General features: G+C 69.7%; 37 protein-coding genes and 1 tRNA gene. 7 read left to right on the forward strand and 31 right to left on the reverse strand.

Annotated features, from left to right (window positions below; all coding sequences use genetic code 11):
• Positions 1-146: 146 nt before the first annotated feature.
• The 6 genes from ACH65_RS13425 to xerD form a co-directional block, all read right to left on the reverse strand.
• Entirely contained in the window at positions 147-1,052 is a 906-nt protein-coding gene (locus ACH65_RS13425; RefSeq protein WP_049623118.1) for a DMT family transporter, read from the reverse strand.
• The gene (locus tag ACH65_RS13430) at positions 1,049-1,918 is read right to left on the reverse strand and encodes a glycosyltransferase family 2 protein (protein WP_049623119.1); all 870 of its coding nucleotides are present in this window, start codon (positions 1,916-1,918) and stop codon (positions 1,049-1,051) included. The genes ACH65_RS13425 and ACH65_RS13430 overlap by 4 nt, the downstream gene beginning before the upstream one ends.
• 61 nt (positions 1,919-1,979) lie before the next feature.
• Positions 1,980-2,720: a hypothetical protein gene (locus ACH65_RS13435; protein ID WP_049623120.1), complete on the reverse strand. Its 741-nt coding sequence runs from the start codon at positions 2,718-2,720 to the stop codon at positions 1,980-1,982.
• Positions 2,721-2,757: 37 nt separating this feature from the next.
• Positions 2,758-6,615 carry a phosphoribosylformylglycinamidine synthase gene (gene purL, locus ACH65_RS13440; protein ID WP_049623121.1) on the reverse strand — a complete coding sequence of 1,286 codons (3,858 nt, stop codon included), beginning with the start codon at positions 6,613-6,615 and terminating at the stop codon, positions 2,758-2,760.
• Positions 6,616-6,705: 90 nt separating this feature from the next.
• A complete protein-coding gene (locus ACH65_RS13445) occupies positions 6,706-7,491 on the reverse strand; it encodes a thioredoxin fold domain-containing protein (protein ID WP_202594210.1) in 786 nt (261 codons plus the stop codon).
• A 76-nt stretch (positions 7,492-7,567) separates the two neighbouring features.
• A complete protein-coding gene (gene xerD / locus ACH65_RS13450) occupies positions 7,568-8,500 on the reverse strand; it encodes a site-specific tyrosine recombinase XerD (RefSeq protein ID WP_237561517.1) in 933 nt (310 codons plus the stop codon).
• Between the two features lie 43 nt (positions 8,501-8,543).
• On the opposite strand from xerD, the gene ACH65_RS13455 reads away from it, so the two are divergent.
• Both ACH65_RS13455 and ACH65_RS13460 read left to right on the forward strand, forming a co-directional pair.
• A complete protein-coding gene (locus ACH65_RS13455) occupies positions 8,544-9,068 on the forward strand; it encodes an RDD family protein (protein WP_049623122.1) in 525 nt (174 codons plus the stop codon).
• A gap of 92 nt (positions 9,069-9,160) precedes the next feature.
• Entirely contained in the window at positions 9,161-10,414 is a 1,254-nt protein-coding gene (locus ACH65_RS13460) for a polyhydroxyalkanoate depolymerase (protein WP_049623123.1), read from the forward strand.
• 15 nt (positions 10,415-10,429) lie between these two features.
• Here ACH65_RS13460 and ltaE read toward each other — a convergent pair whose 3' ends face one another.
• The 21 genes from ltaE to ACH65_RS13565 all read right to left on the reverse strand — a co-directional run bounded on the left by ltaE (position 10,430) and on the right by ACH65_RS13565 (position 28,058).
• Positions 10,430-11,449, reverse strand: coding sequence for a low-specificity L-threonine aldolase (gene ltaE / locus ACH65_RS13465; protein ID WP_049623124.1), 1,020 nt, complete (start codon positions 11,447-11,449; stop codon positions 10,430-10,432).
• A 117-nt stretch (positions 11,450-11,566) separates the two neighbouring features.
• Positions 11,567-11,642: transfer RNA gene (locus ACH65_RS13470), tRNA-Lys, on the reverse strand.
• Between the two features lie 178 nt (positions 11,643-11,820).
• Entirely contained in the window at positions 11,821-12,051 is a 231-nt protein-coding gene (locus ACH65_RS13475) for a hypothetical protein (protein ID WP_049623125.1), read from the reverse strand.
• 282 nt (positions 12,052-12,333) lie between these two features.
• Entirely contained in the window at positions 12,334-13,014 is a 681-nt protein-coding gene (gene queC, locus ACH65_RS13480; protein WP_049623126.1) for a 7-cyano-7-deazaguanine synthase QueC, read from the reverse strand.
• Positions 13,015-13,163: 149 nt separating this feature from the next.
• A complete protein-coding gene (gene queE, locus ACH65_RS13485; RefSeq protein WP_425478304.1) occupies positions 13,164-13,856 on the reverse strand; it encodes a 7-carboxy-7-deazaguanine synthase QueE in 693 nt (230 codons plus the stop codon).
• Between the two features lie 10 nt (positions 13,857-13,866).
• Complete coding sequence (ybgF, locus tag ACH65_RS13490) at positions 13,867-14,766, reverse strand: tol-pal system protein YbgF (protein WP_202594211.1); 900 nt, start codon at positions 14,764-14,766, stop codon at positions 13,867-13,869.
• Positions 14,766-15,275 (reverse strand): peptidoglycan-associated lipoprotein Pal, encoded by a 510-nt coding sequence (pal, locus tag ACH65_RS13495; RefSeq protein WP_049623128.1) that lies wholly within the window; start codon positions 15,273-15,275, stop codon positions 14,766-14,768. Before pal ends, ybgF begins: the two co-directional genes overlap by 1 nt.
• Positions 15,276-15,541: 266 nt before the next feature.
• Positions 15,542-16,858: a Tol-Pal system beta propeller repeat protein TolB gene (gene tolB / locus ACH65_RS13500; protein ID WP_049623129.1), complete on the reverse strand. Its 1,317-nt coding sequence runs from the start codon at positions 16,856-16,858 to the stop codon at positions 15,542-15,544.
• A gap of 7 nt (positions 16,859-16,865) precedes the next feature.
• On the reverse strand, positions 16,866-17,807 hold the full coding sequence (locus tag ACH65_RS13505) for a cell envelope integrity TolA family protein (protein ID WP_049623130.1): 942 nt from the start codon (positions 17,805-17,807) through the stop codon (positions 16,866-16,868).
• Positions 17,794-18,240: a protein TolR gene (gene tolR / locus ACH65_RS13510; RefSeq protein ID WP_049623131.1), complete on the reverse strand. Its 447-nt coding sequence runs from the start codon at positions 18,238-18,240 to the stop codon at positions 17,794-17,796. The genes ACH65_RS13505 and tolR overlap by 14 nt, the downstream gene beginning before the upstream one ends.
• A 14-nt stretch (positions 18,241-18,254) precedes the next feature.
• Entirely contained in the window at positions 18,255-18,944 is a 690-nt protein-coding gene (gene tolQ, locus ACH65_RS13515) for a protein TolQ (RefSeq protein WP_049623132.1), read from the reverse strand.
• A gap of 30 nt (positions 18,945-18,974) precedes the next feature.
• Complete coding sequence (ybgC, locus tag ACH65_RS13520; protein WP_049623133.1) at positions 18,975-19,394, reverse strand: tol-pal system-associated acyl-CoA thioesterase; 420 nt, start codon at positions 19,392-19,394, stop codon at positions 18,975-18,977.
• Between the two features lie 110 nt (positions 19,395-19,504).
• Entirely contained in the window at positions 19,505-20,548 is a 1,044-nt protein-coding gene (ruvB, locus tag ACH65_RS13525) for a Holliday junction branch migration DNA helicase RuvB (RefSeq protein ID WP_049623134.1), read from the reverse strand.
• A 97-nt stretch (positions 20,549-20,645) separates the two neighbouring features.
• Positions 20,646-22,538 (reverse strand): potassium transporter Kup, encoded by a 1,893-nt coding sequence (locus ACH65_RS13530; protein ID WP_237561518.1) that lies wholly within the window; start codon positions 22,536-22,538, stop codon positions 20,646-20,648.
• A gap of 7 nt (positions 22,539-22,545) precedes the next feature.
• Positions 22,546-23,145 carry a Holliday junction branch migration protein RuvA gene (gene ruvA, locus ACH65_RS13535; RefSeq protein ID WP_049623136.1) on the reverse strand — a complete coding sequence of 200 codons (600 nt, stop codon included), beginning with the start codon at positions 23,143-23,145 and terminating at the stop codon, positions 22,546-22,548.
• Positions 23,142-23,663 (reverse strand): crossover junction endodeoxyribonuclease RuvC, encoded by a 522-nt coding sequence (ruvC, locus tag ACH65_RS13540; RefSeq protein WP_049623137.1) that lies wholly within the window; start codon positions 23,661-23,663, stop codon positions 23,142-23,144. Before ruvC ends, ruvA begins: the two co-directional genes overlap by 4 nt.
• Positions 23,664-23,697: 34 nt before the next feature.
• A complete protein-coding gene (locus tag ACH65_RS13545) occupies positions 23,698-24,426 on the reverse strand; it encodes a YebC/PmpR family DNA-binding transcriptional regulator (RefSeq protein WP_049623138.1) in 729 nt (242 codons plus the stop codon).
• A gap of 66 nt (positions 24,427-24,492) precedes the next feature.
• Positions 24,493-25,140, reverse strand: a complete 648-nt coding sequence (locus ACH65_RS13550; protein ID WP_049623139.1) for an esterase/lipase family protein — start codon at positions 25,138-25,140, stop codon at positions 24,493-24,495.
• A gap of 89 nt (positions 25,141-25,229) precedes the next feature.
• Complete coding sequence (gene aspS, locus ACH65_RS13555; RefSeq protein ID WP_049623140.1) at positions 25,230-26,999, reverse strand: aspartate--tRNA ligase; 1,770 nt, start codon at positions 26,997-26,999, stop codon at positions 25,230-25,232.
• 116 nt (positions 27,000-27,115) lie between these two features.
• Positions 27,116-27,661, reverse strand: coding sequence for a DUF3011 domain-containing protein (locus ACH65_RS13560; protein WP_049623141.1), 546 nt, complete (start codon positions 27,659-27,661; stop codon positions 27,116-27,118).
• Between the two features lie 103 nt (positions 27,662-27,764).
• The gene (locus ACH65_RS13565; protein WP_049623142.1) at positions 27,765-28,058 is read right to left on the reverse strand and encodes an FmdB family zinc ribbon protein; all 294 of its coding nucleotides are present in this window, start codon (positions 28,056-28,058) and stop codon (positions 27,765-27,767) included.
• Positions 28,059-28,309: 251 nt separating this feature from the next.
• Between ACH65_RS13565 and ACH65_RS13570 the strand changes: the two genes are divergently transcribed.
• Together ACH65_RS13570 and ACH65_RS13575 are read left to right on the forward strand one after the other, a co-directional pair.
• Entirely contained in the window at positions 28,310-30,244 is a 1,935-nt protein-coding gene (locus ACH65_RS13570) for a TonB-dependent receptor plug domain-containing protein (RefSeq protein WP_425478305.1), read from the forward strand.
• A gap of 174 nt (positions 30,245-30,418) precedes the next feature.
• The gene (locus ACH65_RS13575) at positions 30,419-32,902 is read left to right on the forward strand and encodes a TonB-dependent receptor plug domain-containing protein (protein WP_049623143.1); all 2,484 of its coding nucleotides are present in this window, start codon (positions 30,419-30,421) and stop codon (positions 32,900-32,902) included.
• Positions 32,903-33,153: 251 nt separating this feature from the next.
• On the opposite strand, the gene ACH65_RS13580 is transcribed toward ACH65_RS13575, so the two are convergent.
• The 4 genes from ACH65_RS13580 to ACH65_RS13595 form a co-directional block, all read right to left on the reverse strand.
• Entirely contained in the window at positions 33,154-34,362 is a 1,209-nt protein-coding gene (locus ACH65_RS13580; protein WP_049623144.1) for a pyridoxal phosphate-dependent aminotransferase, read from the reverse strand.
• A gap of 181 nt (positions 34,363-34,543) precedes the next feature.
• Entirely contained in the window at positions 34,544-37,129 is a 2,586-nt protein-coding gene (clpB, locus tag ACH65_RS13585) for an ATP-dependent chaperone ClpB (protein ID WP_049623145.1), read from the reverse strand.
• A gap of 341 nt (positions 37,130-37,470) precedes the next feature.
• Entirely contained in the window at positions 37,471-37,896 is a 426-nt protein-coding gene (locus tag ACH65_RS13590) for an organic hydroperoxide resistance protein (RefSeq protein WP_049623146.1), read from the reverse strand.
• A gap of 129 nt (positions 37,897-38,025) precedes the next feature.
• Entirely contained in the window at positions 38,026-38,493 is a 468-nt protein-coding gene (locus tag ACH65_RS13595; RefSeq protein WP_049623153.1) for a MarR family winged helix-turn-helix transcriptional regulator, read from the reverse strand.
• 113 nt (positions 38,494-38,606) lie between these two features.
• Between ACH65_RS13595 and otsB the strand changes: the two genes are divergently transcribed.
• From otsB to otsA, 3 genes are read left to right on the forward strand one after another with little or no spacing between them, the layout of a single operon-like run.
• Positions 38,607-39,407 carry a trehalose-phosphatase gene (otsB, locus tag ACH65_RS13600; protein WP_049623147.1) on the forward strand — a complete coding sequence of 267 codons (801 nt, stop codon included), beginning with the start codon at positions 38,607-38,609 and terminating at the stop codon, positions 39,405-39,407.
• Positions 39,379-41,184: a glycoside hydrolase family 15 protein gene (locus ACH65_RS13605; protein ID WP_049623148.1), complete on the forward strand. Its 1,806-nt coding sequence runs from the start codon at positions 39,379-39,381 to the stop codon at positions 41,182-41,184. The genes otsB and ACH65_RS13605 overlap by 29 nt, the downstream gene beginning before the upstream one ends.
• A 34-nt stretch (positions 41,185-41,218) precedes the next feature.
• Positions 41,219-42,586 carry an alpha,alpha-trehalose-phosphate synthase (UDP-forming) gene (gene otsA, locus ACH65_RS13610; protein ID WP_049623149.1) on the forward strand — a complete coding sequence of 456 codons (1,368 nt, stop codon included), beginning with the start codon at positions 41,219-41,221 and terminating at the stop codon, positions 42,584-42,586.
• The last annotated feature ends 172 nt before the right edge of the window (positions 42,587-42,758 follow it).

The following is a 42,758-nucleotide window of genomic DNA, read 5'->3' on the forward strand; positions in this document are numbered from 1 at the left end:
GGAAGGCGCGCCCTCGGGGTGTCCTTCTCTTTGGTTACTTTCTCTTGGACAAGCAAGAGAAAGTAACTCGCTCATCGGCAGATGAGCGAAACCCCGGCCCAAAGGGCCGGCCAGAATGCCCCAGCACATCGACGAGCGAGCGCCACTCACACCTCATGGTGGATCGCCTCCGCCGACAACCCGGCACTCCCCCGCCGCCGCGGCGCCAGTTCCACCAGATACATCGCCCCCAGCACCAGCGCCCCACCCACCACCATCCGCCAGGTAAGCGCATCGCTGCCGAAGGCCACGGCGAAAGCCGCGGCGAACACCGGCTCGGTGGTCATCACGATGGCCGCGCGGGTGGCCGGCAAGTGGGCCTGGGCCCAGGTCTGCATCAGCATCGCGCCGGCGCCGGCGATCAGCGCCATGTAGAGCACGGCGATCCAGGCACTGCGGTCGGGCGGCAGCATCGGGCCGTGCGGCGCGGTGGCGAGCAGGCAGACCGCGGCGATCGCCACCATCTGCACCGCCGACATGCCGAACGCTTCCTCCGGCCGCGACCAGTGCCCCAGCCCCACGATGTGCAGCGCATACAGGAGCGCCGAAGCCAGCGTGAGCCACACGCCCGCATCCACCGACAGGCCGTTGAGCGACAGCAGCGCGAGGCCCGCGGTGGCGAGCAGCACCGCGACCCATACCGCGCCGGCGAGGCGCTGGCGCAGCAGCACGGTGGTCAGCAGCGGGGTGAACACCACGTACATGCCGGTGACGAAGCCGCTGACGCTGGGCGCGATCAGCTTGAGGCCCCAGGTCTGCAACAGCTGCGCCACGCCATAGAGCAGGCCGAGCAGCAGCGCGCGGCCGAACTGGCGCCGCCCCAGCCGCCGCACCGGCCCGACGAACAGCGCCAGCATCGCCAGCGCGGCGAGCAGGAAGCGCACGGCGAGGAAATCCGCCACCGGCATGCGCTCGACCACGCCCTTGATCAGCACGAAGGTCGAACCCCACACCGCGGTCATGAGCACGAGGCCGAGCGTCGCCAGCGCGGCGACCGAACGCGCCCCGCTCATCGGCGGCGCCGCAGCAGCTGTCCCGGCAGCAGCCACAGGAAATGCCCCCAGATGCCCAGCCACACCAGCGCCGCCAGCAGCGGGTTGCGCGATGCGGGATCGAACTTGCGGAACCAGCGCCACATGCCGCGATGCTTGTGCCGGCTGACGAACACCGGCCGGTGCCGGCTGGAACCGCCCTTGCCGTGCAGCACGCGCACCTCGCCGGCGAGCAGCACGCGCCAGCCGATGTCGCGCACGCGGCGGCACAGGTCGAGGTCTTCGCAGTGCAGGAAGTAGCCTTCGTCGAAACCGCCGAGCGCCTCGAACACACGCCGCGGCAGCAGCATCAGCGCGCCCGAGACGGCCTCGGTCTCGACCGTCTGCGCCGGCATCGCGCCCTCGGCGTTGACGCCGCCGGCACGCCCGAACAGGCCATTGAGCGCACGCCCCAGCAGAGGATCGCGGCGCAGCGAGGCGGGGTCGGGGCGCCCCTGCTCGTCGCACACCACCGCGCCGACCAGGCCCGCGCGCGGCGACTTCGCCGCCACGTCGAGCAGGCGCACGAGGTCGGCCTCCTCGATCAGGCAGTCCGGGTTGAGCACCAGCAGCATGGCGCCCGCGGTCTGCGCCGCGGCGCGGTTCACCGCCGGGCCGAAGCCCAGGTTGGCGCGGTTGAAGACCACCCGCAGGCGCGGGTCGCTCTCGTAGGCGCGCGCGATCGCCTGCGGCACGCCGTCGGCGGAGCCGTTGTCGATCAGCACCAGTTCGAGCGCCAGGTGGCAGGCCATGACGCGGCGCACGCACTCGCGCAGGCCGGGCCCGCTGTCGGCGGCAACCACGATCACGCTGAGTGCCGGAGCGGTGGGGAAGAATCCGGTATTCACCCCGCAAGTATGCGCGAGCGCCACCGGCACGGGAACGGCAGGCTCGACGGTGAAGGCGGCATCAACGCGCCGCGCCCTCGCCCAGCACGTCCTTGAGCGCCACCGGCACCTCGCCGGCCGCGCGCCACAGCCACGGCCCGCCCTCGTGCCAGCCGCACAGCTGCCAGCCGCGCAGGCGATGCAGGCGGTCGTGTTCGCCGCGCCGCCACAGCAGGCAGGCACCGCGCGATTCGGCGCAGAACCAGCGCCCGGCTGGCCCGAAGCAGCAGCGCGTGCCGGCCGCCTCCAGGCGGCGGCCGTCGGGAAAGAGGTAGGCCTCGCCAAGCCGGCGGACGCGGCCGCCGCGCGGATCGTCGAAGCCGGCCGCACCGTCCTGCCACTGCGGCGGCTCCAGCTCGATGATCGCCGCCGGCGGCCCGGCCGGCGCCAGCGCCAGTTCGGGCCAGTCCGGCGAGGACGACGCGCGCACCGGGCCGGGCGCGCGGCGGCCGCGGTCCAGCCACTGCTCCAGCAGCACCAGCAAGGTGTAGCCGGCCAGGGCGCCGAGTAGCGCCACGCTCCAGGCCACCGCGTCGCCGCCGAGCGCGCGCGCCGCCGCCAACAGCATGCCGGGCAGGCCCCAGCGCAGGCCGCGGCGCAGGCGCGGGGCATGCAGGTCGAGGTGCGTGTGGGGCACCAGCAGGGCGGCCACCATCGCCAGCAGCAGCGGCAGGCCGACCCACCACGGCAGCAGCGCCAGCACGGCCAACCAGGCCGGCCCGGCCAGCCATGGCGAGACCCGCAGGGCGCGCCGGCCGGCCACGGCGCTCAGCCCTGGCCGGCACCGGCGCGGGGCGGGCTCAGCCGCACCACGCCCTGGCGTTGCGGAACATGCGCATCCACGGCGAATCCTCGCCCCAGCTCTCCGGATGCCAGCTCATCTGCACGCTGCGGAACACGCGCTCCGGGTGCGGCATGAGGATGGTCACCCGCCCGTCCGCCGCGGTGAAGCCGGCCAGGCCGCCGGGCGAGCCGTTGGGGTTGAGCGGGTAGTTCTCGGTGGGCTTGCCGCGGTTGTCGAGGAAGCGCACCGCCGGCTGCGTCTTCGACGGGCTGCAGCTGGCCGGGAAGCTCACCCGGCCCTCGCCGTGCGCCACCACCACCGGGATGCGCGAGCCGGCCATGCCCTTGAAGAAGAGGCTGGGCGAATCGAGCACTTCCAGCGTGGCCAGGCGCGCCTCGTACTGCTCGGAGGCGTTGCGCAGGAACTTCGGCCAGTGCTGCGCGCCGGGGATGATGTCCTTGAGCTGGGACATCATCTGGCAGCCGTTGCACACGCCGAGCGCGAACTTCGACGGGTCGGCGAAAAAGGCGGTGAACTGCGCGCGCAGCATGTCGTTGTAGAGGATGGAGGTAGCCCAGCCGCGGCCCGCGCCCAGCACGTCGCCGTAGGAGAAGCCGCCGCAGGCGGCGAAGCCGCGGAAGTCGGCCAGCTTCACCCGGCCGCTGGCGAGGTCGCTCATGTGCACGTCCACCGCCTCGAAGCCGGCGCGGGTGAACGCCGCGGCCATCTCCACCTGGCCGTTGACGCCCTGCTCGCGCAGGATCGCCACGCGCGGCCGCGCGCCCTCGGCGATGAACGGCGCGGCGACGTCCTCGGCCGGGTCGAAGCTCAGCTTGGGGCTGATGCCGGGGTCGGCGTCGTCGCCGCGCCATGCCAGTTCCGCGTCCGCGCTCTGCGGGTTGTCGCGCAGGCGCTGCATGGCGTGGCTGGTCTCGTTCCAGGCGACGAACAGCTGCGACCAGTTCCACTTGGCGATGGCGTCGGTGCCCTGGTAGAGCTTGATGCCGAGCTTCTCCTTCGGCCGGCCGATGCGATGGCTGACGCCCGCGAGGCCGTACCTGGCGAGCAGCGTCTCGAACGCCTCGCGGTTGGCGGCGGCCACCTGCAGCACCGCGCCCAGTTCCTCGTTGAACAGCGCGCGCAGGGTGGCGTCGGCCCAGCCTTCGAGCTGGACCTCCAGGCCGCAGTGGCCGGCAAAGGCCATCTCCAGCAGGGTGACGATGGCGCCGCCGTCGGAGCGGTCGTGGTAGGCCAGCACCAGGCCGGCGCGGTTGGCCTCCTGCACCAGCTCGAACAGCGCCTTCAAGCGCTTGGCGTCCTCCAGGTCCGGCGGCACGCCGCCGCCGCGGTTGAACACCTGGGTCAGCGCGGAGCCGCCGAGGCGGTCGCGGCCGGCGCCGAGGTCGATCAGCCACAGCTCCGAGTCGCCGCGGTCGAGCTTGATCTGCGGGGTGAGCGTGCGGCGCGCGTCCTCCACGCGGGCAAAGCCGGTGATCACCAGCGACACCGGCGACACCGTGCGCTGGGTGCGGCCCTCGTCCTCCCACACGGTCTGCATGGAGAGCGAGTCCTTGCCCACCGGGATGGCGATGTCGAGCTCGGGGCACAGCTCCATGCCCACCGCCTTCACCGCGTCGAACAGGGCGGCGTCCTCGCGGCCGTAGTTCACCGCGGCCATCCAGTTGGCGGACAGGCGCACCTCGCCGAGCGCGGCGATCGGCGCGGCGGCGAGGTTGGTGATCGCCTCGCCCACCGCCAGCCGCGCAGCGTCGGCGCTGGAGAGCAACGCCACCGGCGCGCGCTCGGCCATCGCCATCGCCTCGCCGGCGTAGCCGTCGAAGTCGGCCAGGGTCACCGCGCAGTCGGCCACCGGCACCTGCCACGGGCCGACCATCGGATCGCGCTGGCACAGGCCGCCGACGGTGCGGTCGCCGATGGTGACGAGGAAGTTCTTGCTGCCCACGGTGGGGAGCCTGAGCACGCGCAGCACCGCCTCGTCGAGGCCGATGCCGGCGAGGTCGGGCACCAGGTCCACCCGCGGTTTGCTGCGCTTGGCCGCGCGCTGCATGCGCGGCGGCTTGCCGAACAGCACGTCCATCGGCAGGTCGATCACGGCGAGGTCGCGGCGCGGGTCCGTCACGCGCAGCCGGCGCTCGGCGGTGGCGTGGCCCACCACGGCGTAGGGGCAGCGCTCGCGCTCGCAGGCGGCCTCGAACTCGGGCAGGTCGGCCACGTCCAGGCCCAGCACGTAGCGCTCCTGCGACTCGTTGCTCCACACCTGCATGGGCGACAGCGAGGGGTCGTCGCAGGGCACCCTGGAGAGGTCGATCTCGCCGCCCACGCCGGCGTCGTTGAGCAGTTCCGGGATGGCGTTGGAGAGGCCGCCCGCGCCCACGTCGTGGATGCTGACGATGGGGTTGCGCTCCTTGGCCCAGCAGGCGTCGATCACCTGCTGGCAGCGGCGCTCCATCTCGGCGTTGTCGCGCTGCACGGAGGCGAAATCCAGTTCCTCGCTGGAGGCGCCGGAGGCCACCGAGGAGGCCGCGCCGCCGCCCAGGCCGATCAGCATGGCCGGGCCGCCCAGCACCACCACCGCGTGGCCGGGCTCGAGCTCGCGCTTCTGCACGTCGCCGTGGCGGATGTTGGCGAGGCCGCCGGCGATCATGATCGGCTTGTCGTAGCCGCGGCGCACGCCGGGCTCGCCGGTCTCGTGCTCGTAGGTGCGGAAGTAGCCGCCCAGGCACGGCCGGCCGAATTCGTTGTTGAAGGCGGCGGCGCCCAGCGGGCCGTCGCGCATGATCTCGAACGCGCTGGCCATGCGCGGCGGCAGCGGGCGCTCGATCTCCCACGGCTGCGGGTGGCCGGGGATGCGCAGGTCCGACACCGAGAAGCCGGTGAGCCCCGCCTTCGGCTTGGCGCCGCGGCCGGTGGCGCCCTCGTCGCGGATCTCGCCGCCGGCGCCGGTGGCCGCACCCGGCCAGGGCACGATGGCGGTGGGGTGGTTGTGCGTCTCCACCTTGATCGCGTAGTCGATCTGCTCCGCGTGCGCGCGCCACACGTGGTCGGCGCCGGCGAAGAAGCGCTGCCCCTCGCCGCCCTCGATCACTGCGGCGTTGTCCTTGTAGGCGGACAGCGTGTAGGCGGGCGAACTCTGGTGGGTGTTCTTGATCATGCCGAACAGGCTCTTGTCCTGCGGCTCGCCATCCAGCGTCCAGCTGGCGTTGAACACCTTGTGCCGGCAGTGCTCGGAGTTGGCCTGCGCGAACATGAAGAGTTCGGCGTCGGTGGGGTCGCGGCCCAGTTCGGCGTAGCGCTCGGCGAGGTAGTCGATCTCGTCCTCGGCCAGCGCCAGGCCCAGCCTCGCGTTGGCCGAGGCCAGCGCGGCGCGGGCGTCGCCGCCCAGGGCGATGTGCTCGAGCGGCCCCGGCCGGCCGGCCAGGAACAGGGCGTCGGCCTGGTCCTGCGAGGTCAGCACCGACTGCGTCATCGCATCGTGCAGCACCGCCAGCACGGCGCGGTAGTCCGGCGCGTCGGCGGTGGGCAGACCCGCCAGGCGGTAGGCCACGCCGCGCTCCACGCGGTGCACGTCGAAGCCGGCGCCGTGCAGGATGTCGCTGGCCTTGCTCGACCACGGCGAGATCGTGCCCAGCCGCGGCACCACCCACAGCGTGGCGGCGTCGGGCGCGGCGTCCTTGGCTTCCAGCACCTCGAGCAGGCGCCGGCGCGGCTCGCCCTCCGGCGCCGCGTCAAGTTCGAGGAAGTAGACGAACCACGCCGCCTGCACCTTCGCGCCGCGATGCACGGCATCGAGGCGGGCGTTGAGGCGGTCGAGACGAAACGGCGAAAGGGCGCTTTGCCCGTCGAATGCGATCATGCGGGGGAATGGGGCACTGGCGGCAAAGGCACTTATTCTACCGCATGATGCGCAGGGTACGGTCGGCCCGCGGCCGGCCGCCTGCGGCACTCAGCCGCCGGCGGCGGCGCCCTTCTGCAAGAGCTTGAGCAGCACGTCCGGCGCCACGTAGCCGCCCAGCACGCGGCCGTCCGGCGCCACGATGGTGGGGGTGCCGTTCACGCCCAGCTTCACGCCCAGGTCGAACTGCTCCTTCACCGGGGTGGGGCAGCTGGCCGGGGACGGTGCCTTGCCCTGGATGATGGCGTCGGAGAAGGCGCGGTTGCGGTCCGCCGCGCACCACACCGAGACCATCTCCTTGTAGGTCGGCGTGTCGTTGCCGGCGGTGGTGCTTACGCCCTCGCGCGGCCACGCCAGGTACTGCACCGCGATGCCGGCCTTGTTGATCTCGGCGATGTGCTCGTGGAAGGCGCGGCAGTAGCCGCAGGTGACGTCGGTGAACACCGTCACCGTGTACTTGGGGTTGGGCGGCCCGAACACGATGCGCTGCGCGGCCGGCACCTTGGCCAACTCGCTCTTGCGGAAGCCGGCCCAGGCGTCCTCGCTGAGGTTGTCCTTGCGCGCCAGGTCCACCAGGTCGCCGTTGAGCATGTACTTGCCGTCGGTGCTCACGTAGACCAGGTGGCCGGAGGCGATCACCTGGTAGAAGCCCGGCAGCGGCGAGCGCGCCACCGAATCCACCTTCACCTGCGAGGACAGGCCCTGAATGGCCTGGCGCACCGTCTTCTCCGCGTTCGCGTCGACGCCGTCGCCCTCGGCCGCCAAGGCGCCGACCGCCAGTGCGCCCAGTGCGAACCCGCCGGCGAGCAGCGCCGGCCACCATTTCTTCAACAACATGCTCGACCTCGATTGCGATGATGCGCGAGAGCGCGATTCTCGCACACCCGCCTGAATCGATACGGCCACCGGCGTCTCAACCGCGCGGATGGTGCTGCGCGTGTAGGCGCTTTAAGCCCTCCTTCGCCACCAGCGTGTAGATCTGCGTGGTGCTGAGCGCGCTGTGCCCGAGCAGCATCTGCAACGCGCGCAGGTCGGCGCCGTGGTTGAGGAGGTGAGTGGCGAAGGAATGCCTGAGTACGTGCGGCGAGATGCGCTTGGCCGCGATGCCCGCCTGGAGCGCGTAGCGCTTGACCAGGGTCCAGAACATCTGCCGGCTCATGCCCTCGCCGCGGTTGCTGAGGAACAGCGCCGCCGGCTGCCGCCCGCGCGCCAGCGCGGGGCGCGCCCCGGCCAGATAACCTTCCAGATGCTCCAGCGCCACCTCGCCCACCGGCACCAGGCGATCCTTGCCGCCCTTGCCGGTGACCCGCAGCACGCCCTGGCGCGCGTTGAGCGCGGCCAGCGGCAGCTCCACCAGTTCGGACACGCGCAGGCCGGAGGCGTACATCAGCTCCAGCATGGCGCGGTCGCGCAGGCCGAGCGTGGTGGCGGTGTCGGGCGCGCCGAGCAGGGCCTCGATCTCGCGCTCGGCCAGCGCCTTGGGCAGGCTGCGCGGCATCCGGGGACGCTCGATCAGCAGCGTCGGGTCCTCGAAGCCGCCCTGCATCCGCGCGCGCCAGCCGAAGTAGCGGCGGAACGCGGACTGCCGCCGCGCCAGCGAACGCACCGCTGCCCTGGCCTCGCCGTGGAAGGCCGAGAGATCCTCGCGCCGCGCGCCGTCGAGCGTGCGCCCGCGCGCGGCCAGCCAGCGCGCCAGCGCTTCCAGGTCGAGCCGGTAGGCCTCCAGCGTGCGGGCGGCGAGGCCGTCCTCCGACCACACCGCGTCGAGGAAGGCGGCGATGCTGCGGCGGTCGGCTTCGGCGATACTCGGCGGGCCCTGCTCCGCCATGTCGTGCTGCACTGTCATGCCGCGATGCTGGGCACCGCGCACGCACGATGCAAGGCCTGCCATGACCGACTCCCCCAGCGACCTCGTCCCGTGCCCGCCGTGGCGGCGCCTGCTCGCCCTGCTATACGACCTGCTCGCGGTGCTGGCGATCGTGCTGGCGGTGGGCCTCGCCTGCCAGCTCGCCACCGGCGGCCGGCTGATCGGCGGCGACGGCCATGCCCGCATCCCCTGGTGGTACCAGCCCTTGCAGGGCCTGGTGGTGGCCGCCTATTTCCTCGTGTCCTGGCGCCGCGGCGGGCAGACGCTGGGCATGCGGCCCTGGCGCATCCGCCTGGTCACCCGCGAGGGCCATCAGCCCGGCTGGCCGCAGGCCATGCTGCGGCTGCTGGCGTCGGCGCCGCCGCTGCTCGCGCTCGGCCTCGCCCCCTGGCTGGGCGTGCGCGGCGCACTGTGGGCGCTGCTGGCCGGCTGGGCGCTGTGGCTCGCGCCGATGCTCCTCGACCGCCGCCGGCGCACCCTGCCGGACCTGGCCGCCGGCACCCTGATCCGCCTGGAAACGAGCAGACCACTTCACCCAACTCCTTGATCGACGGTAAACCACAATGGTGCGGCAAGATGACGCATAGCACCATAAACGGGTAGTATGGCTCCCTCTCCCCCGCCTGCTGCACCCATCCGATGCTCTATCAGATCCACGAGTGGCAGCGTTCCTTGCTCGGCTCACTCAGCTTTTTCGCCCAGGCCAACGCCAAAGTGCTCAGCGACCCCGGCAGCCTGCTCGCGCAGATGCCCGGCGCCCAGCGCATGGCAGCCGGCTGGGAACTCCTCTACCGCCTCGGCAAGGACTACGAGAAACCCGCGTTCGACATCCACAGCGTGGAGACGCATGGGCAGGAGGTCTCCATCGTCGAGGAAGAAACGCTGGCGCTGCCGTTCTGCAAGCTCAAGCGTTTCCGTCGCTTCGCCGACGACTCGGCGGCGATCGAGGCGATGAAGCGCGAACCCACGGTGCTGGTGGTGGCGCCGCTGTCCGGCCACCACGCCACCCTGCTGCGCGACACCGTGCGCACCCTGCTGCGCGACCACAAGGTCTACGTGACCGACTGGGTCGACGCGCGCATGGTGCCGACCTCGGAGGGCGCCTTCGGCCTGGACGACTACGTCGCCTACATCGAGCGCTTCATCCGCCATCTCGGCGCCCGCAAGCTGCACGTGGTCTCGGTCTGCCAGCCCACCGTGCCGGTGCTGGCCGCGGTGTCGCTGATGGCCGCGCGCGGTGAGGACACCCCGCTCAGCCTGACCATGATGGGCGGCCCGATCGACCCGCGCCGCAGCCCCACCAGCGTCAACAACCTCGCCACCACGCAGCCGCTGTCGTGGTTCCGCAACAACCTCATCCACACCGTGCCGCCTAGCTATCCGGGCAGCGGCCGCGAGGTGTACCCGGGCTTCCTGCAGCACGCCGGCTTCGTCACCATGAACCCGGGCCGGCACCTGATGTCGCACTGGGACTTCTACCAGAACCTGCTGCGCGGCGACCTCGAGGACGCCGAGGCGCACCGCAAGTTCTACGACGAGTACAACGCCGTGCTCGACATGCCGGCCGAGTACTACCTCGACACCATCAGCACCGTGTTCCAGGAGTTCCTGCTGCCGCGCGGGCTGTGGAGCGTGGCCGGCGAGCGCGTGAAACCGAGCGCGATCAAGCGCAGCGCCCTGCTCACCATCGAGGGCGAGCTGGACGACATCTCCGGCCTCGGCCAGACCGAGGCCGCGCACGCGCTGTGCAGCGGCATCCCCAAGTCCAAGCGCCAGCACCGGGTGATCGAGGGCGCCGGCCACTACGGCATCTTCAGCGGCCGCCGCTGGCGAGAGACGGTCTACCCGCAGGTGCGCGACTTCATCCGCCGCTTCGAACCCACCTCGGCGTAAGCGCGGCGCCGGGCGCTAGCGCCCGGCGAAGAAGCCGGCGAAGGCATCCAGCGTGCGCGCGATGCCTTCGTCGTCCACGTCCAGGTGCGTCACCAGCCGCAGCGTCGGCAGGTAGCCGATGCCGATGCGGATGCCCGCCGCGCGCAGATGGACGTCCAGCGCCTGCAGGCTCCTGGCCGGCACGTCGACGAAGACCATGTTGGTGTGTTGGCCCAGCACCTTGAGTTGCGGGATCGTCGCCAGCCCCGCCGCGAGCGCCGCGGCGCGGGCGTGGTCCTCGGCCAGCCGAGCCACGTGGTGATCCAACGCGTACAGCCCCGCGGCCGCGAGCAGGCCCGCCTGGCGCCAGCCGCCGCCGAGCACCTTGCGCCAGCGGCGCGCCTTGCCGATCAGCACCGACGAACCCGCCAGCACCGAGCCCACCGGCGCGCCCAGCCCCTTGGACAGGCACACCGACACGCTGTCGAAGCCGCGCGCGATCGCCCGCGCCGACACCCCGCTCGTCACCGCCGCGTTGTACAGCCGCGCGCCGTCCAGGTGCAGCGCGAGCCCGTGCGCGCGGGCGAGGTCGTGCGCGGCGGCGAGGTAGTCCATCGGCAACACCCGGCCGTGCCAGGTGTTCTCCAGCGCCAGCAGGCGCGTGCGCGCGAAGTGCGGATCGACCGGCTTGATCGCCGTGCGGATCTGCTCCAGCGGCAGCGTGCCGTCGGGCGCGTGCGGGATCGGCTGCGGCTGGATCGAGCCCAGCACCGCCGCGCCGCCGCCCTCGTACTTGTAGGTGTGCGCGTCCATGCCGACCAGGTATTCGTCGCCGCGCTCGCAGTGGGCCATCAGCGCGAGCAGGTTGGACTGCGTGCCGCTGGGCACGAACAGCGCCGTCTCGAAACCCAGCTCGTCGGCCATGCGCTGCTGCAGGGCGTTGACGGTAGGGTCCTCGCCGTAGACGTCGTCGCCGACCTCGGCCCCGGCCATCGCCGCGCGCATTGCCGGCGTCGGCTTCGTCACCGTGTCGCTGCGCAGATCCACCCAATCCATGTTCACGCCCCTCGCCTTGCAAAGCGTGCAGCTTGGCGCCGCGCGAGGGGGCGGGCAAGTCACCCTCGGGATGCGGGCAAAAGAAAACCCGCCCGGCAAGGCCGGGCGGGTGCGATATGGTGGGCCGTCCGAGACTCGAACTCGGGACCAATAGATTAAAAGTCTACTGCTCTACCAACTGAGCTAACGGCCCGCAGATCAAGCCGCTCATTCTAGGATCTGCGTACCGGTGGCACAAGCAAAGCGCGACGGATCGCCGCTTGCGCCGGCCCGTGCATGCCCCATGCAGCGTCGCCGCGCGCACGCAGCAGGCATGAAGCGCGAACGCGGGCACCGGCGGAGCGATGCGCGGGCGGCCGCTGGCGAAGCGGTCAGGAAAGCGCAGGCTCGAGCCGCGGCGTCCGGCCGGCGGCAACCTGCTCGCCGCGCACTTCGGCGCAATCGGGGCAGACGATGGACCCGCTGCCCAGGCAGCTGCCGCACAGGTCCCACTCGGTGCGCGCGGCGTCGGGGTCGCGGAGCAGGCCGCGGCCACGGCAGACGGGGCAGTCGATCTCGTGCAGTTCACGGCACAGGCCGCAGGTTTCGATCCAGGTAACCATCGCGGCACGGCCTCCTTGTCCTTGAGTTCCCAAGAGCCGCCCGGCGCATGGCGCCCGGCAGCCGTTGGGTTCATTAGAGGGGATGGGAACGGGCGGCGATGCAGCGATCCGGCAACGCCCTGCACGAAATCGGCAAGACGCTGCGCAAATACGGCACCAGGGGCTTCAGCCACCCGCGCCGACCAGCCAGCGGCCGACGCATGCGGACCCGGCGCGGGGCGCCCCGGCCGCGGGCTTGCCAGCGCGATGACGGCCCCGCGCCGGCAAGCGCCGTGCCTGCGCTCAGGCGTAGCGGGTGGAATCGGGCAGGCCGGCGTCGCGGAAGCCCTGCGCGCGCAGGCGGCAGGCGTCGCAATGGCCGCAGGCGCGGCCCTGGGCGTCGGCCTGGTAGCAGCTCACGGTGGCGCCGAAGTCCACGCCCAGGCGCGCGCCCTCGCGGGCGATGTCGGCCTTGCTCATGTGCATCAGCGGCGCGTGCACGCGCAGGCCGGCGCCTTCCACGCCGGCCTTGGTGGCGACGTTGGCGAGCCGCTCGAAGGCCTCGACGAAGGCCGGCCGGCAGTCCGGGTAGCCGGAGTAGTCGACCGCGTTGACGCCGCACCACAGGTCGGTGGAGCCGAGCACCTCGGCCCAGCCCAGCGCGATCGACAGCATGATGGTGTTGCGCGCCGGCACGTAGGTGACGGGGATGCCCTCGCCGCCCTCCTCGGGCACGTCGATGTCGGCGGTGAGCGCCGAGCCGCCGATGCTGCGCAGGTCCACCTGCACGGTCTTGTGCTCGACCGCGCCAAGCATTTGCGCCACGCGCGCGGCGGCATCCAGCTCCGAACTGTGGCGCTGGCCGTAGGCGACGCTGAGCGCATGCACCCGGAAACCCTGTTCGCGGGCGATGGCGATGGTGACGGCCGAGTCCATGCCGCCGGAAACGAGCACGACGGCCTTGCGGGGTGACGATGAAGTCATGGGATGTATCCACTCCTCGAATTCAGGCCGGTGATCCGGCCGAAGAAGCGCAGCCGGCAAGACAGGCCGGCGCGCGGAAAAAGCAGGAATGCGAGGAAGACTTGAAGAACGCGGCGCTCTTGTTCCTCACGCTTCCCGGGCGTCCGGCCTCAGCGCCCCGGCGTTTCGCCCCACAGCAGCTTGTGCAGCTGCAGCTGGAAGCGCACCGGCAGGCGGTCCTCCACGATCCATTCGGCCAGCTGGCGCGGCTCGACCGCGCCGTGCACGGGCGAGAACAGCACCATGCAGCGCCGGTCCAGCGCACGGTTCGCCACCTGCGTGCGCGCCCATTCGTAGTCGCCGCGGCTGGCGATCACGATCTTCAGCTGGTCGTGCGGGCGCAGGTGGTCGAGGTTGGACCACAGGTTGCGCGCGCTCTCGCCCGAGTCGGGCGCCTTGAGATCCATCACCTTGCGCACGCGCGGATCGACCGCGGAGACGTCCAGCGCGCCGGAGGTTTCCAGCGAGACTTCGTAACCGGCGTCGCACAGCCGCGCGAGCAGGATGGCGCAGCGCTTCTGCGCCAGCGGCTCGCCGCCGGTCACGCAGACGTGACGCGCGCCGTAGGCGGCCACCTCGGCCAGGATCGCGTCGATCTCGCGCCACTCGCCGCCGTGGAAGGAATACTCCGTATCGCACCACACGCAGCGCAGCGGGCAGCCGGTGAGGCGCACGAACACCGTGCGCCAGCCGATCGCGTCCGCCTCGCCCTGCAGCGAATGGAAGATCTCGGTGATGCGCAGCCGCCCGTCCGCGCCCGGACCCGGCGCGGACGGCGCCACGCTGGCACTGCCGACACTCACTGCAACGACCTCAGTTGGCCGACTGCTGCTGCAGCCGGCGCAGGCGTTCCTGGGCCAGTCCCGCGGCCTTGGAATGGGGATACTTGGCGGCCACCGACTGCAGCGTCGCCTTGGCGGCGTCGTTCTGCTTGAGCTCGAGCTGGCTGTAGCCGAGCTTGAGCAGCGCGTCGGGCGCCTTCTCGCTCTGCGGGAACTGCGACAGCAGTCGCTGGAACGCTTCCTGCGCCACCTGGTAGTTCATCGTCACGTAGTACGACTCGCCCAGCCAGTACCAGGCGTTGGGCGCGAGCGAACTGTTGGGGTACTGCTGGATGAAGCCGCGGAAGCCGCGCGAAGCCTGCACGTAGTCCCCGCCGCGCAACGACTGGAACGCCGTGTTGTAGGCCGCCTGCTCACCCGCCGCAGCCGGTGCCGGTGCCGGTGCGGCCTTGCCGCCCGTCGCCGGAGCCGGGGCCTGCGTTGCGGCAGCGGCCGGCGCCGCGGGAGTCGCCGCCGAGGCGCCGCCCGCAGGCGTCGCGCTCTGGCCCGCCGCGGGGGGCGCACCGCCATTCGGCGCGTTGCCATTCGGCGCGTTGCCGCCACCGGCCGCGCCTTCCAGCCGTCCAAGCCTGGAATCCAGGTCGACGTACTGGGCCTTGTTCTTGTCCTGGAGCTCCTGCAGCTGATGCTGCAGCTCCTCGATCTGACCTTGCTGCTGCTGGATCTGCGACTGCAGCTGCTGGATCTGGTTGACCAGCCCGGTGCCGCCCTGGCTCTGGCTCTGCGCCTGCTGCTCGAGCCGCGCGACGCGCTCGGCGAGACTGAGCCGCGAATCCTGCGCCAGGGCCGGAAAAGCGAAAAGCATGGCGGACGCGAACGCGCCCGCCATGCTCAGCCTGGTCATGTTGCGATGAGCCAGTTGCCGCTTCATTACTTCGCCGTGTAGACGATCTCGACGCGACGGTTCTTGCTCCAGCAATCCTCGTTGTGCTCGCGGCACACCGGCTTTTCCTTGCCGTAGGAGATCACGTTGAGCTGGCTGGCCGAGCCGCCGCTGGCCTGCAGCGCGCTGGACACGGCGTTGCCGCGGCGCTCGCCGAGGCCGAGGTTGTACTCACGGGTGCCGCGCTCGTCGGTGTTGCCTTCCAGGCGGATCTGGGCCGACGGACGATCCTGCAGGTACTTGGCGTGGCACGCCATGATCTGCTGGAACTCCGGCTTGATCTCATCCTTGTCGAAGTCGAAGTACACGACGCGCTGGCGCAGGCAGGCATCGGTATCGAGATCGGCCGGGGTGTACTTGCCGGAGGTGGTCTCGGGGGCGGTGGTGGTGGGCTCAGCCGGCGGCTGGGTTTCCTGGGGCTTGACGGCCTTCTTGGAGCAGGCAGCGGCGCCCAGGCAGAACAGGGCGACCAGTGCGACACGAGCGGTCTTATTCATGGTGACGTTCCTTCAAAACGGGTTTGAGTTCCGACAGTCAATGACGATTACGGTTACGGGACAGCAATCGCCGGTGGTCCGGCTGTTATTTTACGTTTTCACAACACCGGCAGCCGCGAAGCCGCGGCCGACCGTTACCACCAGCCAGGCGGCGAACCGCCATGGCCGAGACAACCGGATGGGTGCGAAGGGTCGCCACCCGGGCCCATCCTTAATGCACCCGTGGCGCACCGCCTGAGCGATGCGCCACAGAAAATCCACTCAAATCAACGCGGCCGGAACGGGCCCCAGGCCGGTTCACGCACGTCACCATCGGCGAGCACCAGGCGCTGGCGGACCATGCCGTCGGCCGAAACGGCATAGAGCACTCCCCGCCGCCCTTCCACCGCGGCATACAGCAGCATGCTGGCGTTCGGAGCAAAACTCGGGGATTCGTCGATCGGGCCTGGCGAAACGTACCGCACCTGTCCACCCAGGCTGCGATCCATGACGGCGATACGATACACGTTCCCGTTGCCCTGCACCATGGCGATCTGCTTGCCGTCGTAGCCCACGTCGGCCTCGGCGTTGTTCTGCCCCTGGAAGCTGATGCGGGTGGGGCTGCCGCCGCCCGCCGGCACCTGGTAGATCTGCGGCCGGCCCGAGCGGTCGGAGGTGAAATAGATGCTCTGGCCGTCCGGCGCCCAGTTCGGCTCGGTGTCGATGGCGAGGTTGGTGGTCAGCCGGGTCTCATGGCGCGAGGCCAGGTCGAGCACGAAGATTTCCGGGTTGCCCACGTAGGACAGCGACACCGCCAGCCGGCTGCCGTCCGGCGACCACGCCGGCGCGCCGTTGATGCCGCGCGCATGCGACTCCACCAGCTGGCGCGAGCCGGTGGTGATGTCCTGCACGTAGATGTTGGAGTTGCCGCTCTCGAAGGAGACGTAGGCGATCTTGTGGCCGTCCGGCGACCACGCCGGCGACAGCAGCGACTCGCGCGAGCGGGCCACCACCTGCGGGTTGTAGCCGTCCGAGTCGGCCACCACCAGCGAATAGGTGGTGTTGTTGCCCAGCCCCACCGCGGTGATGTAGGCGATGCGGGTCCAGAAGGCGCCGCGCACGCCGGTGATCTTCTCGTAGATGGCATCGGCGATCTGGTGGGCCACGCCACGCAGGTCGCCGGCCGGGGCGGTGTACGACTGGGCCAGCAGGCTCTGCTGCTTGTTGACGTCCCACAGTTCGTACTCAACCTTGACCATGCCGCCGCCGGCGTCGCTCAGGCGGCCGACGGTGATGAAGTCCTGCTTGAGCAGCCGCCAGGTGGCGAACTTGATGTCGGCGCCGCGCGAGGGCGTCTCCACGATCTCGCTCTTGGCCAGCGAGCGGAACTTGCCGGAGCGGTTGAAATCGTTGCGGATCACGTCGGCCACGTCGGTGGGCAGCGGCGCGCCGCCGGCCTGGGCGAAGGGCACCACGGTGATCGGCGTGGCGGTCTTCAGGCCGCCGGTGATCTCGATGTTGAGCGACTGGGCCCCGAGCGGCGCGGCGACCAGCGCGGCGGCGGCGAGGAGGAGGATGGAAAGGGCGGATCTCAGTATGCGCATGAGGGACTCATTGCGGCCGGAAGGTAAAGGTGAGGTTGCGCTGGAACACGCTTTCGAAACCCTTGTACGGCAGCGGCTGGGCGCGCAGCACGGCGTTTTCCACCGAGCGCCTGCCCGCCTCGTCGTAGGGGCAGCTGGGATCGACCTTGGCGCTCATCACGTCGCCGCCGGGCAGCTGGGTGATGTGCACCACGCATGGAACCGACGGCATGTTATCCGGCCTTAACCAATTCTGCGTGACCGCGTTCTGAACCGCGGCCAGGTACTGGCCGAGCAGGCCGGTGTCCGGGCCGTTGGTGCCGGTCTGCCGCTGCGCCGCCGGCGGCAGGTCGGGCAGGCCGTCGTTCTTGGCGTTCTCCAGGTCCTTCATCTGCTGCTGGGCCTGTTTGGCCTTGTTGTCCAGCTTCTTGGTCTGCGAGGCGGCCGCGTCCATCTTGGCGAACAGCTCGTCGATCTTCTTCTGTTCTTCCTTCTGCTTGGCCGCCTGGGCGTCCAGCTCGGCCTGGCGCTGGCGCTGTTTCTCTTCCTGCTCGTGCTTGGCGTCCTCTGCCTTCTGCAGGGCGTCGGCCACCACCTTTTCCTGGTCCTTGATGTCCGGGTGCTCGGGCGGCGGCGGCAGCGTCTTGACCACCGGCTTCTCCGGCTGGGGCGGCGGCGTGGGCGGCACGGCCGGCGGCGGCGGGGTGCTGTCGGGCACCGGCTTGGCCTTGATCGACTTGGGCGGCGGCGCCCCGGTGGGTCCGACCAGGGTGGCCTCGATCACCTGCCCCGGCAGCTCCAGCGGCTTGGCGCAGGCGATCGGGTTCCAGCTGGCGGGCAGGTGCAGCGCCTCGAACAGTTCCTCGTAGAACGAGCACGGCACGATCGCGAGCGCGAGGAAGCCCACGATGCCCAGATGCAGGATGGCGGAGACGACGACCGCCTTCGACGTGCCTTTACGGTCGTCCATGCGTCCCGCTCGACTCGGGCTGGCTCAGCAGGCCGATCTTGGACACGCCCGCCTGCTGCAGGATCGGCAGGATCAGGTACACCTTGCCGTAGTTGGCCCGCTCGTCGCCGGCCACCAGTACCTGCAGCCCGGGGTTGGCCTTCTGGTAGGCGGTGACGCGCGCCCGGAACTCCTCCGCGCTCACCGGCTCGCGCTTGGAGCCGGCGGTGCTCAGGTAGATCTGGCCGTTCTCGTCGACCGAGGCCACCAGCGGGTCCTTCTTGTCCTGCAGGGACTTGGCCTGGGTCTGCGGCAGCTGGATGTCCACGCCGAGGTTCATCATGGGCGCGGTGACCATGAAGATGATGAGCAGCACGAGCATCACGTCGATGTACGGCACGACGTTGATCTCGGACTTGAGCTTGAAGCGCTTGTGTCGCGTTGTACGCAGCATCGCCCTGCCCTCGCTCAGGCCGCCGCTTCGTCGGCCTGGATCTGCCGCTGCAGCACGGAGGAGAACTCCTCCTGGAACACGTCGTAGCGCGAGGCCACGCGCTCGACCTTGTTGGCGTAGCGGTTGTAGGCCCACACCGCCGGGATCGCGGCGAACAGGCCCATGGCGGTGGCGATCAGCGCCTCGGAAATATGCGGGGCGACCACCGCGATGGTCACGTCCTTCATCTCGCCCAGGCCCTGGAAGGCGCCCATGATGCCCCACACGGTGCCGAACAGGCCCACGTAGGGGCTGATGGAGCCGACGTTGGCGAGGAACTCGAGGTTGCGCTCGAGCTTGCCCAGCTCGCGGGTGCTGGCCACGCGCATGGCGCGCTCGGCGCTCTCCATCACCGTGCGCAGGTCGCGCACGCGGCGCTGGCGCTGGCGGGCGAACTCGCGGAAGCCGGATTCGAAGATCGACTCCATGCCCCCGTTGCCCTCGCCGCGGCCGCTCACCTCACGGAACAACTGGGCCAGGTCGCCGCCGGACCAGAAGCGCTCCTCGAAGCCCTCCACGTCCTCGGAGGCGGCCTTCATCTGCGAGTACTTGCGCACGATGATGACCCAGGACAGGAAGGAGAACAGCAGCAGCACGAGCATTACCAGCTGCACGGGCAGGCTCGCTTCCGCGACCAGCTTGAAAATGTTCAGTCCACCGTTCATGGCTTAGAGGTTCTCCAGCGGGAGTAGTTGTCAGGAGGCGAGGCCGGGCATGGCGCCGTCCGGTATCCGCACCGGCACCATGCGCTGCACGTCCACACAGGCCACGCGCACCTGCGCGCGGAGCAGTTCGGTGCCGTCGTGCCGGCGGATCGACTGGGCGAAAAGGATACTGGCAGCGCGCCGTCCTTGGACTTCCACCGTCACCGTCAGTTCATCGTCCAGCCGGGCGGCCTTGAGGAAATCGAGCTGCATGGTGCGCACCAGGAAGGCCAGGCCCGTGCTCTCCTGCAGGTCCGCCTGGCCCACGCCCCGCGCGCGCAGCCATTCGGTGCGCGCGCGCTCGAGGAAGCGCACGTAGCTGGCGTGGTAGACCACCCCGCCCGCGTCGGTGTCTTCCCAGTAGACGCGGACGGGCCAGGCGAAGGCGGTGTTGGCGGGAATCGAAGTCATGGAGAAGGCCGAAGGGGAGATACGAGCCGGGTGCAGCGGGATACGGGATCAGGCACCGGCAGCCCGAAGCATGGCATGGAGCGCGGGGAGGATGCCTGCCTTGCCGGCCCTCAACCGTCGTCGCGGTCGAACAGGTCGGCCGCCGCCGCTTGCCGCGGCGGCGGCGCCAGCCCGAGGTGGCGCCAGCCCTTGGCGCTGGCCATGCGGCCGCGCGCGGTGCGCACCAGGAAGCCCTGCTGGATCAGGTAGGGCTCGACCACGTCCTCCAGCGTGCCGCGGTCCTCGCTGAGCGCGGCGGCGAGGGATTCCACGCCCACCGGGCCGCCGTCGAAGTTCTCGATGATGATGGCGAGCAGGCGCCGGTCCAGTTCGTCGAAGCCCTCGGCGTCCACCTTCAGCATATCCATCGCCGCCTGCGCGGCGGCGCGGGTGATGTGGCCGCCGGCGCGCACCTCGGCGTAGTCGCGCACCCGGCGCAGCAGGCGGTTGGCGATGCGCGGGGTGCCGCGCGCGCGGCGCGCGATCTCCTGCGCGCCCTCCGTCTCGCAGGCGATGCCGAGGATGCGCGCGGCACGGCGCACGATGGCGGTCAGCTCGTCCGGCGTATAGAACTCCAGCCGCTGCACGATGCCGAAGCGGTCGCGCAGCGGCGCGGTGAGCAGGCCGGCGCGGGTGGTGGCGCCGATCAGGGTGAACGGCGGCAGGTCCAGCTTGATCGAGCGCGCGGCCGGGCCCTCGCCGATCATGATGTCGATCTGGAAATCCTCCATCGCCGGATAGAGCACCTCCTCCACCACCGGCGAGAGGCGGTGGATCTCGTCCACGAACAGCACATCGTTCGGCTCGAGGTTGGTGAGCAGCGCGGCGAGGTCGCCGGCGCGCTCGAGCACCGGCCCGGAGGTGGAGCGCAGGCTCACGCCCAGTTCGTTGGCGATCACGTGCGAGAGCGTGGTCTTGCCCAGGCCCGGCGGGCCGAAGATCAGCACGTGGTCGAGCGCGCCGGCGCGCCGCTTGGCCGCCTCGATGTAGATCGACAACTGCTCGCGCACCGCCTCCTGGCCGAGGTATTCGCCCAGCCGCTTGGGGCGGATCGAGGCTTCCAGCGCGTCGTCGTCGAGCTGCGCGGCAGCGGTGATGATGCGGTGATCGGGCATTGAGGAGCCGGGAATGGGGAATCGGGAATGGGGAATCGGCAGAAGCTCCCCGGGCCATTCTACTATTCCCGACTCCCTATTCCCGACTCCCGTCCACTCAGATCTCGACCTGCGCCCCCAGCTCGATCAGCCGGTTGCCGGGGATCTGGAAGAACGCCGTGGCCGGCAGCGCGTTGCGGGCCAGGAAGGCGAACAGCTTGTCGCGCCACAGCGCCATGCCGGGGCGGCGCTTGTCCGCCACGATGTTCTCGCGCGAGAGGAAGAAGGTGGTGTCCATCAGGTCGAAGGCGAGGCCCGCGCGCGAGCACTGCGAGAGCGCCAGCGGGATGTTCGGATCCTCGGCGAAGCCGAAGCGCAGCTCCAGCCCGTAGAACTCCCCGCCCAGCTCGCCGATGTGGATGCGCTCCTCCGCCTCGGCCACCGGCGTCTCCAGCACCTCCACCGTGAGCAGCACGTTGCGCTCGTGCAGCACCTTGTTGTGCTTGAGGTTGTGCAGCAGCGCATGCGGCACCGCGCGCTGGTTGGCGGTGAGGAATACCGCGGTGCCCGGCACCCGCAGCGGCGGATGGTCGGCGATGTTCTCGATGAAGGGCTGCAGCGCCAGCCCGCCCTGCTTGATCTCGCGCATCACCAGGTCGCGGCCGCGGCGCCAGGTGGTCATGGTGGCGAACACCACGATGCCGAGCACCAGCGGGAACCAGCCGCCGTGCGCGATCTTGAGCATGTTGGCGGAGAAGAACGACAGGTCCAGGCAGAGGAAGAACGCGCCGGCCAGGATCACCGCCGGCCAGCCCCAGTTCCAGCGCTTGCGCGCCACCACCAGGGCGAGGAGGGTGGTGATGGTCATGGTGCCGGTCACCGCGATGCCGTAGGCCGCGCCGAGGTTGGCCGAGCTCCTGAACAGCAGGATCGCCACGATCACCATCACCAGCAGCAGCCGGTTGATGCCCGGCACGAACACCTGGCCCGAAAGCTCGCGCGAGGTGTGCACCACTGCCATGCGCGGCGAATAGCCCAGCGACATCGCCTCGCGCGTCATCGAGAAGGCGCCGGAGATCACCGCCTGCGAGGCGATCACCGCCGCCGCGGTGGACAGCACCACCATCGGATACAGCAGCGGCCCGGGCACCAGGCGGTAGAACGGGTTCTCGATCGCCTGCGGCTCCACGATCAGCAGCGCGCCCTGGCCGAAGTAGTTGAGCAGCAGCGCGGGCAGCACGAAGCCGAACCAGGCCAGGCGGATCGGCTTCTTGCCGAAGTGGCCCATGTCCGCATAGAGCGCCTCGGTACCCGTCACCGCCAGCACTACGCCGCCCAGGGCGATGAAGGAGCTGCGGCCGTGGCTCTGCAGGAACTCCACCGCGTACCACGGGTTGAGCGCGTAGAGCACCTTCGGATACTGCGCGATCTGGTGGATGCCGAGCGCGGCCAGCGCCAGGAACCACACCACCATCACCGGCGCGAACAGCTTGCCCACGCGCGTCGTGCCATGCCGCTGCACGGAGAACAGCGCCACCATGATCACCAGGCAGATCGGCACCACGTAGTCCGCCAGCGCCGGCGCGGCCACCTCCAGGCCCTCCACCGCGCCGAGCACCGAGATCGCCGGCGTGATCACGCCGTCGCCGTAGAACAGCGCGGCGCCGAAGATGGCGAGCCCCGCCAGCACCCAGCGCAGCCGGGGCACCGCGCCGATCGAGCGCTGTGCCAGCGCCATCAGCGCCATGATGCCGCCCTCGCCCTTGTTGTCCGCACGCATCACGAAGATCACGTACTTGAGCGAGACCACCATGATCAGCGACCAGAACACCAGCGACAGCACGCCGAGCACGGCGGACTGGGTGACTGTCATCCCGTGCGTGCCGAGGATTTCCTGCATGGTGTACAGCGGGCTGGTGCCGATGTCGCCGTACACCACGCCGACCGCGCCCAGCGTGAGGGCGGCGAGGCGGCGCTTGGTTTCCGCCGCGGACAATTGCTCCTGGCTCACGATCTCTTCAACTCCCCAGTGCGGCGCGCAGCGCCTTGCGGATGATGGCCTCGGCGCCGTCGCCGTCGGCGGCGACCTTCTGCACCAGCCGTGTCACCTCGGCCGGCTTGTAGCCGAGCTGCTGCAGGGCCACGGTGGCCTCGCCCGCCGCGTCGAGCGGCGCGCCGCCGGCGCCCGCGGGCAGGCCCGGCAGGCTGACGCCGATGCCCTCCACGCGGTCGCGCAGCTCCACCACGATGCGCTCGGCGGTCTTCTTGCCGATGCCCGGGATCTTGGTCAGCGCCACCACGTCGCCGGCCTGCACCAGCCGCGCGAAGTCGGCGGTGGAGACGCCCGAGAGCACCGCCAGCGCGATCTTGGCGCCGATGCCGGAGACCTTCTGCAGGTTGCGGAACAGCGCGCGCTCGGCCTCATGCAGGAAGCCGTACAACGCCACGCTGTCCTCCTTCACCGCGTAGTGGGTGAGCAGGGTCACTTCCTTGCCGGTGGGAGGGAGGTCGTAGATGGTGGACATCGGCGCCTCCAGCTCGTAGCCGATGCCGCCCACCTCGACCAGCAGCCACGGCGGCTGCTTGGACACCAGGATGCCGCGCAGGCGCCCGATCATCGACCGCGCCTCCAGGCCGCGCGGGGGATGCCCACCCGGCCGAGGCTGGCGCGGGTGTGCGCGTGCGTCACCGCGATCGCCAGCGCGTCGGCGGCGTCCGCCTGCAGCGGCCCCTTGAGGCCGAGCAGCACGCCGATCATGTGTTGCACCTGGGTCTTGTCACCGCGGCCGCTGCCGACCACCGCCTGCTTCACTTCCGTCGCTGCGTATTCGTGCACCACGATCCCCTGACTCACCACCGCACAGATCGCGGCACCCCTCGCCTGGCCCAGCTTCAGGGCCGAATCCGCATTGCGCGCCATGAACACGCGCTCGATCCCGCACTCGGCCGGCCGATGCGCGGCGATGATGTCATTCAACTCGTCAAAAATGCGTTTCAGGCGCAGCGGGAAGCTGGCCTCGCCGGCCACCGCCAGCGCGCCGTGGAACACGTGCGTGAGGCGCCCGGCGTCGTCCACGTCGATGATGCCGACGCCGGTGCGCTGGCTGCCCGGGTCGATACCGAGGACGCGCGTCATCGCGGGCAGCCCCTGCCCTGGCAGGCCGGCCGCCTCACTCGCTCGTCGGCAGCAGGGCGTTGTGATAGACCTCGCTCACGTCGTCCAGCGCATCGAGCTTGGCCAGCAGGTCCTGCAGGGTCTCGACCGCCTCCTCCGGCACCGCCACGCGGTTGTTCGGGCGCATGCCCACGCCGGCGTGCAGCGGGTGCAGGCCGGCGCCGAGCAGCGCCTGCTGCACTGCCCCGAAGGCCTCCGGCGCGCACAGCACGGTGCTCTCGCCGTCCTCGTTGACCACGTCGTCGGCGCCGGCTTCCAGCGCCGCCTCCAGCACCTTCTCCTCCTGCGCCTCGTCGCCCTCGGTGGCGAAGGCCAGCTCGCCGCAGCGGGTGAATTGGAACGACACCGAGCCGCTGGTGCCCAGGTTGCCGCCGTGCTTGCTGAGCGCGTGGCGCACGTCGGCCACGGTGCGGGTGGCGTTGTCGGTGAAGCAGTCGATGATCAGGGCCACGCCGCCGGGGCCGTAGCCCTCGTAGCGCACCTCTTCCAGCTTGGCGCCGCCGTCGGCGCCGGAGGCGCGCTTGATCGCGCGCTCGATGTTGTCCTTGGGCATGTTGACCGCGAGCGCCTTGTCCACCGCCGCGCGCAGGGCCGCGTTGAGCGTCGGGTCGGGCACGCCGCCGCGGGTGGCGATGGTGATTTCGCGGATCAGCTTGGTGAACACCTTGCCGCGCTTGGCGTCTTCGGCGTTCTTGCGACCTTCGATGGAGGGGCCTCTACCCATGGGCGATTCCTGAAGCGGGTGGCTGGATGGACAAGCGGGCGATTTTACCGCATGCCGCGGCCGCTCTCACGCCCGCGCCAGCGCCGGCGGGTGTGCGTCGAAGCGCCCCTGGCGCAGGAAGCAGGTCACCTGCCGCGCTACCTCGGCCGACAGCAGCAGGCCAGTATGGCTGGTTTCGACCACGCAATGGTCCGCCAGCCCCGGCAGGCGTGTCTCCTCCACCGCCACGGTGCCGTCGTGGCGGCCCTCCAGGTGGCCGAGCATGGCGCCCAGGCCGAGCGGCATGCAGCCGGCGATCATGCCGACCTCGCGCGGGCCGTCCCAGCGCTCCAGCCCCAGCTCGAGCAGGGCGCGATTGGGGCCGAGCAGCACCTCGCTACCGCGCCACCAGGCGGCGAAGGCGCGCGCCGCGGCGCTGCCCTTGAGCGGCGAGCCGAGGCAGACCACGCGCCCCGGCGGCAGCTCGGCGGCGGCGAGGCAGGCGCGCAGCGCCAGCAGGCCGCCCAGGCTGTGCCCGACCAGATGCACCGGCGAGGGCGCAAGCCCGGCGATGCGCGCCTGCAGCCGCGCCAGGATGTGCTCCTGAGTGGCCGCCACGCTGCGGTAGTCGAAGCGGTGGACGCGGAAGCCCGCCTCCATCAACCGGCGGTGCAGCACGCCCAGCGCGAAACCGCGCATCCACAAACCGTGCAGGAGGATGACGTGGTCGGTCATGCGGGACGGGCGGCGAAGGACGTGTGGGCCGACGGTACCACGCGGACACCGCCGGCCGGATGACAGGCCCGTGGCCGCTCAGCCCGAAGTCAGTCGGCGTCCGCCGTGGCGGCCACCGCCACGTGCAGTTCCTTGAGCTGCGCCTCGCTCACCGGCGAGGGCGCGTCGGTCATCAGGTCCTGCGCGCTGGTGGTCTTGGGGAAGGCGATCACGTCGCGGATCGACTCGGTGCCCGCCATCAGCGCCGCGATGCGGTCGATGCCGAAGGCCAGGCCGCCGTGCGGCGGCGCGCCGAACTTGAGCGCCTTGAGCAGGAAGCCGAACTTGGCCTCCGCCTCCTCCGCGCCGATGCCGAGCAGCTCGAACACCGCCCGCTGCATCTCCGGCCGGTGGATGCGGACGGAGCCGCCGCCGATCTCGTTGCCGTTGAGCACCATGTCGTAGCCGCGGCTCACCGCGGTGGCGGCGTGCGCGCGCAGCTCCTCGATGTCGTCGACCTTGGGCGCGGTGAACGGGTGATGCAGGGCCACGAAGCGCTGTGCTTCCTCGTCGTACTCGAACATCGGGAAGTCGGTAACCCACAGCGGCTTCCAGCCGTCCTCGACCAGGCCGCGGTCCTTGCCGACCTTCAGGCGCAGCACGCCCATGAAGTCGGTGACGGCCTTCCACGTGCCGGCGCCGACGAACACCATGTCGCCGCTCTGAGCACCCGCCGCCGCGAGCACGGCTTCCAGCGCCGCGTCGTCGAGGAACTTCGCCACCGGCGAGTTGATGCCCTCGCGACCCTTGGCGCGGTCGTCCACGCGCAGCCAGGCCAGGCCCTTGGCGCCGTGCTTGGCGACCAGCTGGGTCAGGCCGTCGATGTCCTTGCGCGAATAGGCCGCGCCGCCCGGCGCGCGCAGCGCCACCACGCGGCCGGCCGGGTCGTTGGCCGGCTCGGCGAACACCTTGAACTCGACGTGCTTCACCGCCTCGGCGATGTCCACCAGCTCCAGCGGGTTGCGCAGGTCCGGCTTGTCCGAGCCGTAGCGGCGCATGGCCTCGGCCCAGGTCATGCGCGGGAAGCTCGGCGCCAGCTCGACGCCGCGCACTTCCTTGAACACGTGGCGAATCAGCGCCTCCACGAAGTCCTGCACGTCCTGCTCTTCCACGAAGGCGAACTCGAGGTCGAGCTGGGTGAACTCGGGCTGGCGGTCGGCGCGCAGGTCCTCGTCGCGGAAGCAGCGGGCGATCTGGTAGTAGCGGTCGAAGCCCGCCATCATCAGGATCTGCTTGAACAGCTGCGGCGACTGCGGCAGCGCGTAGAACTGCCCCCCGTGCACGCGGCTGGGCACCAGGTAGTCGCGCGCGCCCTCGGGCGTGGCCTTGGTGAGGATCGGCGTCTCGATGTCCTGGAAGCCGCGCGCGTCGAGGTAGCGGCGCAGCGCCTGCACCAGCTTGATGCGCGTGCGCAGCATCTTCTGCATCGCCGGGCGGCGCAGGTCGAGGTAGCGGTAGGTCATCCGCAGGTCCTCGTTCGGGCTCTCGTGCAGCGCGAATGGCAGGTCCTTGGCGGCGTTGAGGATCTCCACCGAGTCGGCCAGCAGCTCCACCGTGCCGGTCTTGAGCTTCTCGTTCACCGACAGGCGCTTGCGGACGGTGCCGGTGACGCGCAGGCAGTACTCGTAGCCCAGCTCGCCCGCCACCGCGAAAGCGTCCGCGTTCTCGCGCTCCACCACCACCTGCGCGATGCCCTCGTGGTCGCGCAGGTCGACGAAGGCGACGTGGCTCTGCAGGCGAAGGGTGTCGACCCAGCCGCACAGGGTGACGGTCTGGCCGACCAGGGCCTCGTCGATGAGGCCACAGTAATGCGTGCGCATGCGCTTGGAACTCCGGAGCCGCAGGGGCGGCATGAAGACGTGGAAAAGTCCGGAATGGTAGCACCGGGTGCCCGCCGGCGAAGCGCATCGCGCCGGCGGGCCGCGGGGGAGGCCGGTCAGCGCCGGGTGATCACGAAACGCCCGCGGCAGCCGCGGTCGACCCAGATGCCGTCGCGGTTGACGCCCCAGTTGTAGCCCTCGCGGCAGCGGGTGTCGGAGTCGTTGTTGACCAGCCGCACGTCGCTGCGGCGATCCAGCCGCACCGGGCACAGGCGGTAGCGGCCGTCCACGCTGCCGCACTGGATGCTCACCTGGCCACCCCAGCCGGGACGATCGTCGTCGCCCCAGCCCGGCGGGCGGCCGCCGCCCCAACCAGGCCGGTCGCCGCCGCCCCAGCCGCGGGACTCGACGAACTGCCCGCGGCAGCCCTGGTCGACCCAGATGGCGCCGCGCTCGAAGCCCCAGTTCCGGCCGCGGACGCAGCGCGTCCTGGAATCCTGGCGCACCATGTCGGCGCCGCGCCAATCCACTTCGCAGCGCGCATAGCGGCCGTTGACGCTGCCGCAAGTGACCGTGCCGCGCTGCGCCTGCGCGGCGGGCGCCGCCATCAGCGAGAGGCCGGCGAGCAGGCCCATGGCCACACCCCAAAACACCTTGTTCATACCCAGCCCTCCAGTTAAGGGAGCGCCACGCTAGCGGGCGGCCCCCAAACCGTCATTGAACAAGATTCTGCGCCCGGCGCGACGGCCTGGGCGAGAGGTTTTTTCAGTCGCTCGTCGGGGTGGACGGCGCCGGCGCCGGGGCCGGCGCGGGAGCGGCGGCCGAACTTCCCGAGGGCTCGCTGCGCTCGCCGGCCAGGTTGCTCTTCTTGTCGCCGTCCTTCTTGAAGTCCGTCTCGTACCAACCGCTGCCGGCCAGGCGGAACGCCGGCGCGCTCAGGCGGCGGTGCACGCGCGGGGCGCCGCAGCTGGGACAGGTTTCGGGATCGGCGTCGGACAGCTTCTGCAGGCGGTCGAAGCGGTAGCCGCACTGGCCGCACTCAAATTCGTAGATGGGCATTCGATGACTCCGGGCCGGCGCCCCGCCGGGGGCACCGCATGACTGCGCAGATTATCGAGCCAATCCGGCCGATTTCAATGCGAGGCGCCGCCAGCGGCGGCGGCCCTCCCCACGGCGGCAGCCGCAATACCTTGCGCACCCGCCGGTCGCGACATTTGGACACATAGACGTCCAAATAAAGGTTTACCCACAAATTCTTGACGCATAGGCTGCACGCCCTTTCTCCCATGCTCGAACACGGAGTTCCACCGATGAAGCATCATCGCCAGGCGATCCAGCTCGCCCGCCTTCCCGCAGCGCTGCTGCTCGCCCTCGGTGCCACGACCACCTTCGCGCAGGACGGCGACGCATCGGCCAGGACCAAGAACCTGGACACCGTCATCGTCACCGGCACGCACGCCGACAACCGCACCGAAGCCAGCTCGCTGGCGCCGATCGACGTGGTGTCGTCCAAGGTGCTGCGCCAGAGCGGCACCACCGAGCTCTCCACCGCGCTGGCCCGCATCATCCCCTCGCTCACCTTCCCGCGCCCGACCGCCGCCGACACCGCCGACTCGCAGCGCCCCGCGCAGCTGCGCGGCCTCTCGCCCGACCAGGTGCTGGTGCTGGTGAACGGCAAGCGCTGGCACCCGGGCGCGATCCTCCTCACCAACGGCGTGCTCGGCCGCGGCTCGCAGGCGGTGGACCTCAACACCATCCCGGTGGCCGCCGTGGACCACATCGAGGTGCTGCGCGACGGCGCCTCCGCGCAGTACGGCTCCGACGCCATCGCCGGCGTGATCAACGTGGTGCTGAAGAAGGGCGCCCAGGGCGGCGAGGTGGACCTCACCGGCGGCCAGTACGCGGCCGGCGACGGCCGCCAGTGGCAGGGCTCGGCCAACTTCGGCCTGCCGCTCAACAACGACCGGGGCTGGATCCGCTTCACCCTGCAGAACGGCCACCAGGACTACACCAACCGCGCCGAGCCCAACCGCACGCGCCCGTGGGAAGGCACCACCCAGCGCTACGGCGACCCGGCGGTGAGCGACCACAACCTGCTGCTCAACGCGCAGTACGACCTCAACACCGGCGCGCAGCTCTACGCCTTCGGCCACATCGGCAACCGCAACAGCACCTCGCCGGCGTTCTTCCGCAACCTGGCCAACAGCAACTCGGTGCCCTCGCTCTACCCCAACGGCTACCTGCCGCTGGAGAACGCCGACTCCACCGACAAGTCGCTGGTGGTGGGCGTGCGCGGCAAGACCGCCGGCGGCTGGCGCTGGGACGTGAGCGGCAACTACGGCGGCGACCGCGTCTCCTACGCCACCCGCAACAGCGTCAACCGTGCCTTCCTGCACGACTTCGGCACCAGCCCCACCGCGTTCCACGACGGCATCCTGCGCGACTCGCAGCAGGCCTTCGACGTGGACCTCGCCAAGGACTTCAACTGGGGCTTCCTGCCCAACCCGGTCACCGTGGCCTTCGGCGCCGAATACCTGCGCCAGGCCGAACCCGACGGTGCTGGACGCGCTGGGCGTCAACCTGAAGCGCATCGACCGCCGCGACCAGTACGGCCTGCTGGCCGACAGCACGCCGCGCAGCAAACTGATCCTCAACGGCCTCTACACCGTGGGCCACTGGAGCGTGAACGGCACCGTGACCCGCTACGGCCGCTGGGTGTCCTACAACTCCACCAACCCGGCCCTGGACCAGACCTTCGGCCACAAGTGGCTGCTGGATCTCGCCCTCAACTACAACCTCGACAACTGGACCTTCACCCTCGGCGCGGACAACGTGTTCAACACCCATCCGGACCGCGTGATCGCCGCCAACGACAACAACGGCACCATGCCCTACAGCGGCTTCTCGCCGTTCGGCTTCAACGGCGCCTACGGCTACGGCAAGATCGCCTACCACTGGTAAGGCGGCCTTTCCTGGCGACAAAAAATCCCGGCTTCGGCCGGGATTTTTTTTGCCGGCGATCGGCCGGCCGGCGCGCCGCGCGCCCGACCGGCAGCGTCAGGATGTCGCATGCCCGTGCCGACCGGTCCGGCGGCGCCGGACTTTCGCCCCTGCGCATGAAATTGCGCCCCATCCCCTCATGCGGAACGGCCCCCGCCTTCGCCACGGCGTTGTGCCGCCACGAACGTTTTAGCCATCCAAACCCCGGCCGGCCGCAAGAAACAATTGCAGAAACACGCCTGTGACGGCTTGCTTAAGAATACGTTACGGCATTGTTGACGCATCGCAACATCCGTCATAGCCTCGAAACATCGCAGCCGGGGAAAACACATGCTGCGAGGCACGACACAAGCGGTCCAGTAGTCACCTACGCATTGAACGCCACTGTTTACCGTACCGTTTCGGGGAGAAACACCATCATGAAAATCAGTCGCCCGCTGCGCCCGTTGGCAGCCGCCCTGTTGCCCTTGCTCGGCGTCCCGCTCGCCCTGGCCGCCACCTCGGCCCAGGCCCAGGACAGTACCGCGCCCGCATCGAAGGACACCAAGCAGCTCCAGCAGGTGGTCGTCACCGGCACCCGCGCGGAGAACCGCACCGTTTCCGAGTCGCTCTCGCCCATCGACGTGCTGACGCCCGCCGACCTCAACGCCAGCGGCGCTACCGACTTGGCTAGCGCACTGAGCACGCTGTTGCCCTCGATGGACTTCCCCCGCCCGGCCATCAATGACGGCAACGATGCCATCCGTCCGGCTACTTTGCGTGGCCTCTCGCCCGACCAGGTGTTAGTGCTGGTTGACGGCAAGCGCTACCACACGACCAGCCTAGTGAATTACAACTCCTCGGTGGGCCGCGGCTCGGCACCGGTCGACCTTAACTCGATCCCCATGTCGGCGATCGACCACATTGAGGTACTGCGTGACGGCGCTGCCGCGCAGTACGGTTCTGATGCGATCGCCGGTGTGATCAACGTCGTGCTGAAGCACGGCGGTGGCAAGGGCTCCAACAGCATCACCGCCAGCGGCGGCATCATGGATAAGGGGGATGGCGCCCAGAATGGCTTGCAGGGTTCGGTTGGCATTCCGCTTGGAGGCCCCGAAGGCAAGGCCCCCGGCTGGGCACGCCTGTCCTGGAATTATCAGAATGTAATGAACACCAACCGCGCGGAGAATAAGGACAAATCCACCACTATCGCCGGCGCCCCTAACCCTAGCGGCATCCCCTATGAGCGGTACGGCGACCCGGCGGTCAAAACCTATCAGGCACTGCTCAACTTCGGCTACGACTTGGCGCCGAATGTCGAGTTATACGGCTATCTAAATGGCAGCCGGCGCGACGTTACCTCAAACGGCTACTACCGTGCCTACGACTCGGCGCGCAACGTACCGGAAATCTACCCCAACGGCTTCCTGCCCCAGATCGTCAACCACAGCAACGACTTTGCAGGCGTGTTGGGTGTTCGCGGCAAAACGGACGGCGGCTGGCACTGGGACGCCAGCGCCGACTATGGCGAGAACAACCTGGTCTTCGATATTCAGAACAGCGTCAACACCAACCTGTATTACTCCACTGGTTATTCGCCGACCTACTTTCAAGCCGGCACCTTCCGCAACAAGCAGGGTGTAGCCAACGTTGACCTGAGCAAAGACTTCAACTTCGGCTTCTTGCCCAATCCAGTCACTGTGGCCTTCGGTGGCGAATACCGCAAAGAGAAGTACGTGATCGATGCCGGCGAGCCGGATTCGTACTATTTCAATCCAAACACGACTTACATTGATCCAGAGAATGGCATCACGCCGTATGCCGGCGGGTCGCAGGTGTACCCTGGGCTGTCGCCGGCAGTCGCCGGCAGCTTTTCCCGCCATAGCGAGGCGGCTTATGCCGACTTGGAAACCGACTTGACCGACAAGCTCTCGGCTGGTGTGGCTGGCCGTTATGAGCACTACAGCGATGCGGGTGCAACCCGTTCGGGCAAGATCTCAGCCCGCTATCAATTTACTGATACCTTTGCGCTGCGCGGCACCATATCCAACGGCTTCCGTGCACCCTCGCTGGCCCAGCAAAACTACGAGTCAGTAGTGACGCTTATCCAAGACGGTCAGTTGGCCCAGATCGGCACTTTCCGCCCCTCCAATCCGGCAGCTATCGCCCTGGGCGCCAAACCGTTGCGCCCTGAGAAGTCGACCAACTATGGCCTTGGCGCGGTGTGGCAGCCAATCGACAACTTCAGCGCCACACTTGACCTGTATCAAATCCGGATTTGGAACCAGATCCTGTACTCCGATCAGATCAAGGTCACGCCTACGGACGAGAATCCAGTGTCTGGGGCACAGTTCTTTGTCAATGGCGCCACCACCCGCACCCGCGGTGCGGACCTGATCACCAACTACCGCATGGATCTCAATGGGCTGGGATCACTGAACCTTACTGCCAGCGCCAACTACAACAAAACCAAAGTGCTGGACATCACCACGCCAGACTTTGGCCGGGGCAGCGCCGGCCTGCTTACCGATGCCACACCACATACCAAGTACGTTTTCGCGGGTGACTGGTTGATCCACGGCTTCGACCTGCATGCCAATCTCACCCGCTATGGTTCAGTGCGCCGATATGGCGACCTCCCGCCTGCGCCGCCATATGCTTCCGATACGACCTGGCCGACACTGGCTGATCAGAAGTTTTCTGCTCGATGGCTGCTTGACCTCTCCGCGAGCTACACCGTCTCGGATTGGACCTTCACCGTGGGGGCAGACAACGTTACCAACCAGTATCCAACCAAGGTATCTGCACGGGCTTCAGGTTCCGGTGGCTTCGAGGATCGCGCCGACGGCCTGCAGTACTCCGCGCTGTCCCCGTTCGGCTTCAACGGCCGCTACTGGTACGGCAAGGTCACCTTCCGCTTCTGATCCATCGGAAACACACACGAAAATCCCGGCCTCGCGCCGGGATTTTTTTGTGCCGGCGTTTCGCGGCCGGCCAATGGAGCTGCAAACGCCGGCTTATCGACGCAGCGTGCGCCCTGCGTGACGCCCGCATGCATCGGCCCTGCGAGGCCCGCCATGGCCTCGCAGACGAACAAAAAAAATCCCGGCACGAAGCCGGGATTTTTCATTGGCGGATGCGGCCGGTCGAACCGGGCCGCATCCCGTGCGCCGGATCAGGCCAGTGCGAGGAAATCCGCCGAGCGCAGGTGCGAGGTGTCGGCCACCTTCTGCACCGGCACCTTGCCGTCGATCACCGCGGCGAAAGCGGTCTTGAAGCGGCGCATCTCCTCGGCGGTGCCCACGCTGATGCGCATGTGGTTGGGCCACACCGGCCAGCTGCGGCCCACGACCACGTCCCTGGCGGCGAGCTGGGCCGCGAAGCCGGGGCCGGGGCGGCGCACGTCGACCATGAAGCAGTTGCTCTGCGAGGGCGTACACGCATAGCCCTTGCTGCGCAGCCAGCCGATGGTGTCGTCGCGCACGCTGGCGTTGAGCTGCTTGCGCTGGGCGACCAGCCCCGGCTCCTTGAGGCTGGCGATGGCGGCGGCCACCGTCATCACCGGTAGCGCCGTGCCGCCGCCGGTGCGGAAGGCCTGGATGCGCGCCAGCAGGTCCGGCCGCGCGGCCACCACGCCCAGGCGCATGCCGGCCATGCCGTAGAGCTTGGAGAAGGTGCGCAGCACCACCAGGTCCTTGCCGGCGGCCACCAGGTCGAGCACGGAAGGCGCGTCGGAGAAGTGGATGTAGGCCTCGTCCACCAGCACCACCGCGCCCTTGGGCTTGTTCGCCAGCAGCCACTCGATGTCGGCGCGGGTGGTCACCGTGCCGGTGGGGTTGTTGGGATTGCAGATGTAGATCAGGCCGGCGTTGGAGGCCGCGCCGGCCATCGCCTTCACGTCGTGGGAGTAGTCCTTGCGCAGCGGCACCTTGTGCACCGGCGCCTTGCGGATGGCCGCCATCTGGGTGGGCTGCTCGTAGCTGGGGTCGGCCACCACCAGCGGCGCGTCGGGCCCGGTGAAGGCCATGGTGGTCGCGTCCAGCGCGATGCCGGAGCCGGCGTAGAGGTCCACCGCGTCCAGCGAGAGGCCGAGCTGTCTGGCGAGCAGTTCGGCCAGTTCGTCCTGCAGCGGGTGCAGGTAGCGCCCGGCCTGCGGCAGCAGCTCGACGGCCGCTTTGCGGGCCGCTTCCGACGGGCCCAGCGGGTTCTCGTTGAAGTTGATCATCACCGCGTTGGGCGAAGTGGCCGCCACCTTCTGCATGCCGGCCGACATGGCCGCCATCGCCATCTCGCGCTCGCCGAGCAGGGGCGCGCCGATGGCCGCGGCGCCGGCGGCGAGACTGGACATGCGGAGGAACGAGCGTCGGGACAACGGGGCAGTCATGGGGGACTCCTGGCAAGCGAAAAGGGGATGGAATAAACGGCGCGGCACGGCGACAGCCCGCGCCAGGCCGTGGATAGGCCATCCCCGAATCTAGCCGCCACGCCAAAGCAAAAGGCCGCGACACATGGTCGCGGCCTTTGGCAACACGGCGGCAACGTCACCGCCGGCTATGCCGGCTCGCTCAGTCTGCCGAGAAGCGCAGGTGGCCGCCTTCCACGTCCACGGCGATGGTGCTGCCCGCCGCGAAGCGCCCTTCCAGGATCTCCCGCGCCAGCGGGTTCTCCAGCTGCTGCTGGATCGCCCGCTTGAGCGGCCGCGCGCCGTACACCGGATCGAAGCCCACATTGCCGAGCAGGTCCAGCGCCTTGTCGCTGATCTCGAGCTTGAGCTGCCGCTCGGCCAGCCGCTTCTCCAGATAGGTGAGCTGGATCAGCGCGATCTTGCGGATCTGGCTCTTCTCCAGCGGCCGGAACACCACCAGCTCGTCGAGGCGGTTGATGAACTCCGGGCGGAAGTGCGCCTGCACCACGCCGAGCACCGCGGCCTTCATCTGCACGTAGTCGGACTCGCTCTCGTTGGGCATCTCCTGGATCAGGTTGGAGCCGAGGTTGGAGGTCATCACGATCACGGTGTTGCGGAAGTCCACCGTGCGGCCCTGGCCGTCGGTGAGGCGGCCGTCGTCCAGCACCTGCAGCAGGATGTTGAACACGTCCGGGTGGGCCTTCTCCACCTCGTCCAGCAGGATCACGCTGTAGGGCCGGCGGCGCACCGCCTCGGTGAGGTAGCCGCCCTCTTCATAGCCGACGTAGCCCGGGGGCGCGCCGATCAGGCGGGCCACGGAGTGCTTCTCCATGAACTCGCTCATGTCGATGCGCACCATGGCGTCCTCGGTGTCGAACAGGAAGCCGGCCAGCGCCTTGCACAGCTCGGTCTTGCCCACGCCGGTGGGGCCGAGGAACAGGAACGAGCCGTAGGGGCGGTTGGGATCGGACAGGCCCGCGCGGGCGCGGCGGATGGCGTCGGAGACGGCACGCACCGCCTCGTCCTGGCCCACCACGCGCCGGTGCAGCGTCTCCTCCATGTGCAGCAGCTTGTCGCGCTCGCCTTCAAGCATCTTGCTGACCGGGATGCCGGTCCAGCGGCTGACCACCTCGGCGATCTCCTCCGCGGTGACCTTGTCCTGCACCAGCTTGAAGTCGCCCTGCTGCTCGGCCGCCTGGGCGGCCGCCAGCTGCTTCTCCAGCTCCGGCAGCTGGCCGTACTGGATCTCGCTCATCCTGGCGTAGTCCTGCTGGCGCTGCGCGGTCTCCAGCGCCAGGCGCGCCTGCTCGATCTGCTCCTTGACCTTGGTGGCGCCCTGCAAGGCGGCCTTCTCGGACTTCCACACCTCGTTGAGATCGGAGAACTCGCGCTCCTGCTTCTCGATGTCGGCCTCGAGGTCGGCGAGGCGCTGCTTGGACTCCTCGTCCTTTTCCTTCTTCAGCATCTCGCGCTGGATCTTCAGCTGGATCAGCCGGCGCTCCAGGCGATCGAGCTCCTCCGGCTTGGAGTCGATCTCCATGCGGATGCGGCTGGCCGCCTCGTCCATCAGGTCGATGGCTTTGTCGGGCAGCTGGCGGTCGGTGATGTAGCGGTTGGAGAGCGTGGCCGCGGCCACGATGGCCGGGTCGGTGATCTCCACGCCGTGGTGCACGGCGTAGCGCTCCTTGAGGCCGCGCAGGATCGCGATGGTGTCCTCCACCGAGGGCTCGCCCACGAACACCTTCTGGAAGCGGCGTTCGAGCGCGGCGTCCTTCTCGATGTACTTGCGGTACTCGTCCAGCGTGGTGGCGCCGATGCAGTGCAGTTCGCCGCGCGCCAGGGCGGGTTTGAGCATGTTGCCGGCGTCCATCGCGCCCTCGGCCTTGCCGGCGCCGACCATGGTGTGCAGCTCGTCGATGAACAGGATCACCCGGCCTTCCTGCTTGGCGAGGTCGTTGAGCACGGCCTTCAGGCGCTCCTCGAACTCGCCGCGGAACTTGGCGCCGGCGATCAGCGCGCCCATGTCGAGCGCCAGCACGCGGCGGTCGCGCAGGCCCTCGGGCACCTCGCCCTTGACGATGCGCTGGGCCAGGCCCTCGACGATGGCGGTCTTGCCCACGCCGGGCTCGCCGATCAGCACCGGGTTGTTCTTGGTGCGCCGCTGCAGCACCTGTACGGTGCGGCGGATCTCCTCGTCGCGGCCGATCACCGGGTCGAGCTTGCCGCTCTCGGCGCGCGCGGTGAGGTCGATGCAGTACTTCTCCAGCGCCTGGCGCTGTTCTTCGGCGTTCTCGCTCTGCACCTTCTCGCCTCCGCGCAGCTTGTCGATGGCGGCCTCCAGGTTGGCCTTGGTGGCGCCGGCGGCCTTGAGCGCGGCGCCCAGCTCGCCCCTGTCCTCCAGCGCGGCCAGCACGAACAGCTCGCTGGCGATGAACTGGTCGCCGCGCTGCTGGGAGAGCTTGTCGGTGAGGTTGAGCAACCGCGAGAGATCGTTGCCGACGTTGATGTTGCCCTCCTGCCCGCTCACCCTGGGCAGGCGCTCGAGCAGCTCGCCCACGCGCTGGCGGAACGCCGGCACGTTGACGTGGGCCTGGGTCAGCAGCGGTGCGGTCGAGCCGCCCTGCTGGTCGAGCAGCGCGGCCATCACGTGCACCGGCTCGAGCATGTTGTGGTCGCGGCCCACCGCCAGCGACTGCGCGTCGGCCAGCGCCTGCTGGAAGCGCGACGTGAGTTTGTCCATCCGCATGAGTCGTCCCCGCAAAAAGGTGGCGGCCCGCGCCGCCGATGGCAGGGAAATGAAGGCCGGGCGGGCTCGATTCAAGCGCGGCGGTGCCGCGCAGGCGGCCGGCGTTTAGCGTGGCCGGGGGAGGTGAGGCAACCGGCCCGCACTGGTCGTGGGTCGTGGGTCGTGGGCAGGGTGATCGTCACGTCCGGCCTGCGGCACCTCCGGTCGAAACTCCTGCTACTGGCGCTACCCAGCCCCTGCTTGCAGGGGGAGGCCGGGAGGGGGTGGAACCTTGCCTCGAGGCAGGGGTTCACCCCTCCCCGACCCTCCCCTGCACGCCGGGGAGGGAGCAGGCAGCGGGCTTACGCGAGGGTCAGGGTGACGTCGATGTTGCCGCGGGTGGCGTTGGAGTACGGGCAGACGATGTGCGCCTTCTGCACCAGATCCTCGGCAACCTCGCGGGCCAGGCCCGGCAGCGCGATCACCAGCTCCACCTCGATGCCGAAGCCGGTGGGGATCTGGCCGATGCCCACGTGGCCGGTGATGGAGGCATCCGCCGGCAGCGCCACCTTCTCGCGGCCCGCCACGAACTTCAGCGCGCCGAGGAAGCAGGCGGAATAGCCGGCCGCGAACAGCTGCTCGGGGTTGGTGCCGGTGTCGCCGGCGCCGCCCAACTCGCGCGGCACGGTGAGCTTGACGTCCAGCACGCCGTCGGAGGAGACGGCGCGGCCGTCGCGGCCGCCGGTGGCGGTGGCATGGGCGCGGTAGAGGACTTTTTCGATGGACATGGCGATGCTCCTGTTACGTGGGGTCGAGTGTCGGGTGAGGTATGAGGCGGTAATCGTTGACCGGCCTGCCGCCTTGCCGAATTTTTCGCTATTAAATCGTGCACTACTTATTTCTTGGCGCGAAAGGCGTCAGGCATGCCCGGCCAGCCTCCCGCGCAGGCCTTCCAGCGAGGCCTTCAGCTGGTTGAGCTCCTCGAGGCTGCAGCCGGTGGCGCAGAACACGCCCTGCGGCACCGCCTCGGCCTGCGCCTTCAGCGCGCGGCCCTGGCGGGTGAGCGCGATGATCACCTGCCGCTCGTCGCCGGCCGCCCGCGTGCGGGTAATGAGGCCGGCGGCCTCCAGCCGCTTGAGCAGCGGGGTGAGCGTGGCCGAGTCGAGGAACAGCCGCTCGCCGATCTGCGACACCGTCAGCTCGTCGCCCTCCCACAGCACCAGCATCACCAGGTACTGCGGGTAGGTGAGGTCCAGCTTGCGCAGCAGCTTCCGGTAGACCTTGTTCATGGCCAGGGACGCGGCGTAGAGCGCAAAGCAGAGCTGGCCGTCCAGCCGCAGGTGGGACTGGGAGGAAACCGGCGATGGCGGGCGCTTGGAAGTCATGGGCGAAGGATACATAGCGCACTATTAAATAGCAAGCACATCATTTCGCCGAACCCGCCGCCGGTGCGATCTGCTAGCTTGTCGGGGTGGAGCGCTTACGCAAGGTCACCGCCATGACCCCATACACACTGCCGGCGCCGCCCCTTCCGGAGGGGGCGCAGCGCTGGGCCCTTTACCTCGACGTCGACGGCTGCCTGCTCGACTTCGCCGACGACCCTGCGGCGGTAGTGGTCACCCCCGCCCTGCACCGCCTGCTCGAGGCCCTGCACGAAGCCCAGGACGGCGCGCTTGCCCTGGTCAGCGGGCGCAGCCTCGATGACCTGGAGCGGCTGTTCGGTGCGCCGCCGTGGGCGATGGCAGGCCTGCACGGCCTGGAGCTGCGCGATGCCGACGGCCAGCGCAGCACCGCCGCCATCGACCTGGCGGACGAGGCGCGCATGCGGCACGAAGTGTTTGCATTGGCCCGGCGCCTCGACGCCGTGCAGCTGGAAGACAAGCGCCACGCCGTCGCCCTGCATTGCCGCCGCGCGCCGTCGCTGCTGCCGGTCCTGCGCGAGGCCGCCCGCGCGCTGGCCGAGCGCCTGCCCGGCTACGCCCTGCAGGAGGGCGACTACGTGATGGAGTTCAAGCCCGCCGGCATCGACAAGGGCGTAGCCCTGGCCGAACTCTCGCTGATGGCGCCGTTCGCCGGCCGCATGCCGGTCTACCTCGGCGACGACCTTACCGACGAATACGCCTTCGACGCCGCCAACCGCGCGCAAGGCTTGAGCGTGCGCGTGGGTTGGCGCGAGCCCACCCGCGCACGCTTCACGCTGCCTAGCCCCGCCGCCGTGCAGGCTTGGCTGGGCAGCGTACTCGACAGTCTGCAACGAGGAGCCACGTCCCATGCCAGATCCCACGGAGGCCTTCCGTAACGCCAGCCTCGAACTCGGCGTGATCGGCAACGGCAGCATCGCCGCCCTGCTCGACCGGCAGGCGCGCATCGTGTGGTGCTGCCTGCCGCGCTTCGACGCCGACGCCAGCTTCTGCGCGCTGCTCTCGCCGCGCATCGAGGGCGGCGACTGGACCATCGAGCTGCTCGACTTCGAGCGCGCCGAGCAGGACTACGCCCCCAACACCGCCGTGCTGGTCACCCGGCTCTACGACCGCCATGGCGGCGGCATCGAGATCACCGACTTCGCTCCGCGCTACCGTGCGCTCGGCCGCTTCTACTGCCCGGTGATGCTGGTGCGCCAGGTGTGCCCGATCGCCGGCGACCCGCGCATCCGCGTGCTGATGCGACCGCTGTGCGAATACGGCGCCCGCACGCCGCAGACCACCTCCGGCAGCAACCACATCCGCTTCCTGCTCGACGGCGTGGCGCAGCGGCTCACCAGCGACGTCGCGGTGCCGATGATCGAGCGCTCGCTGCCGTTCCGGCTGGACCGCCCGGTGCACTTCGTGTTCGGCCCCGACGAGACGCTGAGCGAGAACCCCTCCACCTTCGCCCGCCGCATGCTCGAGCAGACGCTGGGCTACTGGCGCGAGTGGGTGCGCAACCTGTCCATCCCCTACGAGTGGCAGAACGCGGTGATCCGCGCGGCGATCACGCTCAAGCTTTGCCAGTACGAGGCCACCGGCGCCATCGTGGCCGCGCTCACCACCTCCATCCCCGAGGCGGCGAACACCAGCCGCAATTGGGACTACCGCTTCTGCTGGCTGCGCGACTCCGCCTTCACCGTGCGCGCGCTCAACCGCCTCGGCGCCACGCGCAGCATGGAGGAATACATCCGCTACGTGTTCAACCTCGCCGCCGCCAACGGCGAGGAAGAGATCGGCCCGGTGTTCGGCATCACCTTCGAGCGCGAGATCGAGGAGCGCGTGGTGAGCGGCCTGGACGGCTACCGCGGCATGGGCCCGGTGCGGGTCGGCAACGACGCCTGGCGGCAGCGCCAGAACGACGCCTACGGCTCGGTGGTGCTGGCCTCGGCGCAGTTGTTCTTCGACCAGCGGCTAGAGCGCCGCGGCGACGAGACCACCTTCCACCGCCTGGAACGCATGGGCCGCATCGCCCTGCGCGTGGCCGAGGAACCCGACGCCGGGCTGTGGGAGTTTCGCGGCCGCGCCTCGGTGCACACCTACTCCGCCGCGATGTGCTGGGCCGCCTGCGAGCGGCTGGCCCACATCGCCACCGAGCTCGGCCTGGTCGAGCGCGCCCGGCAGTGGCACGACGAGGCGGTGGCGCTGCACGCGCGCATCGAGGCGCGCACCTGGAACGAGCGGCTCGGCCATTTCGTGGACGCCTACGACGGCGAGCACCTGGACGCGAGCCTGCTGCTGCTCGCCGACGTCGGCTTCGTCAGCGCGGACGACCCGCGCTTCGTCGCCACCGTGGACGCCATCGGCGTGGCGCTCAAGCGCGGCGACTACCTGTTCCGCTACATCGCGCCGGACGACTTCGGCACGCCGGAGACCAGCTTCAACATCTGCACCTTCTGGTACATCGAGGCGCTCTCGGCGATCGGCCGCAAGGAGGAGGCGCGCGCGATGTTCGAGCACATGCTGGCGCAGCGCAATCCGCTCGGCCTGTTCTCCGAGGACATCGCGCCGGCCGGCGGCGAGCACTGGGGCAACTTCCCGCAGACCTATTCGCTGGTGGGTCTGATCCAGGCCGCGATGCGGCTGTCGCGACGCTGGGAGGACGCGCTCTGATGGCGGCGACCGGACCGGCCCGGGAGGTGTCCGCATGGGCCGCCTGATCGTCGTCTCCAACCGCGTGGCGATGCCGGACCAGACCTTCACCGGCGGCCTCGCCTCGGCCATGGACGCGGCGCTGCACGAACGCGGCGGCCTATGGTTCGGCTGGAGCGGCAAGATCTCCGGCCACCACGCGCGGCACCGCCAGCGCCAGGACGGCATCGACTACGTCACCGTCGACCTCGCGCGCACCGACTACGAGAACTACTACGCAGGCTTCGCCAACCGCACGCTGTGGCCGCTGCTGCACTTCCGCCTCGGCCTGATCGACTACCAGCGCGAGCACCTGGACGGCTACCTGCGCGTCAATGCGCTGTTCGCCAGCCACATCGCCGAGCTGCTGGAGCCGGACGACACCGTGTGGGTGCACGACTACCACCTGATCCCGCTGGGCGCGATGCTGCGCGAGCGCCGCGTGGGCAACCGCATCGGCTTCTTCCTGCACACCCCGCTGCCGCCCGCCGCGGCCCTGATCGCGCTGCCGCGCCACCGCGAGCTGTTCGAGGCGCTGGCCCAGTACGACCTGGTGGGCGTACACACCGAGCGCGACCGGCGCGCGCTGGAGGACTACTTCATCAACGAGGTGGGCGCCGTGGCCGAGCCGGGCGGCGTGCTGCGCCTGCCTGACGGGCGCCGCTTCCGCGCCGGCGTGTTCCCGATCAGCATCGACACCGCCGAGGTGGTGCGCGCCGCGCGCTGCGCGGAGCAGCTCGACGAGATCGTGCAGCTGCGCCACAGCCTGGACCACCGCGCGCTGATCATCGGCGTGGACCGGCTCGACTACTCCAAGGGCCTGCGCCAACGCTTCGAGGCCTACGGCCACCTGCTGGACACCAGGCCCGCCCTGCACCGCAAGGTCAGCCTGCTGCAGATCGCCCCGCCCAGCCGCAGCGCGGTGCCCGAATACCGCCAGATCCGCCGCGAGCTGGAGCGCACCGCCGGCCACCTCAACGGCCTGTACGCGGCGCCGGACTGGGTGCCCATCCGCTACGTCAACCAGTCCTACCCGCACGCCGTGCTCACCGGCTTCTACCGCGTGGCGCGGGTGGGCCTGGTGACGCCGCTGCGCGACGGCATGAACCTGGTGGCGAAGGAGTACGTGGCCTCGCAGGACCCGGACGACCCCGGCGTGCTGGTGCTCTCGCGCTTCGCCGGCGCCGCGCAGGAACTCACCGAGGCGCTGCTGGTGAACCCCGCCGACACCGCCGAGGTCGCCGATGCCCTGGCCCGCGCGCTCGGCATGTCGCTGCGCGAACGGTGCGAGCGTTGGCGGGCGATGATGGACGTGCTGGAGCGCCACGACATCACGGCGTGGCGCAATGCCTTCCTCGGCGAGCTGAGACAGCCTCCGCCCTGAGGGCTTGTCGGCGATCTTTGTTGGCGGCGGGATGGGGCCCTTGCGGCGTGTCTTGCGGTGGGCATGGATGCGAGGGAGTGCGGCGACTCCGCTCCGCGCACGTCCGGTTTTTTGAAGCGAAACGGTGGCGTGATCTGGCCGGCCGTTGGCCGGGGGTTTCGCTCATCTGCCG

This window comes from Frateuria defendens, from assembly GCF_001182895.1.
Classification (GTDB): Bacteria; Pseudomonadota; Gammaproteobacteria; order Xanthomonadales; family Rhodanobacteraceae; genus Frateuria_B; species Frateuria_B defendens.

Coding starts and splice junctions, on each gene's coding strand:
- ACH65_RS13455 (WP_049623122.1), top strand. CDS start 8,544: ATGACCGACTCCCCCAGCGACCTCGTCCCGTGCCCGCCGTGGCGGCGC.
- ACH65_RS13570 (WP_425478305.1), top strand. CDS start 28,310: ATGAAGCATCATCGCCAGGCGATCCAGCTCGCCCGCCTTCCCGCAGCG.
- ltaE (WP_049623124.1), bottom strand. CDS start 11,449: ATGGATTGGGTGGATCTGCGCAGCGACACGGTGACGAAGCCGACGCCG.
- ACH65_RS13560 (WP_049623141.1), bottom strand. CDS start 27,661: ATGAACAAGGTGTTTTGGGGTGTGGCCATGGGCCTGCTCGCCGGCCTC.
- purL (WP_049623121.1), bottom strand. CDS start 6,615: ATGATCGCATTCGACGGGCAAAGCGCCCTTTCGCCGTTTCGTCTCGAC.
- ACH65_RS13460 (WP_049623123.1), top strand. CDS start 9,161: ATGCTCTATCAGATCCACGAGTGGCAGCGTTCCTTGCTCGGCTCACTC.
- ACH65_RS13545 (WP_049623138.1), bottom strand. CDS start 24,426: ATGGGTAGAGGCCCCTCCATCGAAGGTCGCAAGAACGCCGAAGACGCC.
- tolQ (WP_049623132.1), bottom strand. CDS start 18,944: ATGAACGGTGGACTGAACATTTTCAAGCTGGTCGCGGAAGCGAGCCTG.
- ACH65_RS13605 (WP_049623148.1), top strand. CDS start 39,379: ATGCCAGATCCCACGGAGGCCTTCCGTAACGCCAGCCTCGAACTCGGC.
- ACH65_RS13475 (WP_049623125.1), bottom strand. CDS start 12,051: ATGGTTACCTGGATCGAAACCTGCGGCCTGTGCCGTGAACTGCACGAG.
- ruvC (WP_049623137.1), bottom strand. CDS start 23,663: ATGACGCGCGTCCTCGGTATCGACCCGGGCAGCCAGCGCACCGGCGTC.
- ACH65_RS13565 (WP_049623142.1), bottom strand. CDS start 28,058: ATGCCCATCTACGAATTTGAGTGCGGCCAGTGCGGCTACCGCTTCGAC.
- ruvB (WP_049623134.1), bottom strand. CDS start 20,548: ATGCCCGATCACCGCATCATCACCGCTGCCGCGCAGCTCGACGACGAC.
- tolR (WP_049623131.1), bottom strand. CDS start 18,240: ATGCTGCGTACAACGCGACACAAGCGCTTCAAGCTCAAGTCCGAGATC.
- ACH65_RS13425 (WP_049623118.1), bottom strand. CDS start 1,052: ATGAGCGGGGCGCGTTCGGTCGCCGCGCTGGCGACGCTCGGCCTCGTG.
- ACH65_RS13505 (WP_049623130.1), bottom strand. CDS start 17,807: ATGGACGACCGTAAAGGCACGTCGAAGGCGGTCGTCGTCTCCGCCATC.
- ybgF (WP_202594211.1), bottom strand. CDS start 14,766: ATGAAGCGGCAACTGGCTCATCGCAACATGACCAGGCTGAGCATGGCG.
- otsA (WP_049623149.1), top strand. CDS start 41,219: ATGGGCCGCCTGATCGTCGTCTCCAACCGCGTGGCGATGCCGGACCAG.
- ACH65_RS13590 (WP_049623146.1), bottom strand. CDS start 37,896: ATGTCCATCGAAAAAGTCCTCTACCGCGCCCATGCCACCGCCACCGGC.
- ACH65_RS13445 (WP_202594210.1), bottom strand. CDS start 7,491: ATGTTGTTGAAGAAATGGTGGCCGGCGCTGCTCGCCGGCGGGTTCGCA.
- xerD (WP_237561517.1), bottom strand. CDS start 8,500: ATGACAGTGCAGCACGACATGGCGGAGCAGGGCCCGCCGAGTATCGCC.
- ybgC (WP_049623133.1), bottom strand. CDS start 19,394: ATGACTTCGATTCCCGCCAACACCGCCTTCGCCTGGCCCGTCCGCGTC.
- ACH65_RS13580 (WP_049623144.1), bottom strand. CDS start 34,362: ATGACTGCCCCGTTGTCCCGACGCTCGTTCCTCCGCATGTCCAGTCTC.
- ACH65_RS13550 (WP_049623139.1), bottom strand. CDS start 25,140: ATGACCGACCACGTCATCCTCCTGCACGGTTTGTGGATGCGCGGTTTC.
- aspS (WP_049623140.1), bottom strand. CDS start 26,999: ATGCGCACGCATTACTGTGGCCTCATCGACGAGGCCCTGGTCGGCCAG.
- ACH65_RS13575 (WP_049623143.1), top strand. CDS start 30,419: ATGAAAATCAGTCGCCCGCTGCGCCCGTTGGCAGCCGCCCTGTTGCCC.
- ACH65_RS13595 (WP_049623153.1), bottom strand. CDS start 38,493: ATGACTTCCAAGCGCCCGCCATCGCCGGTTTCCTCCCAGTCCCACCTG.
- otsB (WP_049623147.1), top strand. CDS start 38,607: ATGACCCCATACACACTGCCGGCGCCGCCCCTTCCGGAGGGGGCGCAG.
- tolB (WP_049623129.1), bottom strand. CDS start 16,858: ATGCGCATACTGAGATCCGCCCTTTCCATCCTCCTCCTCGCCGCCGCC.
- pal (WP_049623128.1), bottom strand. CDS start 15,275: ATGAATAAGACCGCTCGTGTCGCACTGGTCGCCCTGTTCTGCCTGGGC.
- clpB (WP_049623145.1), bottom strand. CDS start 37,129: ATGCGGATGGACAAACTCACGTCGCGCTTCCAGCAGGCGCTGGCCGAC.
- queC (WP_049623126.1), bottom strand. CDS start 13,014: ATGACTTCATCGTCACCCCGCAAGGCCGTCGTGCTCGTTTCCGGCGGC.
- ruvA (WP_049623136.1), bottom strand. CDS start 23,145: ATGATCGGGCGCCTGCGCGGCATCCTGGTGTCCAAGCAGCCGCCGTGG.